The 57,671-nt window shown below is 59.8% G+C and carries 48 protein-coding genes, 2 pseudogenes and 1 riboswitch; of the genes and pseudogenes, 20 read left to right on the top strand and 30 right to left on the bottom strand.

Annotated elements, in window-relative coordinates; genetic code table 11:
- Window positions 1-48: 48 nt before the first annotated feature.
- Entirely contained in the window at window positions 49-315 is a 267-nt protein-coding gene (locus tag NKI25_RS13910; RefSeq protein ID WP_023675628.1) for an acyl carrier protein, read from the top strand.
- A gap of 99 nt (window positions 316-414) precedes the next feature.
- Here NKI25_RS13910 and NKI25_RS13905 read toward each other — a convergent pair whose 3' ends face one another.
- A complete protein-coding gene (locus NKI25_RS13905; protein WP_023675627.1) occupies window positions 415-1,107 on the bottom strand; it encodes a N5-glutamine methyltransferase family protein in 693 nt (230 codons plus the stop codon).
- Between the two features lie 404 nt (window positions 1,108-1,511).
- On the opposite strand from NKI25_RS13905, the gene NKI25_RS13900 reads away from it, so the two are divergent.
- Complete coding sequence (locus NKI25_RS13900; RefSeq protein WP_352569013.1) at window positions 1,512-3,263, top strand: type I secretion system permease/ATPase; 1,752 nt, start codon at window positions 1,512-1,514, stop codon at window positions 3,261-3,263.
- 242 nt (window positions 3,264-3,505) lie between these two features.
- On the top strand, window positions 3,506-4,804 hold the full coding sequence (locus NKI25_RS13895; protein ID WP_352998599.1) for an HlyD family type I secretion periplasmic adaptor subunit: 1,299 nt from the start codon (window positions 3,506-3,508) through the stop codon (window positions 4,802-4,804).
- A gap of 24 nt (window positions 4,805-4,828) precedes the next feature.
- On the opposite strand, the gene NKI25_RS13890 is transcribed toward NKI25_RS13895, so the two are convergent.
- The 5 genes from NKI25_RS13890 to NKI25_RS13870 form a co-directional block, all read right to left on the bottom strand.
- Window positions 4,829-6,091: a polysaccharide biosynthesis/export family protein gene (locus tag NKI25_RS13890; protein ID WP_352455325.1), complete on the bottom strand. Its 1,263-nt coding sequence runs from the start codon at window positions 6,089-6,091 to the stop codon at window positions 4,829-4,831.
- A gap of 81 nt (window positions 6,092-6,172) precedes the next feature.
- The gene (locus NKI25_RS13885; protein WP_023675622.1) at window positions 6,173-7,177 is read right to left on the bottom strand and encodes an SDR family NAD(P)-dependent oxidoreductase; all 1,005 of its coding nucleotides are present in this window, start codon (window positions 7,175-7,177) and stop codon (window positions 6,173-6,175) included.
- A 74-nt stretch (window positions 7,178-7,251) separates the two neighbouring features.
- Window positions 7,252-7,926 carry a sugar transferase gene (locus NKI25_RS13880; protein WP_023675621.1) on the bottom strand — a complete coding sequence of 225 codons (675 nt, stop codon included), beginning with the start codon at window positions 7,924-7,926 and terminating at the stop codon, window positions 7,252-7,254.
- Entirely contained in the window at window positions 7,923-9,059 is a 1,137-nt protein-coding gene (locus NKI25_RS13875) for a DegT/DnrJ/EryC1/StrS family aminotransferase (protein WP_023675620.1), read from the bottom strand. Before NKI25_RS13875 ends, NKI25_RS13880 begins: the two co-directional genes overlap by 4 nt.
- Before the next feature lie 47 nt (window positions 9,060-9,106).
- Window positions 9,107-9,829 (bottom strand): nucleotidyltransferase family protein, encoded by a 723-nt coding sequence (locus NKI25_RS13870; protein WP_023675619.1) that lies wholly within the window; start codon window positions 9,827-9,829, stop codon window positions 9,107-9,109.
- Window positions 9,830-10,340: 511 nt separating this feature from the next.
- Between NKI25_RS13870 and NKI25_RS13865 the strand changes: the two genes are divergently transcribed.
- Window positions 10,341-11,018 (top strand): LuxR C-terminal-related transcriptional regulator, encoded by a 678-nt coding sequence (locus tag NKI25_RS13865; protein ID WP_023675618.1) that lies wholly within the window; start codon window positions 10,341-10,343, stop codon window positions 11,016-11,018.
- Between the two features lie 183 nt (window positions 11,019-11,201).
- Here the strand turns inward: NKI25_RS13865 and NKI25_RS13860 are convergent, their stop codons facing one another.
- On the bottom strand, window positions 11,202-12,941 hold the full coding sequence (locus NKI25_RS13860; RefSeq protein WP_023675617.1) for a PAS domain S-box protein: 1,740 nt from the start codon (window positions 12,939-12,941) through the stop codon (window positions 11,202-11,204).
- Window positions 12,942-13,227: 286 nt separating this feature from the next.
- On the opposite strand from NKI25_RS13860, the gene NKI25_RS13855 reads away from it, so the two are divergent.
- Entirely contained in the window at window positions 13,228-13,938 is a 711-nt protein-coding gene (locus NKI25_RS13855) for a helix-turn-helix transcriptional regulator (RefSeq protein ID WP_023675616.1), read from the top strand.
- A gap of 245 nt (window positions 13,939-14,183) precedes the next feature.
- A complete protein-coding gene (locus NKI25_RS13850; RefSeq protein ID WP_352576395.1) occupies window positions 14,184-15,296 on the top strand; it encodes an NAD-dependent epimerase in 1,113 nt (370 codons plus the stop codon).
- 149 nt (window positions 15,297-15,445) lie between these two features.
- On the opposite strand, the gene NKI25_RS13845 is transcribed toward NKI25_RS13850, so the two are convergent.
- The 8 genes from NKI25_RS13845 to NKI25_RS13810 form a co-directional block, all read right to left on the bottom strand.
- A complete protein-coding gene (locus NKI25_RS13845) occupies window positions 15,446-17,023 on the bottom strand; it encodes a lipopolysaccharide biosynthesis protein (RefSeq protein WP_352576394.1) in 1,578 nt (525 codons plus the stop codon).
- A complete protein-coding gene (locus tag NKI25_RS13840) occupies window positions 17,020-19,239 on the bottom strand; it encodes a GumC family protein (RefSeq protein ID WP_352998598.1) in 2,220 nt (739 codons plus the stop codon). The genes NKI25_RS13845 and NKI25_RS13840 overlap by 4 nt, the downstream gene beginning before the upstream one ends.
- A gap of 1 nt (window position 19,240) precedes the next feature.
- Window positions 19,241-21,238 carry an asparagine synthase (glutamine-hydrolyzing) gene (gene asnB / locus NKI25_RS13835; RefSeq protein WP_352998597.1) on the bottom strand — a complete coding sequence of 666 codons (1,998 nt, stop codon included), beginning with the start codon at window positions 21,236-21,238 and terminating at the stop codon, window positions 19,241-19,243.
- Window positions 21,239-21,242: 4 nt separating this feature from the next.
- Window positions 21,243-22,499 (bottom strand): O-antigen ligase family protein, encoded by a 1,257-nt coding sequence (locus NKI25_RS13830; RefSeq protein WP_352449683.1) that lies wholly within the window; start codon window positions 22,497-22,499, stop codon window positions 21,243-21,245.
- A complete protein-coding gene (locus tag NKI25_RS13825) occupies window positions 22,496-23,719 on the bottom strand; it encodes a glycosyltransferase family 4 protein (RefSeq protein WP_023675610.1) in 1,224 nt (407 codons plus the stop codon). The genes NKI25_RS13830 and NKI25_RS13825 overlap by 4 nt, the downstream gene beginning before the upstream one ends.
- Before the next feature lie 337 nt (window positions 23,720-24,056).
- The gene (locus NKI25_RS13820) at window positions 24,057-24,290 is read right to left on the bottom strand and encodes a Trm112 family protein (protein ID WP_023675609.1); all 234 of its coding nucleotides are present in this window, start codon (window positions 24,288-24,290) and stop codon (window positions 24,057-24,059) included.
- A 292-nt stretch (window positions 24,291-24,582) separates the two neighbouring features.
- Window positions 24,583-25,866 (bottom strand): hypothetical protein, encoded by a 1,284-nt coding sequence (locus NKI25_RS13815; RefSeq protein WP_352998596.1) that lies wholly within the window; start codon window positions 25,864-25,866, stop codon window positions 24,583-24,585.
- Between the two features lie 89 nt (window positions 25,867-25,955).
- On the bottom strand, window positions 25,956-26,666 hold the full coding sequence (locus tag NKI25_RS13810; protein WP_023675607.1) for an AAA family ATPase: 711 nt from the start codon (window positions 26,664-26,666) through the stop codon (window positions 25,956-25,958).
- A 425-nt stretch (window positions 26,667-27,091) separates the two neighbouring features.
- On the opposite strand from NKI25_RS13810, the gene NKI25_RS13805 reads away from it, so the two are divergent.
- From NKI25_RS13805 to NKI25_RS13795, 3 genes are all read left to right on the top strand, one after another.
- Window positions 27,092-27,913, top strand: a complete 822-nt coding sequence (locus NKI25_RS13805) for a class I SAM-dependent methyltransferase (protein WP_084640985.1) — start codon at window positions 27,092-27,094, stop codon at window positions 27,911-27,913.
- A gap of 94 nt (window positions 27,914-28,007) precedes the next feature.
- Window positions 28,008-29,117 (top strand): acyltransferase family protein, encoded by a 1,110-nt coding sequence (locus tag NKI25_RS13800; protein ID WP_023675605.1) that lies wholly within the window; start codon window positions 28,008-28,010, stop codon window positions 29,115-29,117.
- A gap of 664 nt (window positions 29,118-29,781) precedes the next feature.
- The gene (locus NKI25_RS13795; RefSeq protein WP_352569008.1) at window positions 29,782-31,647 is read left to right on the top strand and encodes a calcium-binding protein; all 1,866 of its coding nucleotides are present in this window, start codon (window positions 29,782-29,784) and stop codon (window positions 31,645-31,647) included.
- 158 nt (window positions 31,648-31,805) lie between these two features.
- Here the strand turns inward: NKI25_RS13795 and NKI25_RS13790 are convergent, their stop codons facing one another.
- Together NKI25_RS13790 and NKI25_RS13785 are read right to left on the bottom strand one after the other, a co-directional pair.
- The gene (locus NKI25_RS13790; protein WP_352948206.1) at window positions 31,806-32,789 is read right to left on the bottom strand and encodes an aldo/keto reductase; all 984 of its coding nucleotides are present in this window, start codon (window positions 32,787-32,789) and stop codon (window positions 31,806-31,808) included.
- Window positions 32,790-32,799: 10 nt separating this feature from the next.
- On the bottom strand, window positions 32,800-32,955 hold the full coding sequence (locus NKI25_RS13785) for a YjiS-like domain-containing protein (RefSeq protein ID WP_156937304.1): 156 nt from the start codon (window positions 32,953-32,955) through the stop codon (window positions 32,800-32,802).
- 235 nt (window positions 32,956-33,190) lie between these two features.
- Here NKI25_RS13785 and NKI25_RS13780 point away from each other — a divergent pair, with 235 nt between their 5' ends.
- Entirely contained in the window at window positions 33,191-34,060 is an 870-nt protein-coding gene (locus NKI25_RS13780) for a LysR family transcriptional regulator (protein WP_352501394.1), read from the top strand.
- 161 nt (window positions 34,061-34,221) lie between these two features.
- Here NKI25_RS13780 and NKI25_RS13775 read toward each other — a convergent pair whose 3' ends face one another.
- The 7 genes from NKI25_RS13775 to NKI25_RS13745 all read right to left on the bottom strand — a co-directional run bounded on the left by NKI25_RS13775 (window position 34,222) and on the right by NKI25_RS13745 (window position 39,741).
- Entirely contained in the window at window positions 34,222-35,031 is an 810-nt protein-coding gene (locus NKI25_RS13775) for an MBL fold metallo-hydrolase (protein ID WP_023679475.1), read from the bottom strand.
- A 184-nt stretch (window positions 35,032-35,215) separates the two neighbouring features.
- Window positions 35,216-35,407, bottom strand: coding sequence for a YdeI/OmpD-associated family protein (locus NKI25_RS13770; RefSeq protein ID WP_031212580.1), 192 nt, complete (start codon window positions 35,405-35,407; stop codon window positions 35,216-35,218).
- A gap of 70 nt (window positions 35,408-35,477) precedes the next feature.
- Window positions 35,478-36,272 (bottom strand): helix-turn-helix domain-containing protein, encoded by a 795-nt coding sequence (locus NKI25_RS13765; RefSeq protein WP_352623095.1) that lies wholly within the window; start codon window positions 36,270-36,272, stop codon window positions 35,478-35,480.
- A gap of 75 nt (window positions 36,273-36,347) precedes the next feature.
- Window positions 36,348-36,692 (bottom strand): hypothetical protein, encoded by a 345-nt coding sequence (locus NKI25_RS13760; protein ID WP_023679472.1) that lies wholly within the window; start codon window positions 36,690-36,692, stop codon window positions 36,348-36,350.
- Window positions 36,693-36,837: 145 nt separating this feature from the next.
- A complete protein-coding gene (locus NKI25_RS13755; RefSeq protein ID WP_352998595.1) occupies window positions 36,838-37,608 on the bottom strand; it encodes a type 1 glutamine amidotransferase domain-containing protein in 771 nt (256 codons plus the stop codon).
- On the bottom strand, window positions 37,605-39,104 hold the full coding sequence (locus tag NKI25_RS13750; RefSeq protein ID WP_352998594.1) for an aldehyde dehydrogenase family protein: 1,500 nt from the start codon (window positions 39,102-39,104) through the stop codon (window positions 37,605-37,607). The genes NKI25_RS13755 and NKI25_RS13750 overlap by 4 nt, the downstream gene beginning before the upstream one ends.
- Window positions 39,097-39,741 carry an NADPH-dependent F420 reductase gene (locus NKI25_RS13745; RefSeq protein WP_352998593.1) on the bottom strand — a complete coding sequence of 215 codons (645 nt, stop codon included), beginning with the start codon at window positions 39,739-39,741 and terminating at the stop codon, window positions 39,097-39,099. The genes NKI25_RS13750 and NKI25_RS13745 overlap by 8 nt, the downstream gene beginning before the upstream one ends.
- A gap of 381 nt (window positions 39,742-40,122) precedes the next feature.
- Window positions 40,123-40,238, top strand: a riboswitch (guanidine-I (ykkC/yxkD leader).
- A gap of 101 nt (window positions 40,239-40,339) precedes the next feature.
- On the opposite strand from NKI25_RS13745, the gene NKI25_RS13740 reads away from it, so the two are divergent.
- The 7 genes from NKI25_RS13740 to NKI25_RS13710 all read left to right on the top strand — a co-directional run bounded on the left by NKI25_RS13740 (window position 40,340) and on the right by NKI25_RS13710 (window position 45,989).
- Window positions 40,340-41,404, top strand: coding sequence for a putative urea ABC transporter substrate-binding protein (locus NKI25_RS13740; protein WP_352907707.1), 1,065 nt, complete (start codon window positions 40,340-40,342; stop codon window positions 41,402-41,404).
- Window positions 41,405-41,442: 38 nt separating this feature from the next.
- Window positions 41,443-42,321 carry an ABC transporter permease gene (locus tag NKI25_RS13735; RefSeq protein ID WP_352998634.1) on the top strand — a complete coding sequence of 293 codons (879 nt, stop codon included), beginning with the start codon at window positions 41,443-41,445 and terminating at the stop codon, window positions 42,319-42,321.
- Complete coding sequence (locus NKI25_RS13730) at window positions 42,318-43,127, top strand: ATP-binding cassette domain-containing protein (RefSeq protein ID WP_023679465.1); 810 nt, start codon at window positions 42,318-42,320, stop codon at window positions 43,125-43,127. The genes NKI25_RS13735 and NKI25_RS13730 overlap by 4 nt, the downstream gene beginning before the upstream one ends.
- A gap of 10 nt (window positions 43,128-43,137) precedes the next feature.
- Window positions 43,138-44,346, top strand: coding sequence for an agmatinase family protein (locus NKI25_RS13725; RefSeq protein ID WP_352578214.1), 1,209 nt, complete (start codon window positions 43,138-43,140; stop codon window positions 44,344-44,346).
- A 2-nt stretch (window positions 44,347-44,348) separates the two neighbouring features.
- Window positions 44,349-44,900, top strand: a complete 552-nt coding sequence (locus NKI25_RS13720) for a hypothetical protein (RefSeq protein ID WP_352587442.1) — start codon at window positions 44,349-44,351, stop codon at window positions 44,898-44,900.
- Between the two features lie 34 nt (window positions 44,901-44,934).
- The gene (locus tag NKI25_RS13715; RefSeq protein WP_352578212.1) at window positions 44,935-45,528 is read left to right on the top strand and encodes a HupE/UreJ family protein; all 594 of its coding nucleotides are present in this window, start codon (window positions 44,935-44,937) and stop codon (window positions 45,526-45,528) included.
- A gap of 224 nt (window positions 45,529-45,752) precedes the next feature.
- Window positions 45,753-45,989, top strand: coding sequence for a thiamine pyrophosphate-dependent enzyme (locus NKI25_RS13710; protein WP_023679460.1), 237 nt, complete (start codon window positions 45,753-45,755; stop codon window positions 45,987-45,989).
- Window positions 45,990-46,818: 829 nt separating this feature from the next.
- On the opposite strand, the gene NKI25_RS13705 is transcribed toward NKI25_RS13710, so the two are convergent.
- The 5 genes from NKI25_RS13705 to NKI25_RS13685 form a co-directional block, all read right to left on the bottom strand.
- Window positions 46,819-49,020: a xanthine dehydrogenase family protein molybdopterin-binding subunit gene (locus NKI25_RS13705; RefSeq protein ID WP_352824674.1), complete on the bottom strand. Its 2,202-nt coding sequence runs from the start codon at window positions 49,018-49,020 to the stop codon at window positions 46,819-46,821.
- A 3-nt stretch (window positions 49,021-49,023) separates the two neighbouring features.
- Window positions 49,024-49,482 carry a (2Fe-2S)-binding protein gene (locus NKI25_RS13700; protein ID WP_352467057.1) on the bottom strand — a complete coding sequence of 153 codons (459 nt, stop codon included), beginning with the start codon at window positions 49,480-49,482 and terminating at the stop codon, window positions 49,024-49,026.
- A gap of 237 nt (window positions 49,483-49,719) precedes the next feature.
- A complete protein-coding gene (locus NKI25_RS13695) occupies window positions 49,720-50,016 on the bottom strand; it encodes a DUF4917 family protein (protein ID WP_352824710.1) in 297 nt (98 codons plus the stop codon).
- A 675-nt stretch (window positions 50,017-50,691) separates the two neighbouring features.
- Window positions 50,692-52,107 (bottom strand): mannose-1-phosphate guanylyltransferase/mannose-6-phosphate isomerase, encoded by a 1,416-nt coding sequence (locus tag NKI25_RS13690; protein WP_352622068.1) that lies wholly within the window; start codon window positions 52,105-52,107, stop codon window positions 50,692-50,694.
- A gap of 242 nt (window positions 52,108-52,349) precedes the next feature.
- Complete coding sequence (locus NKI25_RS13685) at window positions 52,350-53,339, bottom strand: nodulation protein NodZ (RefSeq protein ID WP_352726134.1); 990 nt, start codon at window positions 53,337-53,339, stop codon at window positions 52,350-52,352.
- A 797-nt stretch (window positions 53,340-54,136) separates the two neighbouring features.
- Here NKI25_RS13685 and NKI25_RS13680 point away from each other — a divergent pair.
- The 3 genes and pseudogenes from NKI25_RS13680 (at window position 54,137) to gmd (ending at window position 56,499) form a co-directional block, all read left to right on the top strand.
- Window positions 54,137-54,541 carry a hypothetical protein gene (locus tag NKI25_RS13680; protein ID WP_352479097.1) on the top strand — a complete coding sequence of 135 codons (405 nt, stop codon included), beginning with the start codon at window positions 54,137-54,139 and terminating at the stop codon, window positions 54,539-54,541.
- Between the two features lie 439 nt (window positions 54,542-54,980).
- Window positions 54,981-55,360 (top strand): annotated as a pseudogene (locus NKI25_RS13675) (nodulation factor ABC transporter ATP-binding protein NodI); the annotation flags it as partial.
- Between the two features lie 68 nt (window positions 55,361-55,428).
- Window positions 55,429-56,499 (top strand): GDP-mannose 4,6-dehydratase, encoded by a 1,071-nt coding sequence (gene gmd / locus NKI25_RS13670; RefSeq protein WP_023718702.1) that lies wholly within the window; start codon window positions 55,429-55,431, stop codon window positions 56,497-56,499.
- A 124-nt stretch (window positions 56,500-56,623) separates the two neighbouring features.
- Here gmd and NKI25_RS13665 read toward each other — a convergent pair.
- Window positions 56,624-56,902, bottom strand: a pseudogene (locus NKI25_RS13665) (integrase core domain-containing protein); the annotation flags it as partial.
- Window positions 56,903-57,671 lie beyond the last annotated feature (769 nt).

The raw sequence follows: 57,671 nt of genomic DNA, 5'->3' as shown, positions 1-57,671 counted from the left end.
CAGGGCGAAGTTGATCAGCATTCATCTTTTGTACCGGAGGCGAAATCAATGTTATCTACCAAGGATAGAACCGATACCTGCAGCGAACAAATTCGCGCTTTCCTGGCTTCGAATTTCTATATAGCCGATCCCGAGAGCCTGGAGAGCGACACCTCGCTACTCGACCAGGGCATCGTGGACTCGACGGGTGTGCTCGAGGTTATCGGCTTCATCGAGGAGACCTTCGGCATCACGGTCGAAGACAGCGAGCTGCTGCCGGAGAATCTCGATTCCATCGAGGGAATTGCGCAATACGTCATGCGCAAGAGAAACTGACGCAAGAGAAACTGATCGCCGAAATCTCGCGCAACTCTGTTTCAACTTCCCGGCCGTTTCTAGCCGCGACAGCGCGTCTACCTGCCGCGGCTGCGATGCTTACGCCTGCGCCCTCGTATGTCCCACAACCACCCTGCCCTCACCGGCCTGGTTGGTGACTGCCCGGATACTCGAATAGGCCTTGGAACGCTCGAGCAAACTCATGACCTGCCGGTCCTGGCCAAGCCCCACCTCGAAAAGCAGGATGCCTCCGCGCCGCAAATAGCGCGGCGCCTCCTTGAGCACCCGCATGTGGATGCTCAGGCCGTAGGGGCCGGCTGCGAATGCTTCACGCGGCTCGAGCTCGACCAGATGCGAACGGTCGCCCTCGAGCCGTTTTTCCGAAATGTAGGGCGGGTTGCAAACGATCACGTCGATCGTGCCATCGAGCTCCAAGCCTGAGAAGGCGCTGAACAAGTCGCCCTGAAGCACCGTTACCCGGTCCTCGATTTCAAGATGGGTGACGTTGCGGCGCGCGACCTCCACGCATCCGTCGGTAAGATCGCTTGCCCACACGCGCGCGGTGGGAGCGTGGTGCGCGATGGCGCACGCCAGATTGCCCGCCCCACAGCACATGTCGACAACGCGAGGCACCGGCAGGTTCAGTTGGCTCAGGACATCGAGAGCAGCCTTGCCGAGCAGTTCCGTTTCCGGCCGAGGAACAAGCGCACCGGGCGAGACCAGCAACTGCAATCCCATGAAGGTGCTGCGCCCCCTGCCGTAGGCATCGGCAACGTTGATCTCTTCGCTCACGACACTCGCCTCCCGATTTAGCCGGCGTTGGTGGCCGACAATTGCGTACCGATGAAGTGTATCTCAAAACCGTTTAACTCTCGATCGACAAAATCAAAACCGATCCCTCCCCAGACGCTTTGAAGCCTTGATGCTACAAAGATGACCATAAGCTTCTGCGCCGTGTCATGATTAGGAATATCTCCTTACTCGACCCGGTTATCCCCAGCCTGGCGAGCCAGTTGCCGAATTCTCAGCCTGGCGTCACGATTTTGCTACATTTTAATCAAAGAAGGCACGTATGTAAGCAATTCGTAATGTTCAGCAGCGGGGCGGGGCTGCTGCTTCCCGGAAGGTTAAAGTTTGTCCCTCATCGAAAGAATCGACGAGATTGCGCGGCAATTTCGCGTCAACGAGCGCACATCATGAAGTCGACCAAAGGGCGCTCGCTCGATCTCCGCTCCGCAATGTTCGGCTGTGTGCACGGCCTCGTCGGCGTAGGCATTTTCTCGGCATTGATAAATATCCTCGCCTTGACCGGCTCCGTCTACATGCTCCAGGTCTATGACCGCGTGCTGCCTTCGCAGAGCGTGCCGACTCTTGTCGGATTTACAGTCGGCATGCTGGGACTTTACGCGGCCTATGGGCTCCTCGATTTCGTGAGGCTTCGCCTGTTGGTCCGCATCGGCAGCCGCCTGCATAGAAATCTGCAGCAAAAAGCGTTCGCAGCCTCGCTTTCCCTGCCCCTCGTCGCCGGGCCGGATGCGAACCGGGTACACCCGCTTCGTGATCTGGACCAGCTACGTGGCTTTCTTTCCGGGCTCGGGCCGACAGTCTTATTCGACGCTCCCTGGATACCATTTTATATGGTGGTCATCTATCTGCTGCATCCCGCGCTTGGCGTGCTGGCAACGCTCGGCGCATGTGCCGTTGTGTTTTTGACGGTGGTTGCCGAGATCATCGGCCGCAAACCTGCGGCTCGTGCATCTGAGACACTCGTAGCGCAGCGGCTTCTGGCCGACTCCGGCCGCCGCAACGCAGAGGTTGTTCAGGCGATGGGCCTTTCCGCCCCGCTTAGCCGGCGCTGGAACGAGGTCAGTCATCTTTATCTGAAGAACCAGGAACGGCTCTCCGACGTCGTCGGCGCAGCAAGCTCACTGTCGAAGACGCTCCGAATGGCCCTGCAATCATGTGTGCTAGGGCTTGGTGCCTACCTTGTGATCGGCGGCGAGGCCTCGCCTGGCGTGATCATTGCATCGTCCATATTGCTGGGCCGCTCGCTGGCGCCGGTCGATGTGGCGATCGCAAACTGGAGAGGGTTTCTGGCAACCCGCAAAAGCTATACCGAGCTGTCGGCAGCCCTGGATGCTTTTGATAGCCAGCAAGAGCCAATGGAACTGCCCGGCCCGAAGGCTGAGCTTGCGGTCGAGGAATTGACCGTCGCGCCACCAAGCCTGCAGAAGCCCACCATCTTCAATGTAAGCTTCCGCTTGGCGAGAGGCGCAGGGTTGGCGGTCGTCGGCCCGAGCGGCTCCGGCAAGACCACGCTCGTGCGCGCTTTGGTCGGGGCATGGAAGCCGCTTCGTGGCACGGTAAGATTGGACGGCGCCTCGCTCGATCAGTGGAATTCAGAACTGCTCGGCATTCATATTGGCTACCTTCCGCAGGACGTTGAGCTGTTCGACGGGACGATCGCCGACAACATTTCGAGGTTCGGCGGCAAGCGCGACGCAAAAGGCGTGCTGGCAGCTGCCAAGGCTGCGGGCGTGGACAAGATGATCATGCGTCTTCCGCAGGGTTTTCAAACACGCATCGGAGAAGGCGGCGCGGCCCTTTCGGCTGGGCAGAGGCAGCTCGTCGGGCTTGCCAGGGCACTTTACGGCGATCCATTCCTCGTCGTTCTTGACGAACCAAATTCCAATCTGGATGCAGACGGTGATGCTGCTTTGGCCGGCGCAATCCTGGCAGTGCGTCAGCGCGGCGGTATCGTGATCGTCGTTGCGCATCGCCCCTCCGCTCTCGTCAACATCGATCAGGTACTCGTCCTGTCGAACGGGATGCTCCATTCGTTCGGCTCGCGCGAAGACGTTCTGGCAAATGTGATCCGGCCCTTCCCGCGCCCGGACAAGCCAAGCATTGTCGTTCCGCTGCAGCACGGTGCAAGCGGGCATGCGTGAGGTATTGCTTAGTGTCTAACGTGACCATGTCGTCATATGCTGCGGTTGGCGGCGAAGGCCAGCCGACCGGGGAGAAGCCGGAGCCGGATGGGATTCGAGCCAATCCACCCTGGGGTACTCTGGTCCGGAGCCTAGCAGCACATTGTCGTTCCGCCGCACAAAGGTGCAGCCGGGCATATGCGAGGTATCGCTCTGCTGTTGCCGTGTCGTCATACGTCGCAGCCGGTGGCGAAAGCCGTTCGTTGGAGACGAAGCCAGAGCCGGATGGCATCCGGGCCAATCTGCTCTTGGGCCTGGCAACCAGCTTGCTGTTGATCTTTGGCGGAGGGCTCTGGTTGGGATTGACCAAGATTGCCGGCGCGGTGATTGCGCCCGCAACCGTGGTGGTCGAAAGCAACATTAAAAAAGTCCAGCATCAAACCGGCGGCACCATCGGCGGAATCTTCGCGCAGGACGGCGATCATGTGAAGGCCGGCGATGTGTTGGTCAGGCTGGACAACACATTGACCCGAGCAAACCTGCAGATAATCACCGAGGACCTCAATCGCGCCACCATTCGTCTGGCCCGACTGGAGGCCGAGCGCCAGGGTCTGCCGGAAATGCAGATCCCGCCCGACCTTCGCGCTCAAATGGGCGACCCGCAAGTGGTGGCACTTGTCAGTGGCGAGCGTGCCTTGTTTGAAAGCCGTGCTGCGGCGCTGGCTGGCCAGAAGGCACAATTACAAAGCCGCGCGAAGCAGCTGGAACGTCAGATCGATGGCCTCAAATCGCAGCAGTCTGCAACGGACGAGTCTCTGGATCTGCTGACCAAGAACCTTGCGGATGTCGAATCTCTCTACGCAAAGAAGTTGGTGTCCAAGGAGAGGTTGAGCAATGTCAGCCTGGACAAGACCCGGGCTCGCGGCGAATCGGGACGCCTTGTCGCAGCGATAGCAGAGGTACAAGCTCACATCAGTGAAACGGACCTGCAGGTGCTTCAGCTCGACGAACAAATGCGGAGCGACGTGACCAACGAACTTCGCGAAACGGAAGCCAAGCAGACCGAGCTCAGCGAGCGCCAGGTGGTGGCCGAAGACGAACTCAGCAGGACAGACATTCGTGCCCCGCAATCGGGCACATTACAAGAATCCTCGGTCCATACCGTAGGAGGCGTGATTGGCGCAGGAGAGGTGCTCATGATGATTGTGCCCGATTCCGACAACCTTGTCGTCGACGCTTCCATTCCTCCGTCGCGTATCGATGAGATTCATCCCGGACAGCAGGTGTCGATCCGCTTTCCAGCGTTCGACGCCGGCACCACACCTGCTTGCGAAGGCTCGGTCAAGCGCGTCTCAGCGGATCTGATCAAGGATCAGCAACGCCAGCTTTCCTTTTTTTCGGCGCGCATCGACGTCGAGAATGAAGCGACGTGCCTGACAGGAGAGAAAATACTCAAACCGGGCATGCCCGCCGAAGTCCACATAAGAACCGACGAGCGCAGTGTCTGGTCCTACTTGATGAAGCCCCTTACCGACCAGTTTTCCAGGGCCTTCAGGCAGTAAAGCGGTTGCGAAACGCGGCCCGATCTATCGGGTCGCCGCATTTTCGAGAGCGCTGCTGAATCTGACCTCGATCGTGTCTCCCGGCATGACCTCGGTGTCTTCTTGGGCAAGCTGTTTTCGCCATTCTTCGCCGACCTTGCGAATGATCGTGACCTCGGCCTGGACCTTCTCGCCGGCAACCGGCAACGGCAGTGCGGCAGCTCCCGTGGGCTGCAACTTTTGGCTGGCGGCGCGAAGCCTTGCGCTGACGTCGGCAAGGCGCACGTTGGTATCCTTCAACTCGATCAGCAGACCCATCCTTCTTTGGTTGTCATTGCGTTCGTGCTGTCTGGCAAAATCGTCCTGCTGACGTCGTGCTCTCATAAGCTCAACCGACGTTTCGAGTGCCCGGCTGGAAGAGAGAACCAAAGCGCGCCGAACGTCGGCGAGCCGGTTGTTGGTGAGATTTCCGGACTCAAACGCTTTCCTTACGCGCGCCAGATCGTCTTCGTCCGCCTTCACCCCATCCGCTTCGGCCTGCTCGCGTTTGAGCAAGGTCTCGGTTTGTGCGGCGGCATCCTTGCCGCTTTTATCCAGAAAGCCCTGCTCTTGCTGGAAGTTGTCCAACGAGAGCTTCAGCCCTTCCGCTTCAGCCTGCGCGATCGCCGACGCAAAACTTGCCGGCAAGGGAGATCCTTGTGGTGGCTGCATGTCGAAAGTCGGTTTGTCCTGAAGTTCGGCGCGGATGCGGGCGCTATGAAAATAATCTCTCGTATATTCCCCCCAAAGCGACTCGTAATCGCGCCGCAGATCCACCGGATCTGGGCCAACCTGGTTTGCCCGGGACCGCAAAAGGCTGAAACCGCCTGACACGGCAATCGCCTGCCGCACGGTCATCAGCGGGCGGTAGGCCTGCTGTCCGGGAGTGAGCACGTCGCCGGTCACATAGATCGGCCTGTACTCCGCAACCACGGCGGTCACGTCTGTCGGCTTGATGACGATCATTTGCTCCCGCCCATCAGGCAGACGCTGGTGGAATATCTTGGTCGGCAAGATCGTCTGCATGCGCGTTTGCAGTTCAGCCGGAGTTAAGCCGCCCACCGAAACCATACCGACTTCGGGAAGCGCGATCGTGCCGTCCATCTGGACCACCGCACGTTGCGTTCGCTCCGGGATGGAGGCAATTCCAATCTCGACGGTGTCGCCGGCAGAAAGTCGATAGGCGACCCGCGGTTCCGCTGCAGCAGCCGTATCCATGGCAGCCAGCATGCCGAGCACGACAATAAGGATTCGATCAACGAGGACCATGGGCGACAATCTCCTTCTGGCTCGAATCCGGCGATACCGCGGCCGCAATCAACAGCGGAGCCAATCCTCCCGGGCGAAAGCTCATGTCATGTAACCCATTTCGTGTCGCACCCGGCCTTCGCTCAGGCGCCCTTGCCACCATCCGATGGTCCGCTCCAAGCCTTCGCGCAGGCTGGTCTGGGCACGCCATCCAGTCTTGCTTTCGAGGAGCGAAGAATCGGCCAGCAAGGCACGCACCTCGGAATTCTGCGGCCGCAGGCGGCGCTCGTCCCGGTGGATTGGTTTCTTGCAGCCACTCAACTCGATCACCAGATCCAATATGTCCGAGATCGTCACAGCGCGCTGGCTTCCGGCATTGTAGGCATGGCCAAATTCGAGCTCGGCGGAACCTGCGGTCAAAAACGCCGCCGCGGTGTCTTCCACGAAAGTAAGATCGCGGATCGGGCTTGTGTCTCCCACCATGATCGCCGGGCATTTTTTGTCGAGAGCCTGGCGTATAATGGTCGGTACGATGGCCCGCTCACTCTGGCGCGGGCCGTACGTATTGAAGGGCCGCATGATGACCACGGGGATGTCGAACGATCTGGCGTAGGACTCCGCCATCATGTCCGCGCCGATCTTGGATGCCGAATATGGTGACTGTCCCTGCAACGGGTGGGATTCGCTGATAGGCATTGTCAGCGCGGTGCCGTAGACCTCGCTTGTCGAAGTGTGCACTACACGCTCCGTCTCCCATTGGCGCGCCGCTTCGAGAACGTTGACCGTGCCCAGGATGTTGGTCTCCACATAGGACTGGGCAGCGGCATACGAATACGGGATAGCTATCAGTGCGGCGAGATGAAACACGACCGCCTGGCCACGCACGATCCGGTTAAGGAACGCGCTGTCGCGAACATCGCCGCGGACGAGATTCAACTGGCGTCGTATGGTGTCGGGCAAATCGTCCAGCCAGCCGTGGCTGTCGAAGGAATTGTAGAGTGCCAGCGCGGTGACGTCGGCGCCGCTGCGGACGAGTGCTTCGGTGAGATGAGAACCGATGAACCCGTCGGCACCCGTAACCAGAACTTTCCTGCCCTTGTATGCCATGACCCAAGCGTTCCCCCTATGACGTGAGGCACTGACGTTGCAAATCCACGAGAGCGCGGATGTCCCACCTGCTCTCAAGGTCCAATCGGCGGCGGCGAAACCACGCCAAGCACCGCCAGCAAGCCGCGCACCATCCACACAACATCGGAGCCGATCGTGCGCTGCGGATAATAGGAAAGGTCGAGCCTGGCTTTGGCAGGAAACAGAACCTGGCGATAGAACAGTAGCGGGTCCACCGATCGCGGATAGAAACGGGCTTCATGCCGGAAGAGAACCTGGGCTGGACCCAGCAAGCCTGGCTTGTATTGTAAAACGTCTTCGAAGCCCCCGCGAAAACAATCGGCGAAGGCAAGGCTCTCCGGGCGTGGCCCGATGATTGCCATCTCGCCTCTGAAGACGTTCCAAAGCTGTGGCAGTTCGTCGAACTTGGTGACGGCGAGGAACCGTCCTATCGGCGTCATGCGGCTGTCATCGGCCATGGTCAGAGCCAAGCCACCGGGGTCGCATTGCACGCTGAACTTGCGGAACTTGTACATGCGGAATGGGCGAGCACCGGCCCCGACGCGGGTCTGTGTGAAGAAGATGGGCCGACCGCCTTCCAGCAGCAGCGCCACGGCAATCAGCAGCATCAGCGGGGCGAAGACGATCGCCGCGGCTGCCGCAATGACGAGATCGATTGCTCGTCTCGCAGACCCATGGGCGGCGCTCGAGACGTTAGACCGGTGAATGGCTAGGTCCAGGGCATTCATGCGGCTGTTCCTGTCTGAGCGCAATTATTGACCGCCGCGGCAAGAGCGACGACTACCGATTCGACCAATGGCGCGGTGATCTGCGGATGCAGCGGTACAGTCAGTTCGCGCTGCGCGAAATCTTCAGTGCGCGGTAAGTGAGTACCGGGAATGAGCTCACGATAGAGCGTCATCTGGTGCACCGGCGGGTAGTGGATAGTGGTTTGTATCCCTTGCCCGCGCAGTGCGTCGATGACGTCTTGCCTGTCGGCGTAACGTGGCAAAAGGATAGGCATGATGTGGTAGGCCGACGTCCGCGGCTCGTGGAACGGGATGGTCACGGCCGGGCAATGCTTCGCTATGAGACGGCGATACAGCATGACCAGGATACGCCTGATCTCATTCCACTCCTGCAGATTTTGCAGCTGGACCAGTCCGATCGCAGCCCGCAATTCATCCATGCGATAGTTGAATCCGAGCATGGTGACATCATACTGAGGGGTGCGGCTGTTCAGCCTTTGACGCGTCCCGGTGGTCATCCCATGTCCACGCGCCTGGCGGATTGTCTCGAGCAGACCGGCATCCCTGGCGATCACAGCCCCGCCTTCCGCCGTGGTCATGTTCTTGTTGCCGTAGAAGCTGAAGGCGGCTGCGGCACCAAATGTCCCCACCTCCTTCAAGCCCGGCGCATGCGCCGCGTCCTCGACGATGTGCAGCCCCCGGGCACGGGCGAGCCTCTGCCATTGTTCCCGATCGGCGAGGTAGCCGGCGAAATGAACGAGAATGATTGCCTTGGTGCGGGCCGTGCATTTCGCTTCGGCTTCCACGATCGACATCAGCGGCACGTCGGCTGACTCGATGTCGACGAAAACCGGCGTCGCACCGACATAGAGGACCGCATTTGCGGTCGCCACGAACGTCAAGGATGGCACCAGCACCTCGTCGCCCGGTCCGATGCCAAGTGCGTGCAAAATGAGATGAAGCGCTGCGGTGCAAGAACTGACCGCGACGCAATCCTCCGCATCATGAACGTCGGCAAAAGCTTGTTCGAAGGCTCGTACCTGCTCCCCCATGGTCAGCCAGCCGCTGTCGATGACCTTGGTCAAAGCAGTCTTCTCCGGCACACCCAAGATCGGGGCACTGACCAAGAGCATCACAACCTCCTAGACTGATAACTGTGGGAACCGGGCTCGTGACTTCATCATGCAGCCGTCGCAGTGACCTCGATCGAGGCCGACTGGTCTTCCCAGGAAATGGTCTGTGCGTTCTGAAAATCGTCGACGCGCCCGATATCGAGCCAGAGACCCTCATGTTTGTACACGTGCACGGTTGTGCCGTTCTGCATCATCTGCAGCATCAGGTCGTCGAACCCAAAGGGTATGCCGGATGGGATAAACTGCAGAACATCCGGGTTCATGCAGTAAATTCCCATGCTGACCAGATGCGAAAGCGTCGGCTTCTCGCGAAAGACCTGCACGGTATTGTCGACTTCGTCGATGACGCCGAAATCCATCTTGATCAGGCGACAGGCTGTTGCGATCGTCACTGGATCGGTGTGCTTACGGTGCGCTGCTACAAATCGACTGAGGCTTAGATCCGTGAGGACATCGCCATTGAGAACGATGAATGGCTCCGTCAGTTCATCCCTGATCAAAGACAGTGGCCCGATGGTGCCAAGCGGCTCCATCTCCTGCGTATATCGAATTTTCAGGTTCCACTGCGAGCCATCTCCACACACGGTGCGGATCAAGTGGCCGAGATACCCGGTTGTAATATAAACTTCCTGAATGCCGTTGCGTCGCAACCATTTCAGAAGCATCTCGAGAACCGGCCGTGCCCCGATCGGCATGAGCGGCTTCGGCAAGACCGAAGTGAAGGGGCGGAGGCGTGTTCCCATTCCTCCACATTGAATAACCGCTTTCATCCTGGTCCTCCCTTGTTCATTCGGCCTGAACGCTATCGTCACGGGCCGGCTATCCTGCCCTGGTCAGCACCCGGGAAACGCGTTCTTGTCCCCTCAGAAGAACCGGTGAGATTTCCCGTAGAAGACCGGTGAGATTTCTCCACTGTCCCCTGATCCGGACATTGCATCTGGATGGTATGTGGCCGTCAGGGTGGATGTCGTCGTGCATTCGAATGGTAACAATTCAGCCGTTTTGCTGTTCTATATCTTTAGACCTATAGCACTGCTGAACGACCGGCCGGTCTGTCAGCTGTCCAAAAGGTCAGAACGTATGTTCGACGACGTTCGGCGGGTTTCGCTCACAAGGGGCAAAAAAAGAGGAGCGTTTCCCGTCATTTAAGATTATATTAGAAATCTGGCGTTTGCGGTGTTGGGGGTGCCGCAGCGTCGGCTGGATGAATCGACGAGATGATGGCCACGACTTTCAGGCCATTACCGTTCAATCCATTCAGATAGGCGTTGGGGTAGTTCAATGTATCGAATCGTCATCGCCGACGATCACGGCTTGTATCGTCGCGGCTTGCGATTGGCACTGACCGCAGGCATTCCAGGTGTGGAGATCTTTGAAGCGTCCTGTTTCGACGCGGTGCTCAGTTTGCTGGCAGAGCAGTCGTTCGTGGATCTTGCGATCCTGGATCTGAATATGCCGGGCCTGTTCAATCAAGAAGTGCTCGGCGGGATCCTGTCTGCCTATCCGGACACGCGATTTGCGATCGTTTCCGGAAACGATTCACGCTCGGAAATACTCACGGCTCTGTCGATCGGGCTTCACGGCTACATCGTAAAATCGCAGACGGACGAAGAGGTTGTTTTGGCCGTCAATGAAATCCTCTCCGGCCGCATCTATGTTCCTGCACTTCTGTCACGCCCGGGAGCGACGCAAACAACCCACGCGCATACCCATTCCGACGACAAAGGCCCACAGAGGCGTACCGCTGGCGTCAACCTTGGCAGGCTGACTTCGAGGCAAAAGGAAGTCCTCAAGCTGATGGCGGAAGGCTATTCAAACAAGGAAATTGCGCGCGATCTGGAAATCGCAGAGGCGACCACGAAAATCCACGCTGCTGCCGTTCTGCGTGAATTGGGGGTACGCAATCGGACCGAGGCTGCCGTTATGCTGAAGACTTGGCTTTCGAGACATGCCAGCTAGAGCGCCGCGCGTCCTTTTGGACGTGCAAACGGCGTCCCAAGACTCCTCATGCATTTTACTGCATATCCCAAAGCCGCGGCGCAGCTTTGGGCCGACGACATTCTTGGAAGGAACCCTGCGCATCTCAAAGGCCGCTCAGCGCGACCCGCCTTTAGATATCTGCTTTCCGATTGGAGCACTGCACTACAATCCGATTTCCTTGCGTGACAGCCGCAGCGAATACCGCAACCCTTGGTCCGATATTTCCAGCCTGGGAGAGTGACCGACAAGCGGCGCTCCATCCACTCCGATTATCATGGAACCGAAGCCATGACGGACTACGCTTGAGGTCCTACGCCGCCCCGATTCCACCCACTCGAACACGATATCGCTGCCCGTTTCTTCAGGTGCGAACGTCCAGCTTACGTCGATCCGGCCTTTTGGATCGGCAAGCGCTCCATATTTCATGGAATTGGTGGCAAGCTCGTGAACGATCATTGCAAAACTCTCGGCGGCGCCTCCCGACATCGCCACGGAAGGACCGCTGACCGATATCGCACGTGTTCCAATATATGGGTGCAATTCTTGCGCAACGAGATCGTTTATCGCCCCCGATACGCTGCCGTTGCGTGAAAGAAGCAGATGGGTTGCCTCGAGCGCGCGTATCCGGTCGATCAGCATTTCCTTGTATTTGGCGACGTTGTTTCCGGGAACATCGACCATTTTCACGAGCGCCGTGATCACCGCGAAAACGTTGCCGAATCTGTGACGCTGTTCGAGCATGATGCGCTCCCGCTTCTTTGCCGCGGCGCGCAGCAGCGTGGTTTGTCGTCTCTCGCTCAGGTCGGCAGCCACTCCAAGCCGCTGTCCACCATCATCATGTCTTTCCTCCCTTCCGCGCAGCGCAACCCAGCGGATATGTCCGTCCGGTCGGCGGACGCGTATCTCAACATCGTAATTCGTGACCGATGGTGCGGCCTTTCTCGATGCCGCCAGCTTTGGCCAGTCCGCCGGATGAACGACAGCTGACAGCTCCTCCAAACTGCGGCTATTGGCCTGGGCCAGGCCGAGAATGTCCCAGAACGTGTCCGAGCCCGTGACTATCCCGCCTTTAAGGTCTATGCGCCACGTGGCCAAGCGTCCAGCAGACAGAGCGAGGTCCAGCCATTCCTTCTGGGCCCGAAGCGCTTCGTGAACAGCGCGTCGTTCCGAAATATCGTCGACCACCACGAAGATGCTCTCCGAGAGGCCACCCTCGGGCACGGACGAAGAAAGCGTTAGCCTGGCCCAGAATGCCGTACCGTCCTTTCGTGACAGACGCACCTCCGAAACGAACGAAGAAATGTCATTGCCCAGCCTCGCCAGCAATTGCGCCAAGGTATCCCGGTCGTTCGGATGGGCGAGCGTATCGAGCTGCAGTTGGGCAAGCTCCTCCTCCTTGTACCCGGTCATCTCACAAAGGCGTCTGTTGGACTGCAGCAACTCACCTTTCTTGTTGGTGTTCGCGAATCCCATGGCAGCACGTTCGAAGGCCCAACGATAGCGGCTTTCGGTCGCCTCGACGGCAGCGAGCCTGGCCTCCGCGACTTCCAGCAACTCACGCAAGTCCTGCCGCAGACGATGGAAGGTCATGGCAATCACGCCTCCCGAAACCAGAAGCAGGATTGCGCGTGCCCAATCTCCACTTGAAATCTGATCGTGTCCTCGTGCCCACAGCCCGACAGCCACCATCAGAATGGTCGCAGCGAGCGCCGGTACGCGGTCTTCGAGATAGGCGATAATAATAATAGCCGGAATAAATTCCAGAAAACTGGCGCCTTGCCCAATATAGGCTGACGATTTTATTTCAAATATCAGTGTGGCAGCTAACACCGATGCAGAGGCAATATGAGTTAGCAATCTGCCCGACGGGTTCGAATTCGACCTGCGCGACTGCGAGCTCATGGACACAGACTACAACCTTCTGACTAGCCCGTCGAGACTAGAGCAAAAAACGTACAGCTTAGTACCACTGCCGGATTGCCATACCGCTATCATAGCGCGCATTTTATCGGACGCAGCGGGGCCTAAGAGCTGCCTTAGAACTGTCGGATCATATTAAGTTTTCAAGGTGGTGATGAACGTATTATCCGTCAGCGCATAGAAGACTAGAATCCAGCTACACATAGAAGACTACATGAATCCCGAATACTTATTTCGGGCGTGTGAAACTTTGGGTTAGGGGTAGAAAATGAATCTGATCGATAGACAGGTCGATGCTTCTTCGAGCAATCGGTACATTGTTACGAGGACCAAGTATGATTTTGAAGCGCGGAATACGCGGCCCTCTTCTGGTCACCTTCCCGATCGCGCATCGGATCCATTGGACGCAAGGTTCGCCGAACCAAAAGGCCGCAGTCTGGAATCCATAACCGGCGTGCTTGATCGCATTGGCTGTGGCTATCTCGTGCTGAATCGCGAAAGAAAAGTAGTCGAGTGGAACGCAGCCGCCCAAACCACGCTTGAGCGCCAGGGCGAAGCGGCCGACACGGCGAGCGGACTTACGGCCGCCCTAAGGCGGCTGATCGCGAATGTTCCGGGCCAATTCCTGCCGGGCTCGTTGTCTTGGGTGGTGATCCGCAGCAGGGGCGACCGACCGGTGATACTGAACGAGAACGGCGTTATCGCTCCCGACGGAACGAGCATTGTGGCGCTGCTGGATCGCGACAACAGGTCGGGGCCCAATCCTCGGACGCTGCAAAGAATGTTTGGCTTGACGAGCGCAGAAACGCACCTCGCCTTGCGCTTGGCCCAGGGCGACGCACCTTTGGAGATCGCTCGCAGCTGGCGTCTCAGCCGCACCACGATCCGTTCCCAGCTTGCCTCGCTGTTCGCCAAGACCGAAACAAAACGCCAGGCGGAACTGGTGGCCCTTCTTGGGCGTATTTCGGTCCTGCCGTAAGGCCGGCCACTTAGATCCAATCGCCGGACGTCGGCATCCGCCCGGGATTCAAACTACGCAAGTTGGCGTGTCATGACTTGGCAGGTCGTGCACCGCATTGCGCACTCCACTAGGTTCGATGCGCCAGCGTAAATATCGGAAGCCGCAATCCCGGACCGGCTATTCGGTACTGTCGAACGGATTTCGAAAGGCGACAAGTGGACAACGATCTATGCAGCGATTCTGTCCTTGCCGCAGCGGAGAAGATGGAAATCGCTCGATCCCGTTCGGACCGCGCGGTGAAGAAACTTGCACGGACAGGACCGATCGTCGTCACCGGCGCCGCAGGCTTCATTGGTTTTCACGTGGCCTCACGGCTTTTGCGTCTTGGTGTCAAAGTCGTGGGCGTCGACAATTTCACGCCCTATTACGATCTGCGGCTCAAGGAAGCGCGGTTTGCACGCCTCTGTAGCGAGGCGAAGTTCACGCCGGTACGAATGGATCTGGCGGATGCCGCGCGCGTTCAGTTGCTGTTTTCAAACGTTCGCCCCTCACACCTCGTCCATCTCGCGGCTCAGGCCGGCGTGCGTCATTCACTTGTTGACCCGCACGCCTATGTGCAATCGAATATAGTGGCGTTTCTCAACGTCCTTGAGGGCTGCCGGCATCATGGCGTCGGTCATCTCGTCTACGCCTCTTCGAGCTCCGTCTACGGCTTGAATCGAACCATACCGTTTTCCGAAAATCACGGCGCCGATCATCCCGTCAGCTTCTACGCCGCCACCAAGCGTTCGAATGAATTCATGGCGCATTCATACAGCCATTTGTTCGGCCTGCCCGTGACCGGACTGCGCTTCTTCACCGTTTATGGCCCTTGGGGCAGGCCCGACATGGCCGTCTACTTGTTCACGCGCGCGATCGTCGAGAGCAAACCAATTGAAGTAGCCAATGCCGGCCGCGTGTGGCGAGATTTCACCTATATCGACGATATCGCTGAGGGCGTGGTTCGAGCACTTGCTACACCGCCGCAGCCGGATCCGAATTGGGACCCTTGCACCGCCGACCCTGCCACAAGTTCCGCGCCGTATCGCGTCTACAATATCGGCAACGACCGGCCCGAGGAGATCAACCGGCTGATTTCGATCATCGAGACCGCTCTTGGCAGCCGGGCAGTTCGCGTGGATGTGCCGTTGCCGCCTGGCGACGTTCTGGAGACGCGCGCCGACGTCAGCGATCTTCGCCAGGCCGTCGGCTTCGCCCCGGCAACACCGCTAGAGGACGGAGTGCGACGCTTTGTCGAATGGTACCGGGACTTTCATGGAACGGATGCCGCGGCCAGCGTACGGCAACAGACGTTGGTGAATGAGGCCACCGTGTAGGCCGCGGGCCCTGTCGGGCGATGATCTGCCACTCGGCGTGTAACGCGTCGGCCACAAAGCCGCACTCGCCAGCCTCTATCCGACACAACCCTGGACTCGAAATTCCTGAACGCTGATGCCGTCGCGTATCGGGGCGCGACGGTCTCAAATCAGCGCAGGAACCAATGTCGCCGCTGGCCTTCGACTGCGTGCGTTCTGAACGATGTTAGCGCAAAGATCAGCCCAGGGATAATTTTCAGCCGTTTGCTGATGTAGATCGACATCGCCACATTCCAAATCGCCAACGCAAGCGCGAGGCCCACTGCGGCGCCCGGCGCGCCGTAGAGCGCAATTCCTGTGGCACAGCCTATGATACTGGCCGCAGCGCCGACGATCATGGTTGCGGCTGCCGCCCATTCGTTTCCGGTCATCATCAAGAGGAGCATCTGGGGTCCGCACAGCGCGACAAAGACATATCCGAGAATGAGTATCCGCGCGACGGGTGCCGCGGTACTGAAATCCCCGCCGAACCAGCTCAACAGAGGTTCAATAATCGCAAGCATCGGGATGGCCATCGTTAGAGCCCCACCAGAGGAAAGTAGGGCGGCCCGTGAAAACAGCTGCTGCAGAGCCATCCGATCGCCTCGGGCATGAAGGGCAGCCGCTGTCGGCGCAAACATCGTAGAGACGGCAACCAGGGAAAGGCTCACAAGCAAGGCGACGTTCAATCCCAATGCGAAAATGCCTGCTTCGCGAATGTGATGCGTCCAGCCCAGCACCATGACTCCGGCCCGGCTGATGAAAACATCGAGCCCAGCCATGAGCATCATTGGCGGAACCGCGGACCACCATTCCCGCGACTCGTCGCCTGGCTGAACCTGCCGCAAGCCAGGCGGCTGAAATTTTGTCGCCATGACGAACACCAGGCCGACCGTGATGGCTGAACTTGCCAGCACCGCCTGCATCACCAAGGGTGCGTTGGGGGTCCATGATCCGGATAAGCCCGCCATTCCCAGCAACGTCAACAAGAGGCCGTCGCGCACTATGCGTTCCGGCAGGAGGGCCGAGACACCGCCGCCGAAAGCACGAACAAGTGTTGCGCCCAAAGCGTAGGCGGTGACCAAAGGCACTGCTGCCATGCCTAGCAGCTGGCTGATTTGAAGCTCCTTGTGAGAAGGATCTGAAAAGAAAAAGATCAAGGCGGCGCCAACGATGCCGAATAGTGTCGCCGCCGCCAGCGACCTCTGCAGAGCAAACCTGATTACGCCGTGTACCAGGTCAAGCCGCCCTTTGGCACTGTAGGCGGAGACGAAACGCAACAAGGATACATGGAAACCAAGCGTTGCAAGATAGGCAAGCACCGAGGTCCAGGCCAGAACATAGGAGTAAATGCCATAGCTGGTGGAGCCAACGATGCGCGCAATCAATAACTGCGCCAAGCTGGTCAAGCCCGCACCCCCGATATAGACCAAAAGAGCGAAGATGCTGGCATAGCCGAGACCCCGGCCCGTGTCCTCCTTGTGCGGCAAAACCATATTCGTTGGAGCAACGGAGGCCGCAGGGAAGCGGGCGAGCTTCGGATCGCTGAAATCGTCGATGTCTTTTGCGCCGGCGTCGCGCATTTCTTCGCCTTGATCGCCTTTGGCCGCGGACCCTGCTCCGGACTGCGAGATCGTCGATATTATCTTCCGCTCGACAGGTCGAATGCCGTGGCGGTCGTTACGCGGAATCCCGCATGTGACATTCATGATGTTCTCTCGAGCAAGAGATCCGCGCTGTCCCCAAACCGGTAGCCGGCGTGTTTCCTAAGATTGACCTGCGTGAGAACGCTGCCTACGGGGACCTGAGCCGTCTCGTCCTCCGTCAGCAACTGCAGAACACCACGGGCGATGCTGCGACGCGTCCTGGCCCAGCGAACAGCAAAAAGAACTGCGTCAGCCCAGCCCGTCAGTAGCCTGGCCTCAGGTCCTCCAAGTCCCAGCGGTCCATTTATGATGACGATGCTGTACATCGAGCGCAGCTCATCTGTGACCAGGGACCCGTCGATCATGGACAGTTGCGGCAGCAGATCCTCTGATGGTGCGAGTGCCATGAAGTCGATTCCAATTTCAGGCATTCCCGTGACCGCGTCGTGCAGCGGACAACGGTCGCTCATATAGTCTCCAAAGGATTTATGCGGCTTGAACGCACCGAATTCGTTCAGAAACTCGTTCGTGAGGCGGGCGCCCGTGCCATCAAGATCGAGAAAAAGCACTCGTCCCCCAAGTCGGGTAGCTGCCAAGGCGAGGCTCCATGCGAGCTCGGTCTTGCCATCATGCCGGACGCTGGACGTGACGAGGATGACGTGCGACGCACGGCCTCTCGCTTTGTTGAGAGCCACGGTGACAAGGAGAGAAGTGACGGCTCGGCTGTAGCTGCAGTTTTGCTGGCCGAGAACCAGCTGCTGTAGTCGTTTCGCGTGTATTGTGGGCGCTTCCGGTATCAGCCCCAGGCACGGAACCCTGAGCGCGGCTTCAGCTTCGGCCCCGCCGCGCAAGGTCTGATTGAGACGGCTGCGGACCAAGACGAAGACCCCGCCAATGAGGCCAAACACGATCATGCCGGGCGGAATAAGAAAGATGGGCGGCAGGGTTTTTGGATTCGTTGGCGGCCATGCCGCTGAAAGGATCGAGACCCCGGGCAAGGGAGTTGCGATGCGCTGCACCAGATCCTGTTGTTGGGTGAGAAGCTGGTTGTATCGCTGCGTCAGGATGCTGACCTGCGGCTCGAGCGCACGCAAGCCGGAAAGCCGGCCGGCTGTGTCGGCCACCACCGCATCGAGCACATTCTTACGGCCCTCCAGAGCAGCGATCTGGGCACGGTAGATGTTCCCCTCCGCCGCAATGCGAGCAGTGCCTTGTTCGATCTCGCCGTTGATCGCAGTGCTAAGGCCCGCATCCGCATTGTCGTTGGCTTGGCGGGCCGCCATGTCGGCCAATACCGGAGACCCGATCGCTTCGGCGAGCGCCGCGACCGATGCTCCTTCCTCTCGCAAAGCCTCGATGTGCTGAAGGTGAGATTCCGTCGCTGAGAGATCCGCTTTCGACAAGGATATCTGCTGACTAAGTTCGGCTGTCTCCTTGGCAGCGTTATCCGCCGCACCTTGATCGACCGCGCCATGGCTCAGTCGATACTTTTCCAGGCGGTCGGTCGCTTTCGCCAGGTCGCTTTGTACGACCGGCAGGCTGGCGACGATCGAGGCGAGTTCCAGCCTGTCTGACGCCCTGCGCTTCTGTGCGAGATCGTCGATGTATACTTGGACGAACGTATTGGCCACCAGGGCGGCTCGCGCCGGATCGTCGTCGGTGAAGCCGACGGTGATCACCCTTGATCTCAGTTCCTGTCCAACCCTCATGCCCTTCCGCAATGCCTTGAGTTCGGCTGCATCGGCCGCCTCCGGCCTGCCCTGCGGCCAAATCCTTTCTAGCAGACCAGCTGCGAAGGTGCGTATGTTCTGCAGGTTGCCGCCTACCGGGGCGGCGCGGGAATTTCCGACATCATCACCTTGCTCAGCAATGTTGCCGATCTTTGTCTCGCGTAGGGCTGCCACCAGGCGACGCAGATGCCCCTGCGAAGAGAGCATGGTTAAGTGGTCATCAATGCTCGCATCCAGCATCTCCTGAGCAGAATCCGCACCTCCGGGAGCCGCGTTCCTGCCAGGAGCATCGACAATCACCTGTGCGGTCGCCTCGAACAGGACAGGACGCACAAAACCCGCAAGCCCAGCCAACACTCCGCCCAAAATCACCATTGCAAGCAGGAACCATTTTCTCCTCGCGATGGTAATGAGGAGTTGATGGAAGGGGGTCTGCGCGTCGACCTGTTCGCGCAGGAATGGCCTCATGCGCGGATTGATCTCGCGCGTCGGCACGTGCATTTCAGTGGCGCGCGGAAGGTGAATTCGGCTGACTATGGAACCTTCCATCTCATACTCCTGTCAGTTCGAGCGCTGTGGACATGCCCGTTGCCGGCCCGGCGGACCGCCCGGCCTCGTTGCGCCAGGCCTGGAACATCAACGCGGGCCACAAATCGCGAGAATGATCCTGTCTTCCGTCAAGATGGTCGCGCCAGCAGGTTTCGACCTTCGCAAAGTCGAAGATCCCATCTCCGGAGAGGCGTATATCGGCGACTAGATCGCTGGCCCAGATGCGCAACGGGCCGCTCAGCCAGACTGCTATGGGAACATCGAAACCCTGCTTCGGCCGGTCGATCAGCCGTTGCGGAACATAGCGGCTAAGCAGCTGACGAAGAAGCCACTTGCCTTTGCCATTGCGGACCTTCGCATGTGCCGGCAGCCGCCAGGCGAATTCGACAACCCGATGGTCGAGAAGCGGACACCGGCCTTCGAGGCTATTGGCCATGCTGGCGCGGTCCAACTTCACCAATATATCGTCGGGCAGGTAACCGGCCATGTCGTCGTACAAGAGACGGGACAGCAGGCCATCAAGCCGGGGGGACCCTTGAATTGATGTGGGCGGCGTGTGGAGTGCGAGGCTCCCGGTCGATGCTCCGGTCAGCCGTCGATGCAATTCGTCCTCATCTGGCGCAGCGAGCAGCCGAGCGAGGCGATGCAGCCGGTCGCTCCGCAGCGCGTGCCGTCCACTCGCCGAAAGCGGCAGCTTGCCGACGAAATCGTGACGCGCTGCACGGGCCAGCAATCCGACCCCTGCAGCAAGCGCGTGACGCAGCGGCGACGGCAGCGCATGCTGTCGTTTCAACCGCGCAGCCATGAAATGACGAGCGTAACCGGCGAAGCATTCATCGCCACCGTCGCCTGATAGCGCCACCGTAACGTGCTGGCGAGCGAGCCGCGCCACGAGCAAAGTCGGTATCTGCGATTCATCGGCGAACGGCTCATCCCAGATCCGCGGCAGTTCCGGAATGACTTCACGCGCAGCGGCTGCTGAAAGGTGGAGTTCAGTATGATCGGTGCCCAGGTGCCGCGCGACCTCCGCCGCGTGGGGAGCCTCATCAAACCCGCCTTCTCCGAAAGCGATCGTGAATGTGCGCACCGGTTTTGGCGATTGGGCCTGCATCAGCGCCACAACCGTGGAGCTGTCGAGGCCACCAGACAGAAAGGCACCCAGCGGCACATCGGCTATCATGCGTTCCCGGACGGCAAGTCGAAGCAGGTCGTCGAGTCCATCGGTCAGTTCTTCGTCGGTACCGGCGATTGGATTCTGTCGACCGTTCGCGGCGATTTCAGACAGCGACCACCAGTGTCGGGCGCGTTGCGAAAGGGATGCGGCGCTGCGCGCCTCGGCAAAATCCGCCGCCGTCACAGACAGGACCGAGCCCGGAGGTAGCTTGAACACGCCTCGCCAGATGCAGCAGTTACCCGGTACCCATCCCTTCGAAAGCATTGTCGCGGCCGCGTCGAGATCGAGCTCCTGACAGAAACCTGGAAAACGATGGATTGCCTTCAACTCGGAGGCAAAAACGAGCGCATCGCGCGTTGCAGCAACATAGAGCGGCTTCTTGCCCATTCGGTCGCGGGCGAGATGGAGGGTCCTGGTCTTTAGATCCCACAATCCAAATGCGAACATGCCAGCGAGGCGCGTGAGTGCGGTGTCGAGACCCCAGCTCTCGATTGCGCACAGCATCACTTCGGTATCGCTGGCGCCACGGAACCGATGGCCAGCGTCTTCAAGCTCGCGGCGCAGATCGCGGAAATTGTAGATCTCGCCGTTGAAGGTAATGGCATATCGGCCACTTGCCGAATGCATCGGCTGGCGTCCTGCTTCCGATAGGTCGACTATAGCCAAACGCCTGTGGCCGAAGGCAATGCCGGCTTCGCGATTGATCCAGAAGCCTTCGCCATCAGGCCCACGATGACGAAGGGCCGTCGTCATCTGGCCAATTGCCCTGAGCGGCTTGATGTTGGCGGCATCGGGTGCAAGGAGAATTCCGGTAATCCCACACATGCCATCACCTCAGGTCGCTAGAGGTTGCCGAAATCGTTCGCGGCGTTCCGGCAACAAGGCAAATGGTAAGCGCAAACCACACGATTGGATGGCGGATGATCAGATGTGGCATTCCGAAGATGACGATCGACACCACCAGCACGAACAGGGCATCGAGCTTCGCACGCCATGCGCATAAAGCCGCCGCGCCGACAATCCAGGCCAGGGCCAGGACCGCAACCAAACCACCTTGAGTGTACAGATCGAGAATCGTGTTGTGAGCCTCGAAAGGCCGGGGCAGAAATTGGCTGTAGGAAATGGGCGGGCGCTCCAGATGCGGGCCAGGACCAAGGCCCAGGGATCCTGACGTTAGGCCCTTGCCCAATGCATCTCCCCAGAGATGGATTCGAAGTGCAGCGGTTTCGGCGGTCGCTTCGCCGCCCTTGTCCTTGGTAAGACTCAAGGCGAACTGTTCGACGCTGCCCACCTCCGTGACGATGTAAGGCGTCATCGACATGGCCAACGGAAGGAAGCCAATCATCAGCAGGAGGGTAACTTGCCGGGACAGGCTGACCTTGCCGTCACCGGCTGCGAGCCATGTCCGAACCCGCAGCCCAAGAAATATCAGGCCGACCAGGACCGTCGTGTAAAGATAGGTATCACTCTTCGTCAGCCTTCCGACATAGATGGTCAGGATAAGGCTGCTGAGCCCGGCCAGCCTCGCCCACGGCTTGCTTGTAGTCGTCGCAAGATGCAAGGCGAGCGGACCAAGGAGTGCGCAATAGAGCGCGAGCTGGTTGGGATTCTCGGACCAGCCTCGGAAGCGATCCCAGTACCAGGGATCGACGCCGGATTGGTGGATCCAACCCCATCCAAGTGCCAGCTGAACAATAAAGCATGCATTCGCAATCGCGACCACCCACCAGGCAGCACTGCGCAGACGGCGATCCGCGTCGGGCTCCGCGGCGGCCAGGCAGGTGACGCAGATCAGCAGCAGGTAGGCTACCATATCGTGCATCACCACCGACAGGTACAGTACCGTGGTCAGGTAGCCAACGATGGTGCCAATACCCAGAGCGAGCGTGATGATCAGCCAGAAGCCCGCAACACGGATCAGGGCGGGCCTGACTACCAAGTGACCGCCGGCGAGCACCCGCCCGATCGACAGCATGATCCAAAGCGCGAGAAACAATTCGCCATAGCCGTAGGGCAAGCCCGGAACCGAGAGCTGCGCCGCATACGACATGGCCACGCCGCAGGCCAGGATCGCGTCCCGGATCATCGGCGCGCTCCACCCGATCCGCGGTTTGCAGCAGGCTCTTCAAGCAACACCGGCGATGCCGGTCGAGCGAAGCCGCCCTGGGATTTGGCACTAAGGACATTGTCGTAGAGATCGCAATATTGCTCGACCACCCAGGGCAGCGAGAACTGCGTCCGGACGAGCTCGACAGAGCGAGCGCCCATGGTCCGTCCTTTCCGGCGGTCGGACAGGACCTCTATAATTCGAGAGGCAAGGCCGTTCGCATCGTGCGGGGGGACGAGATGGCCGTTCCATCCGTCCTCGACCACCTCATTGCAACCAGGCATCATCGAGGCGACGATAGGCAATCCCGCGAGCCCTGCCTCCAGCAGGACGCGCGGAATCCCTTCTCGGTATTGTGTTGGAAAGGCGAACAGATCGGCCATGCCAAGAAGGGCAGGAACGTCGCGTCGTGGACCCAAGGCGATGACATGCGGCACATGTCGATCGATCTCAGCCTTGTCCACTGCAAATGGGCCCTCGGATTCCAATGGGCCGACAAGCACGAAACGGGCATTGGGCCTTTCCGACAGGATGCGAGGGACTGCCTTGAGGAGTGTCGGGATGCCTTTCTGGCGTGTTAGCCGGCCGACAAAAATTACGATCTCGGCGGATTGGAGCCCAAGCTCTTCGCGCATTTTCATCGCCGACGGGGCAAGATGCCTTGCCATGGCGAACGCATCGACGTCGATTCCAGAACTGCGGATCACTCGTCCGCTGCCGCGTCCGATCAGTCGGTAGCGTTCAAAGAATGCCTGATCGTCCCGATTCTGGAACACCGTAGCCGCCGTCCATAACGACGAAAGCCATTGCAATCCGCAAAAGATTGGGCGCAGGGCAAGCGCGCGCGGTTCCAGGGACGAGAACGTCCAGCCCAGACCGTTGATAGTGCGCACGACTGGAACGCTTCCGCGCACCGCAAGTGGCGTCACCAGGTTGGGCTTGGTGTCGAAGCTTTGGATAATGTCCGGCCGGAGTTCCGCCATCAGCTTTCGAATGGTTCTGATGGCGGCCCATTCTCCGCTGCTGCTGGAAAATCGGTCGAAACCGTAGCTGCGATGCGGGATGCCATGCCGCAGGAATGCGGCTTCACCGCCGCTCGACACCGCAGTAACACGGAATCCCTTCTCTCGCAGCGACATCAAGAACGGAATTCGCAGGGCATGATCCTCGCCTCCGACACACACCAGATGCGGATTCATCCTGCGTCTCCTGACCGTTCGCTGTAGCCCGATCGCGCGAAGTGGCCGGCCCTTGAATTTGCTTTCATGGTGTTGGTTTCGCTACCCATCTCGCCCAGGTCACGGTAGGGGCAGGTCTTGCCACTGTCCTCGTCTGTTTAAATGACGCAAACCCTGTCCCGGCAGCGGGCCGCCGTACCCAGCCGGTTCAGGTCGCCGCGCGTTGCATCAAAGAGGTCGGCACTGCCCGGGTGCCGAGCGCAGAGTGGTCCGCAGACAAACGGCTCGCGCTCCGCGGCACACTTTCCTGTCATTGCTGGCTGTCGTCGGAAAGCCGCCTACTTTAGCGCGGCTCCCATCATCGTCTGGATGCGCGAAGTTTGACCACGCGGGAGGTGATCGTCCGTGCCTCCGAGGCTAGCAGGATTGGAATGCCGTCGCGAACCGGATAGGCAAGTCCTGCGCTCTTCGAAACGAGTTCATCGCGATCCGAATCCCAGGCAAGTGAGCCCTTGGTCATTGGGCATACCAACCATTCTAACAACTCAGGGTTGAAAGAGGCATTCTCTTCGGCTCGCTTATCCGTATCCATCTGCTATTCCTTTCTCGGCCGTGACATCAACAGTGAGCTCCGGCGCGAGCGCCCTTGGCGATACAAGCCGTCACCCGACGTCATCGCTGTAATTCGTAGGATTCCGGCAAGTGTCATAAGCCTTGCAAACTGCACAATCACGCTAGGTGCAGGCTTGGCCACTGTCGTCGTCCGTTTGAATGAATCGACATCGAACGGAGCCGTATGGCGGCGAAGTTGAACGTGAGGCGTTAAAAGCGTGAATGGAGCAAGCACGATCGGCCATATCGCCATAGGCGACCGGAAGGTTTTGTTATTGAAGACCGCTCGCGGCTAATGCTCTCGAGCCAGTGTCTGATCCTTCCGGCCAGTCAATACGGGCGATGAAATCGTAAACCGGGCCGCCGGGTACTCCCCAATTGCTTGACCAGATCACCTGTGAACCGTCCGGGGACGGCGAGGCGTGGGTCTCACTCCAGTAGTCGAATGGAACGTTCTTCGTCTGCACAATGCGCCGGACCTCTCCGCTGCCGTCGATGCGCAACGCGATGACTTCCCGCGCATACGGCGCCCAAGCCGGATATTTCGATACTTCGTCCGGATTGCCCGAATAGGTAAGGAACACCCAACCGGGCCTGTCCAGCGACCTGAGCGATGCATGCTGTGCTTCACCATATCTCATGAGCGAGGTGACTTTCCCATCTGACAGCCTTCGCTTGATCACCTGGAATATGTCTGGATCGGACTTACTGATCCCCACATAGATTTCGCTGCCGTCGGCATCGACGGTCATGTCGCCATGGCCAGGCCGATGATGCTCAGTCCATTTCTGGCGCAGAACGCCGTCAACAGAAAAGATGAACGTCTGTTCAGTGTCGTCTTTCAGGTTCTGAATGCATAAGATGTTGACGCCCAGCGGCGAGATTGAGCAGGCGCCGTTGGCCCCGACAAGCTGTGCGAGATTGATTTCCGGAAATTTCCGCCGCTGTTTGAGATCGTAGGCAAAGACGACCGCTTTGCCGTCCCGGCGAACCGCGCGTACGGCAATACGGCTGCCATCTCGGCTTGGATTACCTTTGTATGGCCCGAACTGGAGATTGCTACTGTCAGTCGAAACAAACAGGACCTCCTCATGATTGGTGCGTGGCGCCCAGGTCGAGATTTTCCGACCACCGACGCAGATCATCAGGTCGGGATCGTGAGGATGCCATTCGCATTCGGTCGATCGATCACGGCGAAAAAGCGGGGCGTAGGTGCGCCCATCCAGGAAGCATAAGCCGCCGCAGCCGTTGCTGATGACAAGAAGGCTCTGATCCGCATTCCAGGCCTGGGCGCTCGAATAGCGGTGGCTGCAATATTTGCTCCCGCATGCGATGCCGGCGCCGAGGATTCCGGGTTTGGTTATTCGGGTGAAAGTTGTGCCAAATGCCGCATCCTTCGCGGCGTGCAGGTAATCCGGCAGGTCCATGGCTACCGGCGCGACGAACTTTGTTGATGCGACGTCTTCTCCACTCACCGCCCCGTGGATAACTATGGATATCGCGCTGACAGCAGCTAACGTCAACGCCAAGGCAGTCTGGTAGCGAGAAAAGCGCATGTCATGTCAACTCGCGCGGTTCCTTTTCAATAATTCGATTTTCCATATTATTGGATATCTTCTTATCGACGCTTCAAAACCGCATCTCTCTAAGCTTCAACTCTTTTAAATTTCGCCCGCGCCGCGCCGAACTTGTCGATTACTCCACGCGCTATCATTTCTGTGGCGGCTGTGAGCCCGTTCGAATCTAAACTTTCGACGCAAGTTGTTGGCACGGGAAACGATCCAAGTTGTTCCCCAATGAGATTAACGTGGTCAATATGATCAAGACTGCTCTGCAGATCGACTTCGAGGAACTTCTGAATGATACCGAGGTTACGCCGGCGTTCCTTCAGACGGACCTCTAGAATTTCCCTCGGCGCCTGCAATCGGACAAGCAGATCCGGTTTGGGTAGAAGCTCGAGCGCGCGCGACACCCTTTCACGATCCGTTACGCCGCTGAACAAAACCAGTGAACATACGAATTGCACCATACCCTGGTCAAAAATTGAGATCGTGTCATTGGACGCTATTGCCGCGCGCCAAGCTTGAAGAAGAGCTTCAAGATGCCAGTTCAGGCGAGCCGCCCACAGCTCATTCTTGGGTGGAAGAATCTTAAGCACTTCTGCACCGAGAGAACGCTGTCCGATCCACTTTGAATGCAAGCCGGAGACCAGTTTGAAGGCGGCCCTCCTAACCGGATGTCGGCGGTCACCGGTCTGCAAAACAACACAGTAGCCCTGAGCTCGCAAAACGTGCACCAGCTCGGACGCTAACGTCGTCTTACCAGCACCGGACGGCCCAAATAGCTCCAAGATCATCTTTCAATCCAGACTGAGGGAAGCCTACTGGCAGTGACGTCATGTCCATTTGCTGAAGCGAACGCCCATCTCTTCCTGGGATGTCTAGCCGACGAGCCAGGAATCCGCGCCATCCGTATGAATGACGGTGTGGTCACGTTAGGATATCGACGGACGCCAAAATCGTGAACGGAAGGAGTGCGTTTCGGTGACTATCCTTCCGGACTGCCTACCGTCCGTTTACCGTTCCGTCTCCGAAAGGGGTGTGCAGTAGCCCTATTCCCCAGCACACTTCCGCGCGGGCGCGGCAGTCATGAGTTCGGCATGTCTCATCCGTTCGAGGGATGCGAGACACCCAGCCTTCTGGAAACCTTCTCTGTGATGGACGCAGCCAACTGGCCGTTTATCCCCTCTATCGCCAATAGGGCAGCTTGGTCGGCTATCCAATGAACGTGTCGGACAAAAATCTTCGATCTCATCTGCAGGAGAAATCGTATGAAAGCAGGCATATGAGCGAGAACCTCGAGCCACATCAGACGGCAGCGGCAAATACGGCTATACCTGCCAATTACAACGCCAAGGTCGCGGCAGTCGCGGCCTATGAGCTCCCGACAAAACAGAGATATCAAGATCCGAGTTTTGCGAGCTGGTACCTGAACGGCTATGCAGGCCGGTTGAAGCTGTCCACCGTTGCGTCATACGTCATTGCGCGACGGGAGCAACGCTGCATCGCCAAGGCGCTGGAGAGGTGCAGCCCGCCTCCATCTCAGGTGCTCGATATCCCATGCGGAACCGGGAAGCTGGCCGGCGTGCTGGGCCAGCATAATTGTCGGGTGCTGGCTGCAGACATTTCAATGGAAATGATGGCCTTGGCTAAATCAGCATATGAAGGTCAATCCGGATTTCGGGGATTCATCCGATGTGACGTGACGCAGCTGCCGTTCGCCGACGAAAGCTTTGATACGGTGGTCTGCCTTCGCCTCATTCACCTTATCCCGCCACATCTCAGGCGCGACATTATCATTGAGCTCGCGCGCGTTGCCAGCCGTCGCCTGATCGTATCCTACGGCCTTGGCACCCGCCTCCAGAGAATACGGCTAAGGCTGCGGAAGTTGATCACCGGAAGGATGTCGGCGCCTCATCCCGTCAATCTCACCGTTGCACGACAGGATTTCGCGGCGGCGGGGCTCAAGCTGGTACGCTCTTTTAGCGTCCTGCGGTTCCTGTCCTGCGAGCAGCTGTTCGTACTTGAGAAGGTAAAGGCTTGACCTGCCGCCGGTTTGCAGTCTTCGCGTTAGCACTGGTATTGCGGATCAGGCCGCTGATGGTTGTCAAAAGCTGAAACGGCTGCGGGAGGTAGCTGTGGAACCGGCAGGCAAGGCCATTCCGGCGCGCATGCCATCACTCGACCTGCTGCGCCTAGCTGCAGCCCTCGCGGTCGTGCTCTTTCACTATCTTTTTGGCGGCGCGATCGCGGGCAATCTCGACGTGGAATATCCTGCCGCAGCACCTTACGCCATCTACGGCTATCTCGGCGTCAATCTGTTTTTCCTGATCAGCGGTTTCGTCATCGCGTGGTCGGCCGAAGGTCGAACCTGGCAGGAATTCGCGGTCGCCCGCTTCGCCCGGCTTTATCCCGGATTCCTCGTCTGCATGACCGCGACGTTTGTTGTTCTCGTCGTCGCCAAAGATCAGCGTTTTCCGACCGATGTTCCAACCTATGTAGCCAATCTTTCCATGTTCGCCCGCCTCTTCGGCAGGCCGTCCATGGATGGCGTCTACTGGTCGATCATGCTCGAGATCCTGTTTTACGGCTGGGTTGCAGTGCTGATCTTTGCCGGCGCCTTTCAGCGCTGGAAAATACCCATCGCGGCCATCTGGCTCGCAATTTCGGCAACCAACGAGTTCTTCTTTGGGAACCCGGTGATACGCATTCTCTTCATTACAAACTATGCGCCTTTGTTTGCCGCCGGCATCCTCGCGGAAGACATCGTTGCAAGGGGCCGTTCACCGGCTGCGTTCCTGTTTCTTGCCGTCGCGTTCCTGGTGTCTTGCCAGACCGCAATGTTCTCTCATAACTGGATGCAGGAGCACTTTGGCGCAGCCATTTCGTATCCGGCCCTCCTCGCTGCCAATATAGTGGTCTACGGAGTCTTCGCTGGCGCGATATTGCTCCGCTCCGTGATTGCTCCATCCAAGGCTATCATGATGCTCGGAGGGTTGACTTATCCGCTGTATCTTTTGCACCAGTATATCGGCTACATTTCGCTTAACGCGCTGGCGCCTCATGTCGGCAAGAACGCCGCATTCTTCGTCGTGTTGGCCGGGGTCCTCCTTGCCTCTTTTATCGTCTGGCGCTTCATCGAGACGCCGGTACGCAAGCCGCTCGTCCGCGCCCTGGTGTCTGGGATATATCGCCTTGCACCAGCCTCGCGGCCAATCCGGCCAACCTCTTCCGCGCGAACGTCATGATCAGGAGCTTTCGGCGGATGCCGCAGAAGATGTTTGAGTCCAACCGTCGCCTCGCGGAAAAGGCAACTGGGTAGCCCCACGACGCCTGCGCAAGCGAATACATGATCTGTGGGTCAATCCGCAGGCGAGCAGCAGGCCGGCGATCAGGCGAGACAGCACCGGGGTTCCTTCCAAGCCGCCGATGTTGCACGGCACCGCTGTTGCGGCAATGCCGGCTGCGAGGCGCATTCGCATTTCGGAGAAGCGCCGTCTAGATCGGCAGCTTCGTCGATTGTGTCACATTTTGTTCTTGCTTTGTGCCGGCAGCTATGCTAGTAATTTGGGTACGGTGCAGATTCGCACTGACGACCCGCCGCTAGGCGGGTTTTGTTTTTGGTCTGGTTTTCAGATTTCCCGGCCGTCCTGCGTCGGACGGCTTCTCGACCGCGCCATTCGAGCCAAGCTCCGCACGGTCGGATCAAGTTAGCCGAGTCTTATCCCGAATAGAACCATCCTTGGCTGGTCGTCGATACCGTTGCGGAAACGAGTTCGAAGGGAGCGCCCCTCCAACGCTCAATCCTACTTCAAACCTCAATATTTCTGTCAGAGGGTGTCGGTATGTGATTTGGCGCTAATATACGCCGTCTGTAAGTAGGCACGGTCGAAACAGAAAAAGGAATATTGGATGACAACTCTGCATTACACGTCAGGTGGATCGGGCACGGAAATTTCGCAAGCCGGATTCAATCTGGCCGACGTTTCATCTGTTGACCAACTCAATGCGCTGCCGGACGGTATGAAGGGCTTGGTCTACCTCAACGAAACCGACGGAGCGACGTCGTCCTTTATCGACAAGATCACGCCTTTCATCGGCAATCCGAAGCTGTTCGGATTCTTCCTTGTCGACGAGCCGGATCCCACCGGCCAATGGGGCACCTACGCCTCCGCCGCGAATCTGAAGGCAGAATCCGACTGGATTCACGCCAATGTGCCGGACGCCAAGACCTACATCACGATGATGAGCTTGGGGACGTCCGCGAATCCGGATTTTTCGAACACGTACAATCCCGCCAATACCGGTATCGATTACTACGGCGTGGATGTCTATCCTGTCCGCACGGATGGCGCGGTCGACTATAACATGATCGATAAATTCGTTGCCGCCGCTCAGGCATCGGGCATCCCGACGAGCAAGATCATTCCAGGCTACCAGACGTTTGGCGGTGGCGACTATAACACCGACATGGGTGGCAAATATGTCGTGCCCACCGCCGCCCAGATGGAAACCATGATGGACCACTGGGCCAAGCTGGTTCCGTCACCCGCCTTCGAGTACGCGTACGCCTGGGGTTCACAGCGAGGCGACACCGCGCTTGAGAGCTCCCCGGAACTGCAGGCCGTTTTCCGGCAACACAATCTCAGCACCGCCGGGACTGCTCCTTCCGAAGCTGCGGCCACCGATCCCATTTCTACGGCGACGGTCCCTTCCGAGGCCACCACCGGCGATAGCACCGCGACTGTCACCGCTCCTTCCGAAGCCACCACCGGCGGCAGCACCTCGACCGCCACCGCCCCTTCCGAAGCCACCTCCAGCGGCGGCACCTCGACCGCCACCGCCCCTTCCGAAGCCACCTCCAGCGGCGGCACCTCGACCGCCACAGCCCCGGCCGAGACCATCACCGGCGGCAGCACCTCGACTGCCACCGCCCCTTCCGAAGCCACCACCGGCGATAGCAATCATGGCAAGACCACGCTTTCGCATCTCCTCGCCGGCAACGGCGGTTCGATTACTACCGCCGCCTCCGGCGCTACCGCCAGCGATGGCAGTCATGGCAAGACCGCGCTGTCGCCCCTCCTCGCCAGCGACGGCAGTTCGACTACTACCGCCGCCTCCGGCGCTACCACCAGCGATGGCAGTCATGGCAAGACCGCGCTGTCGCCCCTCCTCGCCAGCGACGGCAGTTCGACTGATACCGCCGCCTCCGGTGCCACCACCAGCGATGGCAGTCATGGCAAGACCGCGCTTTCTCACCTCCTCGCCAGCGATGGCAGTTCGACTGACACCACCCACGATAATGCCGGCGACAAGGTAAGCGAGGGCAGCAACGTTGACCGCATATTGGCCTCGTTGAGCCATTCTCTTTCGGCCGGCTCGGAACTTCTCCCGACCAACGATCCATCCGACAAGACGGCAACCAGCCTGATCCGCCACGGGTTCGCGCAAACCGTCCAGCCCGATGAAAGTGTCGGCGCCCAGGCAAAAAACGGCGCCGCCGCCGAGATCATGTCTGGCCACGGAGGCAACGATGCCTTCGACTTCAGCAAGCTTCAGGACAAGCTCCACCTCGATCAAGCCGCTCTTACCGAGCTTAAGTCGGGCGGGCTTTCATTGCATACTTCCCCTGCTGGTACGGCTACGGATGATGGTTCCCACCACATCATCTTTGACAGCTCAACCGGGTCGCTCTCTCTCGACAGCGACGCGGTCGGCGGCGCAGCTCAAGCGCAGCTCGCTACCCATCTCCCGTTGCAGCATCACTCTTTGATCTGAAAACCGGAGCGGCGGACCTTCAACTCGAGCGTGTCCGCCGCTCCGTCCGTGTTCAATTGCGCCACGGAAGCTTGACTAAGAAAAATGCGATATCGGCAGACATCAGAGAGATCGAAGTTGGTCGCATTATCGCCAATGCGAATTTCGGATTCGCCGCACTAGGCGGTCTCGGCAATTTTCAGCACGGCGTCGATCTCGGCCATCACCGTTGCCGGCAGCGGCCCTTTCTCCAGCGCACCGAGATTGTCCTCGACCTGCTCGGGCCGCGTGAAGCCGGGAACCGGCAAGGCGATTGCCGACTTGGCGAGTATCCAGCCGAGCGCGCCTTGCGCAAGCGTGCGTCCGCCCGAGGTGAGCAGGTCGCGGATTGCCGAGAGCCTTGACAGATAGTGCGGGTTGGCGGCGCCATCCCTGAAAAACACCATCCATTCGGCATTCCCGCCGCGCACATCGTTGGTGGGCAGCCGCATGGCCGGCGTGTATTTGCCGGTGAGCAGCCCCATTGCCAGCGGCAGCCGGCTGAACGAGACGAGGTTCTCGCGCGCCGCAACGGCCATCAGCTCGTTCGCCGGGGTAAACACATTGAAGTCGTTCTCTACGGCGACGAACCCCTCGCGCGGCGCGTAGGCGGCAAGCCGTCCGCGGTGATCGGTGCTCCAGCCGAAGCCGCCGATCTTGCCCTCTTGGCGCAACAGGCCGAGCGTATCGAACACCTCGCCGGCGCGCTCGATCGGATACTCGTTGATATGTAGCAGCACGACGTCGATACAATCCCGCTGCAGGCGCTGCCGCGAATTGTCGATCGATGTCCGGATTGCCGCGGCAGAGGCATCCTCGGGTGCGATCTTACGCGTTTCGGGATCGCCGAAATAGCCGACCTTGGTGACGATGACGGCTTCGTCCTTACCCCTCAACGCCCGCCCGAGGATCAGTTCGGCATTGCCGGCGCCGTAGGCGGCAGCCGTGTCGAACACCCGCGCGCCGATCTCATAAGCCATCGCCAGCGCGGCTTGCGACCTGATATCGTCGACCTCGCCATAGATTGTCGCCGTGTCACGCCAACGCGCGGGGCCACCCGCCGCCCAGGTGCCGATGCCGATGCGCGGTACCGAGCGGCCATCCCAAAGCATCATCATCTGCATGCCCGGCTCCTCAACGACGCAAGCTGGCGTGGCGGGCACGCTCGCGGATCTCTTCGCGAGAAATGCCGGCATCCGCCAGTGTGCTGTCCCGGGCCTGCCTCAAGCTCGCAAGCGTCTGGCGATAGGCAATCCAGCGGGCGAAACGGTATCGAAGTTCATCCAACATGATCGTCTCCTTTGGTACGCAGAATGCCTGCGCGCCTGGGTTGGTCGGAAGCGCAAAACCTCTGCGCCAATCGCATGCGCGATCGAAAGGGTTCAGTTCGCTTCTTGGCCAGCCGAGGCGCTTGTCCCTGTCCCGCCAGGCAGGATTGTCCAACGCCTCCAATGCCTGCATACTTGCGCACGATGCCCGCTTTGCGCTACAGCCACGGTCGCAAGGAGTTTTTCATTTCTGCAAAATGGATATCGGCTGGGACGATCTGAGGTTGTTTCTCGACGTTGCGCGGCTGGGTGGCTTGAGCGCAGCGACGGGAACCACGCGCCTCAGCGCAGCCACCCTTGGACGACGCGTCACCGCGCTCGAAAAGCAGATCGGCGAACCTCTATTCGTGCGCCAGCAGACCGGCTACCGGCTGACCCCGGTCGGCGAGGAACTGCTGCGGCGCGCCGAAGACGTCGAGGCGGCAATGCAGTCGCTGACCCGCTGGCGCGAGGGAAACCTGCCCGACCGCATTGTCCGCGTCTCGGCCGGGCCATGGACCTCGGCCTTCGTTTCCGCCCATATCGGCGAGATCTGGACGGTCGATGACGGCATAAGGGTAGAGCTTGTCACCACCACCGACCGGGTCGACATCGGCCGCCGTGCCGCCGACATCGGCATCCGCAGCGAGCGCCCGACCGAGCAGTGGCTGGCCGGCCGTCAGAGCGGCAAGGTCGCCCACGCCATTTATTCCGGACGTCACCTGATCAACGGCATCGCCGCCGGATTGTTCGTCGGCGTCACCGGCGAAGGCGCAAACATTGCCTCGGCGCGCTGGCTGCAAGCCCATCACGGCGACCGCATCGCCGTACGCGGCAACAACACCCATTCGGTGCGCGAACTGGTGGCCGCCGGCGCCGGCCTTTCGGTCTTTCCGTGCTTCGTCGGTGACGGCGATCCGCGGCTGGTTCGCGTTGCTCAGCCTATCCCCGAACTTGAAACCGACCAATGGATCGTCACCCATCACGAGGAACGTCATTCCCCGCCGGTACGGAAAGTCGCCGACCGGATCGCCGCCTTGATGCGGGCGCACCAGCCGCTGTTTCGCGGCGAGACGCCGATCCGGTAAGCCTCAGGCATCGATCGGCCGCCAGTGGATCAAAATCAGATATTTTGGTGGGCCGGACGATGGTAGCGCCGCCGTTGAGGACGCCGGAGTGCGACGCGCTGCTCGTCGAGATCCTTGCCTTGGGCGAAGAGAGCGGTATAAACCGATCAGCACCGGGCCGCCTATCCGGTCACTCGTCCTCCTGCCGGCTCATAGCCGTATGCTTCGCCCTTACGCAGCACGCGGCCGATGCCCGGCCAGCCAAGGTGCGCGCCGGCGATCCACGTCCCCGCCTCGGCCGCGTCACTGAAAACCTTTAGGCGGGTTGCGCGCGCGGTCAGCTGATCGTCGTCATAGCCCCAACTGAACGCGGGATTGCCGAACTGCAAGGCCGGCACATGAACGACGTCCCCGAAGAATAGGAAACGGTCCTCGTCCGAGTCGAACGCGTAGCCGGTATGACCGGCAGCATGACCGGGCAGGGCGACCGCCCTCAATCGCTCACCCACCTGGTCGCCATTCTGGACAGGCTTCAGCAGGGGCCGGAACTGCGCAAGGTGCGCGTAAGCGAAAAAGCTCCCCACAGCCGCCTCGGGAATAGCGATCGCCTTCAAGTTTGGAAAGAGCACTCGGCCGTCGGGGGTCAAAAGTCCGTGCACATGATCCTGATGGGCGTGGGTGAGCGCCAAGACCGTGATCGAAGCCGGGTCGATCTTGGCTTCCGCCATGGCCTGCTCAAGACGCCCCACTGTCGGAGCCCAGCCCCCTCCTCCGCTGTCGATCAGAACGCCGTCAACGCCTGGACCTGCGAGCGCGAAGCAATTGACAGACAGGCGAAGCGCCCCTGCCAACGCAGCTTGCGGCACCGGATTATCCTGCGGGTCCCGCAGAAGGTCCGCCGGCATCTCGATGTAACCGTCCGAGAGCGACCAGACGCGCCACCTCCCTGACGTGCTGCCGAGCACGTTATTGGTTTGCGATGTCACGATCATATGGCCACCTGCCGCAAACGAAAATGGAGGATAGGTTCGATTGTCACTATTGGCTCCCTGCATAATCTGCGCAAAAGCGTGGGGAAACCGATGAAGATCAATGCGGAAAGCACCCGATCTCGATAGGCCACGGATCGGAAGATGATCGTTGACGGATCTGCTAGCTTCGCGGCGATGCCAGCTCTTATTGCATTCCCATGTAGATTCCTCCCTTCGTAAGCTCGTCAATCATCTGATTTATGCGCTTTCGGCGTGTTTCCGGGTGACGGGCGCGCTCGATCCAATGCAAGTAATCATTGCGCTGATAGGGAGGCCGTTGCTCGAAAGCAGTCATCAGATTTGCGGCCTCGAGCTCTGCACGCAAACTGTCGGGCATCTTAGCCAACGGACGTTTCAGCAACTCACATCTCCGCCATTCGAATCCTGATGCTGGAATAGATCACAAGTCAGCCGTCGCGCCTGCGAGACCGCAGCCGGCCTGGCGACAGCCCTTTCAATCGGGTCACGACGCGATTCATATGGGCCTGGTGAGTGAAACCCGCGTGCTGAGCAATCTCGGCCAGCGGCAGATCGCTATTTTCCAAAAGCTCGACCGCGCGATCAACGCGGCGGCGTAAAATGAATTGATGTACCGGCAATTGCGTCGCCTCGCGAAAGGCGGCGGTGAAGGCGCGTCGTGGTATTCCCGCGATTCCGGCAAGATGGTCGATCGACACCCCCTTTTCCAGATCGCCGTCAATCGCAGCGAGGACCCGGTCGAACCGCTGCGAGGTTAGGACCGGAGACTTCTGCTGCCGCTGGCGTGCATGCCCGAGACGGAGCAGGTTCGCGAAAACCAGGCCCAGCGTCCATTCGCGGACGATCGGGTTGGCTGGCGGGTCGCCTTCGAGGCGTCGGCACAACTCGGCCACCAGCGAATCGCGTATCGGTCGATCGGTCAGGATTGCCAGGTCCTCGGGGGTCCCGCCTGCGGATACCAGGAGCCTTGACGCCAGCGCGGAGTCAACGGTGATCATCGTCAGCTCTCGCGGCTCCTCGATCTTGAACCGCGTGGCACGCTCGGGAAGACTGAGCAGCAGGTCGCCGGGGCGGGTGAAGACGCGCCGCAGCCCGCGGCCAAGATCGATCTCTGCATAGGATGAACCGCTGCGAATCACACGCAGCTGAACGACTCCGGCCGGCGCATGGCGATAGTCGCCGGCAGGAAAGAACAACCTCTTTGCACTTGCCGCGGTCACCATCGTTGTACCGGGCGTCCGGACGCAAGTTCCTCCAGGACTTCGATGATCGATCGCCGCATCCTCGATCCTTGATGCCTACACTTTTGCCCGTTTGACTGGTCCACCAGGCGCATCATTTGCCAGGGCAGTCAGTTCACCAATCCGGGGCACAAAGATGTTGTGCAGTGTCTGGGTCATAATGGTCATTTCACGCTGAACTTGCAGTTCCTGTGCGGCGGGAAACAATGTGTCCTGCAAGAAGAGCTCCAGGCCTGCCTTGTCGTCCCATATCTCGATGATGCGATAACCATCGTCTGTGGCATGCGCGATGTGCTGGTAGATGCCGCCAGCGGGCCGTTTCTCCACGCCGATCCGATCGAGGATGCGGCTATAATCTTCGGCCGTCAGGCCGGCAATATCAAGTGTCGTCACTACGGCCATGGTTCATCCTCGCTGCTGATAGTGGTTGTTTGAGGTGGAGTTCTTGGACGGACCCGGATCCTATTGGGCCGATGTCGTTTGGCATCGCCCGCCCTGACGGCGAGTTTGTCTCCCGAACTTCACCGACAGGAGCGGTCTTTGGTCCTCAGCCACCGAGCGCCTCGATGACAAGACGGGCGGTCGCCGCTCCGGAGAAGTTCTGCTGGCCGGTGATCAAATTGCCGTCGCGCACGGCAAAATCGCGCCACAGCCCGGCCTGAACATAATTCGCGCCGAGCGCACGCATCTCATCCTCGATCCGCCATGGCATCAGATGCGTACCGTGTGGCAGCGCGCCCATCTCCCAGACGGCATTGTCGGCGAAGTCTTCCTCGACATTGGCGAAACCCGTAACAGTGCGCCCTTTGGCCAGCAGCTCGCCGGTTGAGAGGCGAGCGTAGCGCAGCAGCGCGACGCCATGACACAAGGCGGCCGCGACCTTGCCGGCCGCGAAAAAGTTGATGAACAGCCGCTGCAACTCAGTTGCGCCTTCGAAGGTGAACATCGGCGCTTGGCCGCCAGCGACGACGATAGCGTCGAACGCGTCGACCGACAGCTCTGCGATGGGCCGGGTCGTCTCCACCAGCGCCGCCAGTTTCGGCGTCGACAGGAAACCGAGCGAGATCAGATCCGTATCCGAATAGCCGGACGGATCGCGCGGGTCGCTCAACGCATCCGCCTCGCATTTGCCGCCCTCAGGCGAGAAGATCGCGACTGCATATCCGCGCTCGGTGAAGGCGAGCCAGGGATGAGTTAACTCGCTCCACCAAAACCCGACCGGCCAGCCTGTGGTGGTTGACACAGCCGGGTTTGAAAGGACCATCGCGACGCGTTTAGGATGCCGCGGGTCGAGTGGGTTGGAATCGCGCACGCTCATCGCGCCATCTCGACTGGTTCGCCAAGATTCGCCCAAATCGTCTTGTATTGGGTGTAGCTTTCCCACGCCTCGCGGCCCTGCTCGCGGCCATAGCCGCTCATCTTGAAACCTCCGAACGGCGAATTAGGATGGTACTTGTGCCAGCAGTTCAGCCAGACCGTGCCTGCCTTGATCCGGTCGGCGAGCCGCAAGGCGCGGCCGAGATCGCTGGTCTGGATGCCCGAGGCGAGCCCGTAGCTCGTATCGTTGGCGATCCGGATCGCGTCCTCCTCGCTGTCGAATGGAATCACCGGCAGGACAGGGCCGAAAATCTCTTCGCGCGATATCCTTAGGTCGTTGGTCGCATCGGCGAAGATGGTCGGCTCGATGAAGAGGCCCTTGCCGTTGACCTGGCGGGTGCCGCCGCCCGCGGCCAGTCGCGCGGTGCGCTTGCCCTCTTCGACATAGCTCAAGACCTTGTCATACTCGCCCCGCGATGCGATCGGCCCGATCATCGTCGCAGGGTCCAGCGGATCGCCGAGCGTCGCCGACCTCGCCATGGCGCTCAGCTTCTCGACGACCTCGTCATAGCAGGCGCGTTCAACCAGCAGGCGCGATCCGGCGACGCAGACTTCGCCCTTGTTCCAGAAGATGCCCCAGAAGGCTGCCTGTATCGCGACATCGATATCGGCATCGGCGAAAACGATATTGGGACTCTTGCCGCCGAGCTCCATGGTCAGGTGTTTCATCGTCCCGGCACCGTTGCGCATGATGCCCTGGCCGACGGTGGTCGACCCGGTAAAGGCGATCTTGCCGACGCGGGCATCGTTGACCAACGCGTCGCCGATGGTGCCGCCCGGGCCGGTGACGAGATTGTAGACGCCTGGCGGCACGCCCGCGTCGAGGATCACTTGCGCCAAGGCGAGGGCCGTCAGGGGCGTGTCGGTCGCAGGCTTGTGAACGACCGTGTTACCCGCCGCGAGTGCCGGCGCGATTTTCGAACAGGACAGCGCGAGGGGAAAATTGAACGGGGTGATCGCAGCGATCACACCGAGCGGCTCGCGCCGCGTCAGGATCCTGATATTTGGTTCGTAGCTGGTACGATAGGCGCCGTCCATCGCGCTCATGGCGAGCCCGCCATGAAAGCGGAACAGTCCTGAGCAGTGCGGCATGATGATATCGCGGAAATCGCGATAGGGCATACCCATATCCATCGCCTCGCGCACCGCGAAATCCTCGGCCCGCTCGTCCATTAGATCGGCGATGCGAAACAGGATCTTGGCGCGCTCCTCATGATGCATCCGCGCCCAGGGTCCTTGCTCGAAAGCCCGCTGCGCGGCCGCGACGGCATCGCTCGTGTCGGTGACGTCCGCCTTCGCAATATCGGTGATCGCCGCCTCCGTGGTCGGATCAAAAGTCGTCGAAGTCTCGCCACTGACGGCATCGCGCCATTGGCCATCGATCAGCAGACGTCCTACTGGAATCGCCTTGCGCCGCGCGGGTAGATAATCAGTCATGAGTCCGTCCGTCCTGTCGAATGAGATTGAAGGAAATTGTCGGCCCCATCCCGCGCCGATAGGCGAGCTGGACCAATAGCAGCATCATCGGCTCGATCAGGCGCGAGGCCGTGAGATCGCCGACATCGACCGGCATTGTCGGCAGATCGGCGAGAAGCCGGCAAACCGCCGCCTTGGCATCTGCGTCATTGCCGGCGACATAGCTCGTCACCGGATCGCCGTTGAGACGCGGATCATCCCTGTCAAGCAATTCGGCAAAGGTCGGAATGCACTTGACGACAAGGGCGCCCCGCGCGCGCCTCTGAACCTCCTCGCCTACAGACGTAGTAGTGCCTAGCAGCATCGTGGAAAGGTCAGGCGCGACTGCATTGGTATTGTCCCAGACGATCTTGCCCGACAAATCGCCAAGCGCGTCCATCGCCAGCTCGAGAGCCGGCCATGGCGTCGCCAGGGCAATTACGTCGGCCCATCTCGCTACTTCGTCAGGGGCACCGAAGCCAACACGGAGGGTTGCCGCGATTGCGCGCAACTTGCCTTCGTCACGACTGAAGCTGAGGCGAATTTCGTGCCCGGCGAGGCCAAGACATTTCGCCAAGGCCTTCCCGAGCGAGCCTGGTCCGATGATCGCAACTTTCACAACTGCCTCCCGACACGCGATCGGGCTTGCCTAGCATCATTGCAGTCGCGCTTATTTCACGAATTGCCCTTGCACGATCGGGCGCACTCGTCACATGGGTCGGCGCCAATTGGCATCCGGATCCGCCGCGCGCTCACGCCCTTCCCGAACGTGTCCCTATTGGGCATGTATGTGTGGGCGACCATAGAGCAGGGTGCGATCAGCGGAGGTCCCCAGGGCACAAGCCTGCTCATATTGGTTGACGCTAGATTTTCCTTGCCTAATCCGTCGGCGTTGCGATGACTTTTGTGGCATCAGCATAACGCGATTGCCTGCAAATCCGGGGAAAGGCCGCCTCAGGACGGCTTTCCGGACTGGCACGCCCCTTGCTTCGTTATTCATGTGCAGAGCGTCTAGGGTTCCGGCCGTGTCGATCACGGTGCTGGTCCAAGAGACGCGACCGCTTGAGATGCATTGAGGCATCTGGCGGAACACGGCGGGCCAAAATCCCGGGAGAACCCTGCACGGGTTTGCTGGCGCGAACCTCTCCCGGATGCGCGCTCCGTGAACCCCCCAACAGACGTTCGGACGCAATCCGGATCGCAAACAGGGGTATGTAATGCTTCGCAAACTGGCCACAATCATCCTAGCCGCATCACTCAGCCTCCCCTTCATCTCAGCCGCGCAAGCGGCGCCCAAGAAAGACTTCAAGATTTGCTGGTCGATCTATGTCGGCTGGATGCCGTGGGGCTATCTTTCCGACAGCGGCATCATGAAGAAATGGGCCGACAAATACGGCATCAATGTCGAGATCACCCGCATCAACGACTATGTCGAGAGCATCAACCAGTACACGGCCGGCGGCTTTGACGGCTGTTCGATGACCAACATGGATGCGCTTTCGATCCCGGCTGGCGGCGGTGTCGACACGACGGCCTTGATCGTCGGCGATTTCTCCAACGGCAACGACGCGGTCATCCTCAAGAACAAGACCGCGCTCAAGGATATTGCCGGCCAGAAGGTCAATCTCGTCGAGCTCTCCGTCTCACATTACCTACTTGCGCGCGCGCTGGAGACGGTGGAGTTGGCCGAAAAGGACATTACGGTGGTGAACACCTCCGATGCCGACATGGTCGCTGCCTACGGCACCAGCGACGTCACCTCCGTCGTCACCTGGAATCCGCTGGTCTCGGAAATCGCTGCCATGCCGGGCGCCCACAAGGTATTCGATTCGACTGAGATCCCCGGCGAGATCATCGACATGATGGTCGTCAACACCGCGACGCTGAAGGACAATCCGGCCTTGGGCAAGGCGCTTGTCGGTGCATGGTATGAAGCCATGGCGCTGATGACGTCGGGTACGCCCGAAGGCAAGGCGGCCAAGGAAGAGATGGCCAAGGCGTCGGGGACGGATCTTGCCGGTTTCGACGCTCAGCTTGCATCAACGGCGATGTTTTTCGAGCCGGCCAAGGCGGTCGCATTCACCAACGGCGCCGAACTGCCGAAGACCATGGATCTGGTGCGCAACTTCCTGTTCAGCCACGGTATTCTTGGTACCAACGCGCCGAGCGTCGACGTGATCGGCATGAGCTTCCCCGATGGCTCGACGCTGGGCGACGTCAACAACGTCAAGCTGCGCTTCGATCCGGCCTTTATGGCAGAGGCAGCGGGCGGAACGCTCTGACGCGGGAGCGCGACATGCTAGCCAGAGGAACCGGCATCATGCAGGCCGCAGCAGGTCCCGGAGTCGCGCGCCTGCAACTTAGCAGGCCGAAAGCGCGGCTTCGCATCATCAACGCGACGGTCTCCCGCGGCGGAGCGTTGCTGCTTGGGACGCTGCCGTTTGCCGCCGTGGCGATTGCCTATCTCTTCGCTTCGGCGCAAAGGCTGGCGGTCAATCCCAGCGACAAGCTGCTGCCCTCCCCTGCACAGATGTGGTCGGCCTTTTCAGACCTGGCGACAGTGCCGGACAAGCGCTCCGGCGACCTGATCCTGTGGGCCGACACCTATGCCAGCCTGATCAGGCTGTTCGCCGGAGTCGGCATGGCCACGCTGGTGGCGCTCAGCCTCGGCGTCGCCATAGGTTTCATCCCGCGCGTCAGGGCCTTTCTGCTGCCCTTGGTCACAGTTGTCTGCGTCATCCCGCCACTGGCGCTGCTGCCGATCCTGTTCATTGCGCTCGGCCTCGGCGAAACGGCCAAGATCACCTTGATCGCTCTCGGCGTCGCACCGGTCATGGTGCGCGACATCGCCAACCGGGTGATGGAATTGCCGCCGGAGCTCGTCGCCAAGGCACAGACGCTCGGCGGCAACAGCTGGACCATGGTGCTCAGGCTGGTGCTGCCACAGGTCATGCCGCGCCTCATCACTTGCGTACGGCTGGCGCTTGGGCCGGCCTGGCTGTTCCTGATCGCGGCAGAAGCCATCGCCTCCACCGAGGGGCTCGGCTACCGCATCTTCCTCGTTCGTCGCTACCTATCGATGGACGTCATCCTGCCTTACGTCGCCTGGATCACGCTGCTTGCGGTGATGACCGACTGGCTGCTCGTGCGGCTCTCTCACATCATCTCGCCCTGGGCGCATCCGGTGCGGGCCAGATGAGCCGGATCCTCGTCCATGGGCTGGAGAAGAGCTACGGCGACGCCCGCGTGCTGGAACGGGTCAACGTCTCCGCCGAAGCGGGTGAATTCCTGTCGCTGGTTGGCGCCAGCGGTTGTGGAAAATCGACATTCCTGCGCATCCTGCTTGGCCAGGAACAGCAAAGTGGCGGCGTGGTCGTCGTCGGCGACCAGCCGATCGTGCCGGAACCGACGCCGCAGCGCGGCATCGTCTTCCAGCGCTATTCCGTGTTTCCGCATCTGACCGCGCTGCAGAACTTGCTGCTGGTCGAGGACTTCCGTTCGGGCGGACCGTTCGGCCGCGTCTTCGGCGCCAGGCGCAAAAGCGCCAGGCAAGAAGCCGAAACCATGCTGGAACGGGTCGGGCTTGGCCATGCGCGCGATCTCTATCCGGCCACGCTTTCTGGCGGCATGCAGCAGCGGCTGGCGATCGCGCAGACCTTGCTCGGCCGGCCGCAGATCCTGCTTCTCGACGAGCCGTTCGGCGCACTCGATCCCGGTATTCGCATCGAGATGCATGAGCTGCTCACCGAGCTCTGGACCGAGCACGGCATGACCGTGGTCATGGTCACCCACGATATCGGCGAGGCATTCAAGCTCGGCACCCGCGTGCTGGTCTTCGACAAGGTGCGCCACGACCCCCAGTTCCCGTCCGCCTATGGCGCGACGATCACCTACGATCTGAAGCTCGACCGCAAGCACCGGGCTTCCGCACGAGACGTGGCCGAAGTGGCCGCGATGGTCGGGACGACCCGACTGGATAGCGCAATCGCGACGACGGCGTCGTGAAGGAGGTTTCATGCACAGAGATAGTCCAGAACGCCGGCATCGTCGCGCCGGGCTCACCGACCACCAGCCACGCCAACGCTTCCACCATCCGAACTTCGAGATCCGCGACATGCAGGGCTGGAAGTCGATCGAGGCGGAAGGAAAGCTGCCCGAGGATGGCTGGCGCAAGGAACAGAAATGGGCACTCGACATGGGCCTGCCCGGATCGGATTCGATCATCGACAAGTCGATCCCGACATTCGCGCGAGGCGAGTTGCCGCATTTCGCCGGCATCAACACCTTCCTCAAGGCGCCCTATGTCGAGAACGTCCGCGATGTCGGCAGATATGACGCTGCCGTCATGGGCATTCCTTTCGACAGCGGCACCACCTACCGGCCCGGAGCCCGCTTCGGGCCGCAAGGCATGCGCCGCATCTCGGCGCTCTACACGCCTTACAATTACGAGCTCGGTGTCGACCTGCGCGAGCAGATGACGCTTTGCGACGCCGGCGACGTCTTCACCATCCCCGCCAATCTCGAAAAGAGCTTCGACCAGATCACCAAGGGCGTCAGCCATGTCGCCTCTTCCGGGGCGCTGCCGATCATGCTCGGCGGCGACCATGCGATCGGATTTCCGTGCGTGCGCGGTATCGCCGACGTGACCTCCAAGCGCATCGGCATCATCCATTTCGACCGCCACATCGACATTCAGGAAAAGGATCTCGACGAACGTATGCACACGACGCCCTGGTACTGGGCAACCAACTTGCCGAACGTCTCGGCCACCAATCTGGTGCAGCTCGGCATCGGCGGCTGGCAGGTGCCGCGCTACGGCGTCGCCGAGGCGCGGAAGCGCGGCACCAACGTGCTGACGATTTCCGATATCGAACAGATGGGGCTGGAGAAGGCGGCGGAGATCGCGCTCGAGCTCGCATGGAAGGACACCGACGCCGTATACATCTCCTTCGATGTCGACAGCATCGATTGCGGTTTCGTGCCGGGTACGGGCTGGCCGGAGCCCGGTGGCTTCCTGCCGCGCGAGGCACTGAAGCTGCTCGGGCTAGTGTCGGCGCCCGGCATCTGCGGACTGGAAGTGGTCGAGGTGTCGCCGCCCTACGACACGTCAGACATCACGGCGCTGTTTGGCGTGCGGGTTGTCGTCGAGGCGCTCGGCTCGATGGTCGCGCACGGCAATCTCGGCAAACACAAATCCATCATCGACAAGCCGACGAGCTTTTGACCATGCACGATGATCATCACCACCACAGCCATGACCATGGCGACGGTCACCATCACGAGCCGAACGGTCATCATCACCATCCCCACCCCGTCGGCCACAACGGGCCGGCCGGCAAGCCGTTGCAATGGCAGACACCGCATCTACCGCACGACCATGCGCCCGAACCCGCCGACGCGCCGGCGACGGATCTCGATCTCCTCGAGATCGCGTTTCTCGAAGGGTTTTCGCGGGCGCCCGACCCCTCCAGTTTCCTGCGCCTCGCCGGGATTCCGTTCGTCGGCGAGACCGCCGACGGCGTGCGGCTGCATCTTCTGCGCGTCGAGACGCAGGACATGGTCGATGTCGGCGCCGTCATGCCGCTGATTGGTGGCGCCGGCGTCACCTATCACCCGCTGCCCGCGAAACTGACGTCGCGCCGGCGCCGCCTAGCCTTCGTCTACCACAACGGCAAGGCACAAACGCCCCTTGACTTCGGCGAGGCGCGGCTTCTGGCCGAGAGGTCCGGCGCCGCACAATTCACCATGCCAGGGGCGGACAATGAGCACCGGCCTTGAACCGATCGCACTCCTATCAAACAGGTCCAGAACCATGAACAGAACGCTTTCATTCTTCGGCAGACTCGCCCTGGCAGCCCCCACAACACTCATCCCCTCGTTGGCCTTCGCCCATAGCGGCGGTTTTCATGCCCACGGGTTTGTAGACGGCGTTCAGCACCCGCTGGCCGGCATCGATCATCTATTGGCGATGATGGCTGTCGGCATCATTGCCGCTCGCGCCGGCGGCAAGGGGATCATCATCGTGCCGTCGTGCTTTGTCTCGGCGATGGTCGCTGGCGCCCTGCTCGGTATCGCCGGCATCGGCCTGCCCTCACTGGAAACCGGCATAACGCTATCGCTGTTGGTCTTCGGCGCCATGATGGCGCTTGCCAAGCCGCTTCCGCTCGCTGTGGCCGCCTCGCTGATCGCTCTCTTCGCCCTCTTCCACGGCAATGCCCATGGCCTCGAAATTCCCGAGACGGCCAGCGGCATCGCTTATGCGGTCGGCTTCGTGGTCGCTACTTCGGCTCTTCACGCGACCGGCGCGTTAGCCGCCCTAACACTTCGGCGCTGGCCGCGAGCCATCCGCACGGCAGGGGTCGGCACGTCGTTGGTCGGCGTGGCGCTGGCGGCACAGATCATCTGAACCGCAGCCCATTCATCTGCGATGAACAGGAGGCGAAGGCGTGATCAACCGGCTAACCGTTTGGCAGCGCATCCGAAACGTGCTGTACCAGATCCTGAAGACCCGGTCTGAGCGACTCTGATCTCATCCGGAGATTGAGGCTAGCAGCTTGCCGTACGCAGCGCGCGCGTACGGAGCGGTCCGCCGTGGGTCGCGACTAACTTCCTAGGTGCAGCCGGACGGTCTTGCCTGACGTCGCCGGCCTGTTCCCAGCTACGCCAAATGATCGCCGTCGTGAACTCCGCGCCGGCGAGCGTGACTTGGTCGTCACCGCTGCTGGCGGCCTCCCGGGCGAGGTCATGAAGAACTGGCGTGTCAAAGCGCCGAACAAATTCGATCGCGAATTCGGCTTCTCACGCATGGGCTACGAGATCGCCGCAGGGTGGGGTGCGGCGATGGCCGATGTAGCATCCAGACAGTAATTCGAGGTTGATTGCGACGGGACTATGGGCGGATTTCTATTCCGAACACCGTGCCGGCGTCGTTCAAGCACTTGATAAACGATCCTGACACTCCACCGGCGGCTGGCAACACATCTGCGGCCTCCGGAGGCCCACCATAAGTCAATAAAATCAAACGCTATGGACGGCGGTTCGCCAGTTATTACTTGGCTACCCGAACCAAAACACACCGCTAAGTCATTGATAAATAATAACAATGGTGGGCCCGGAGGGTATTCAGAAAGCCATAAAAATCAATTGGTAAGAGATCAGTGGGACTTCAGAGCATTCAAATCTTTCCCAATGTTTTTCAATGTTGTTGTCCCACTCAGAAGTGCCTCAGTCCACCAAGCCGACGCACTGAACGCCTCACTCGGAAGGGAGGTTTGCGCAAGGCGAAAGGAAGATCGCGTCGGTGTGCAGCCTTCCTGAGAAAGGTCGCGGTAGCGCCAACTGCTGACGCTCAGCGCGAAGACATCAATGTCCTGTTATGGGGCCGTCAGAGGACCGGCCGCTTCTCGCGCCCAGAAAGCGATAGCAGACATGCAACTAGCTGGTACAAAGTCTCTAGCGTGACCCTTTCGAGACATTTGCGTGCGGCATTTGCGTCTCGAAAGCGGTTCTTTAGTGCTACCAGCACCAACGACCGTCTGCGGTCGTTCAGAACACGGGTTACCGTCTCTAAACCGGATATTGGACCGGGCAGCCGCCGGAAATTGATCGAAAGGAGGTGATCGCCTGTCAGGAGGCGTTCAAAAACGACCTACGACCGCGATCTTCATCGCGGCCGTTTTCATGGTGTCATTCCCGGCTATGCTGACAAGTTCTTTATGATCGGCAGCTTGCGGATCGTCTTGCCCGTCGCCGCCCGTAGCGCGTTGGCGACGGCCGGGCCGATCGGCGGCACACCCGGCTCGCCAACGCCCGTGGGCGGCTCGTCGGACGGCACAATGTGCACCTCGACGCGCGGCATCTGCTCGATCCTGAGCGGCATATAGGTGTCGTAGTTCTCTTGGTCTACGACACCGCCCGTCAGGGTCAGCTCCTCCTGGAGGATGGCGCCTAGCCCGAAGCCGATACCGCCCTCCATCTGAGCGCGGATCTGGTCAGGATTTATCGCGGTGCCGCAATCTACCGCGCAGACGACGCGGTCGACTTTGAAATCATTTCCATCGTTGAAGGTGATCTCCACCACCTCGGCGACATAGGTCGAGAGGCTTTCATGCAGGGCCACGCCGCGGAAACGGCCTTCCGGCAGAGGCTTGTCCCAGCCTGCCTTCTCAGCAGCCAATTTCAGCACGCCGGCATGCCGTGGATGGTCACCGAGCATCGACAAGCGGAAGTCGACCGGATCACGGTTCGCAGCGGCGGCGAGCTCATCGATCAGGGTTTCCATTGCGTAAGCGGTGTGGGTGGAGCCTACCGAACGCCACCACAGCACTGGGATGTTCACGTCCGTGGTGGTCAGCTCGACCTTCAGGTTCGGGATCGCATAGGGGAGGTTGGTGGCGCCCTCCACGGAGGTCGGATCGATGCCGTTCTCGATCATCGCCGCAAAGGGCGAACCGCCCGCGATCGATTGGCCCACGATGTGGTCATGGAGAGCGACGACATTGCCTTCCTTGTCGAGTCCCGCCTTGACTGCGTGCACATAGGCCGGCCGGTACCGCCCACCCCGCATGTCGTTCTCGCGGGTCCACTGCACCTTCACTGGCTTGCCGGGTCCCAGTGCACGCGCTGTGGAAACAGCTTCGATAATGAGATCTGCGTCCGAGACCGCTCGGCGGCCGAAACTGCCGCCGGTCTTCATCACGTGCAGCCTCACCTTGTCCGGCGTGGTGCCGCCTACTTGAGCGGCAGCCGCCTGATAAAGGTCGGGCATCTGGTGTCCGCCCCAGACGTCGATGGTGCCGTCTTCGTTGATTCGGGCGGCCGCGTTGAGTGGCTCGATCGAAGCATGGACAAGATAGGGGAATTCGTAGTGCCCTTGGATGACTTTCTCAGCACTGGCCAACGCTGCGGGAGTGTTACCGTCGTCGCGCGCGGTGGCCGCGCCCGGATCGTCTGCTGCCTTAGTGTATTCGGCCATGATCTCGGCCGTGCCGCGCCTTTCGGCCTTCTCTTCGTTCCAGGTCACCTCCACGAGATCGCGGCCCTTGAGCGCCGTCCACATGTCCCTGCCGACCACGGCAATGCCGCGCGGCGTCTGGACGACATCGACAATGCCGTCGAGTGCCTTGGCCTTGGAGGCGTCGAAGCTCTCGATCTCAGCGCCGAACTTCGGCGGATGGATCATAACGGCCGTATTGAGTCCATCCATCTTGAGGTCGATCGTGTAGGTCTGCGCGCCATTGGTCTTGCCGGCGGAATCGTAGCGCTTGAGGCTGTCCGATCCGATCTGGGCCCACTTGTCGCGCGGCTTTAGCGGCACGTCGTCGGGAACCGGCATTCCCGCTGCGACTTCAGCCAGGTCACCGAAGCGCGCCTGCATCCCTGAGGCGTGCGACACGACCCCGGAAGCGACTGTGATCTCGCCGGCTGGCACGTCCCACCGCTGCGCCGCGGCCGCCACCAGCATGGCCCGTGCGGCAGCACCCGCCTTGCGGTAGCGCTCCCACGACGAGCTCATCGACGTGGAGCCACCGGTTCCCTGCGCGGCCCCGCCCCAGGCGAGATTGCCGTAGAGCGCGGTATTGCCATATCCGCCGACCACGTGGACCTGCGCCCAGGCGCCGTCGAGCTCTTCCATAACCAGGGTGGCGATGCCGAAATAGGAGCCTTGTCCCATCTCGAACTGCGACGAGTGGATGACGATTCGGTTCTCCGGTGTGATCTCGAGATAGGTCTGGAAGGGGTTCGCCTGGACCGCTGCAGGCGTCGTTTGTGCGTTGGCGGGCGCGGCCATCATTAGCCGGTAGCCCACGGCGAGGCCCGCGGTGGTGACGGCCGTGCCGAGGAGGAACTGGCGGCGCGTGGGCCCCACGGCATTATGCTTCGGGAGAAACTGCAACATGCCTCAAGTCTCCAGCCGGTTGGCGGTCTCGTGGATGGCCGCGCGGATGCGATGATAGGTGGCGCAGCGGCAGAGATTGCCGCTCATCGCCGAATCAATATCATCGTCCGTCGGCTTCGGCGTCTCTGTCAGGAGGGCCACGGCCGACATGATCTGGCCAGACTGGCAATAGCCGCATTGAGGTACGTCGAACTCGGCCCACACGGCCTGGACCGTTTCGCCGATCTTGCCCGACACGCCCTCAATGGTGGTGATCGAGGCTCCTTCGATGTCGCCGACTGCGGTCTGGCACGAGCGCGTCGGCATGCCGTTAACGTGAACCGTGCAAGCGCCGCACTGGGCAAGGCCGCAACCGAATTTCGTTCCTGTGAGTCCGATGCCGTCACGGATCGCCCAGAGCAGCGGCATCTCTGGATCGACGTCGAGTGTTCGCGCCTCGCCATTGAGGGTAAAAGCGACCATGGCTTGCTCTCCTTGTCCTGAGCTGGCTATCTCGTTGCGCCTCCGCCCGGCTAGGAACCGGACTCTTCTTGCTGAGGCATAGCGACCACAGACTAGGATCGCGCAGCTCGAGCAACAAGCCGCTAGCTGGCAATCGCGAGATCGTGAAGTGGCTCGTGTCGAAAGGCTGGAGGCAACTGAATGTCATTTTTGGGCCGACCGGCCGGTCAGTTTCCGGCTCGATGACCTGGCTGGCAGTCATTCCGCTTCTAAGCCTAAACCCCAGACATGAACTGTAGCAGCATCATAAAAGACGACATCAAGCGGCGATTTTTCGTTGCGCTGCACCGCTAGCTCGTTCGCGTGGTTCATGATCCGCTGGTTATCCGCGGATGCTGGTTCACCATAGATGCTAACACAGAGCTTGCGAAACTTGCCACGCGCTATGCGGTTAAGGATGTGGTCGTCATTCGTAGCGAGCGAATGGCCGAAAATGAAGAAGCACTGGCTGGCGGTCTTCACATTCGCGGTGAACTGCTTGAAGCCTTGGTACAGGTAGGCATTGTGACGGATCTTCGCCTTCTTCTGGGCGCTGGTGGGCTGATGAAGGGCGGCTTAGGGTCATGATTTCCGGTTCATCGCGCTGCAATGACCGATGAGTCACAGACGCTGCATTTCGCGCTAGACCGCAGCTGCGGTATTCTCGATCATACGCTCAGCCATCCTATTCGCACCTCGTTGCCGCCGTTCGCCGCACCTATCGATCGGAGGCCTTCCAGCCTCGCGATAGCCGCGCTATGTGGCTGCACACAACCTGACGACGAACAGGAGCAAGATTGGACATAGAAGCCAGCACAAGATCGCCCTCCCCCTGTCCTTGCTCGTTTTCATGCGAAAACAATCAAACTGAGTGCTGCGGGGATAGCGAGGTCGATTTGGCCCACTTCAGAGCGAAGTCGGCCATAAGCCATTGATATAATTTTGGTGGGCCCTGAGGGTGCTTGGAAAGTCAGAAATGTCAAAGGCTATTCGACAGTGGGACTGTGTTGCGTTACTATGCTCTCCGGTCTTTTCCGGTTGATTTGTCCCACCCTGATGCCGATTGCGGTCATTCGCCGCTGCCTTGGTCAATTCCCGATTCCACAAGCATCCGGTCCTGAGTGGGCAGACGGCCTTCCTAGTGGTAATTAGTCAGCGACACGTTGACCGTTCTCGTCATGCGGGTGAAATCTACGTTCGACCATATACGTCGTCGAAGCGAACGATATCATCCTCGCCGAGATAATCGCCGCTCTGCACTTCAATGATCACTAGGTCAATTCTGCCTGGGTTCTCCAGCCGATGCTTATGGCCGCAGGGGATGTAGGCTGATTCGTTTGTCGCCAGGAACAACTCCTGCTCGCCATTGACGATTTTCGCGGAGCCGCTGACCACGACCCAGTGCTCCGAACGATGATAGTGCATCTGCAGGCTCAGCCGCCGACCGGGCTTCACCTCGATGCGTTTGATCTTGAAGCGCTCGCCTTCCTCAAGAACCGTGTAGGTACCCCACGGCCGGTGTACCGTGCTGTGGACCAGGTGAGCTTCATGTCCTGAAGCCTTGAGGCCCTCGAACAGCTTCTTGACGTCCTGAACGCGGTCGCGGGATGCGACAAGCAAAGCGTCCGGGGAATCGACGATCACCAGATCGCTGACACCGACCGTGCCGATGACGCGCTTGTCGGAGCTCACATAGCTGCCGGTCGTGTCGACCATATGCACATCGCCGCGTATCCTGTTCCCGCTTTCGTCGGCGGCGATCAAATCGGCCATTGCGTTCCAGGATCCGATGTCGTTCCAATCCATGTCGCAGGCAACCACGGCAAGTTTGTTCGTCTTCTCCATGACAGCGTGGTCGAGCGAGATTCGCGGGGCGGAGCCGAAATGCTCAGGCGCGAGTTCGATTTTGGCAAAGCCTTCGCCTTGACTGAAGCGGCCGTTCTCGTAGCTGTCGGAGACGGCCTGGATCACCGCGGGGCAATGCGATGCCATCTCGTCGAGCATGGTTTGTGCGCTAAAGCAGAAAATGCCGGCGTTCCAGAAGAAGCGCTTGGACGCAACATAGGCTTTGGCTGTGTCCAGATCCGGTTTTTCAACGAAACGGACGACTTTCTCACCATCCGCTTCGATATAGCCGAATGCCGTGTCCGGTCTGGTTGGGGTGATGCCCAATGTGGCGATCCGCCCGAGCTTCGCATGTTCGATGGCCCGGCACATGACGTCTAAAAATGCAGGCAGGTTGCCAACCATGTGATCGGCTGGGAAGACGCATAGAATCGCGTCAGGGCCTTGCGTTGCCTTGGCATGGATGGCGGCTGCCGCAACGGCTGCGGCCGTATCCCGGCCTTCAGGCTCGAGCAGAAAGGTGCGTGGCAGGACCACGGAATCTAGTTCGTCGAACTCGTCCTTGGTAAGGAAGAGGTGTTCCCCAGATGTCACGGCGACGAGTTCCACTACGCCCTTTATCGAACCGACGCGCAACACAGTGTGCTGCATCAGTGAATGCCCGTCTGCCACTTTGAGGAAAGGTTTAGGGTGCGATTGCCTTGAGGCGGGCCATAGCCGCGATCCGGCTCCGCCGCTGATGATGACGGGAACCACTTTCATATAACAACCTCGATTTCGTCGCTGGAGTGATTGCCCGCGCCCTCTCGAGCGTTAGCGTCACGATCGCCGTCGCTCTGGCTTGGTCTGCGGCCTCCGAGTAACAGCGAAGTTCTGGCGCGTTGCCGAACGGCCTCAGACGACGACGCTATCGGTATCGTACGACGCTTCCATGGCCTCGATGAGAAATGGACATTCAACTATGCCTGTTGGTTGCATCCGCCGAATTGTGCAGGTGACGGGTCTTAACTGAGACCAGAGATTCTTTGGCTGTCTTCTATCAAAATCAAACGACTTGGCTCCTTCAGATCGAACTCAATTACGCGTGGTACGAAAAGGCGTGCATATCGTGTAAAGGCGCTCGTCGGAGGAAACCGAATTACAGTATCGCAGCGCCCGAGAAGATACATCTCAACGAGGGCGGAAATTGCGCCGTCCATCCCAAGTGCTGCAGTGTGTAAGGGGCCGTCTTGATCGGATCGGAAATGCTTGGGGACGGTGAGAAGATCGGGAAACCTGGCCGACAGGTGATCCAGGATTTGCGCGCTGTCCGTGCACAAGAACAGCCGCACAGGCTTGGGGTGCGGTAACGCTTTAGCCTTATCAACCGCAGTGCACACTTGTCGAACGGCGAACTCCGGATCGGCCCAGTAGGGCGCATGGTCCATGATGTCTTCACCGTTACCATGTCGAACATGAACCCCGATGATGCTGTGCCCCTCAAAACATTCTTGGTAAATGGCATCTATGCGTGTTTGAATTTCAGACCGAGGCTTGACACTCTGGAAGACCTGCCGCTCGGCATCCTCATCGCAGCGCCACATCAAGCAAGCGTCACACACTACTGTGTTCGCTTCGACATCGTGTTCGGCCTGAAAGAGCTCGCCCAACTCGTCGCGCTCTTGGAAAATCTGCTCATCTGGGCGGTAAAGGCAGTCGATCGCTGGCCTATTCCACCACTCCGGGAAGAATGGACCCGGGAAGGAAAAGTCGTTGATCCGGTCGTCGCAAATAGCCGGTACGCCAGCGATGTCATTGATCGGTTGGAAGAACACCGGAAAGGCATTTGCGAAGGGTTGGTCGAGATAGCAGGACCCGCGCCAGTCGACGGCTAGCGTTCGTCCCGACCGCTGAGCGTAGCGCCAAGCGGCCGCCAGCGACCACAGACAATCACCGAACCCCGTACGCCTCTGAGAGACGACGAACCTGCGCTTTACCAATCCACTGACCTGCATTTTCGGAAATCTCGTTTCAGAGACGAGGTTGCATCTGGCTTGGGATCTCTAATCGATACTAGTCGACCGTTACGCCGGGCGATTTGGTAGAGGCTGCGCGTGGGGCAGAAGAGCTCCCTCAGCACTGCCTATCCTTATCTCTGTGACGCTCGCAAATCTTGACGCCGGGTACACTCGCTTCCGGTTTAAATTCAGCGTTCTCTAATGCGCCCGGCGACATGTGTAAAATTGATTGCGTGAATGTGGCCCATCCATGTGATGGATACTAAGGCGTTCCTTGACCATGAGCCTCTGCTGACGTGGGGCCGCGCTTTGCTAAGCGAAACAGCCGGTCGAGGCAGTCCACAAAGTCCCTTTTTCAAGTCCAATTCTTAACTGCCTCAACGTAACATGTCATTTGCGGGCGTTTCCTGAAGGACGGATGTGCAGGACCCGCCAGCCGTCGAATGTCAGGCGCAGGCCATCCACGTCCATTTATGGCCATCATGGCGTCCGCTCCCATCGAAAGATGCGACACGGCGCCCTCTGACGCTTTCAAGTGCGCCAACATGGCGCAACTCCTGCCGGATAGCTTTCGAGCCGGCTGGACTGAGCGACTGGCACGCGATGCTGTGCGACGATGGCCGAGAGAGGAATTTTGGCGTCTGCAGCCATGTGGAGGATCGTTCCGACGGTTCTGCGGGTTCTCGGTGTCAGAGCCGACACCTGTGCGAACCCGCTCTCGTCCGTTTTCGACAGGCCCTTGAGGTTCATGACCCTGTTGTTCGCCGAGATCCCCCGCCAGTTCAGCGATCCAGGTGAAGATCGGCACGCCTGTCGATGCGGCGATCATCGCCTCGGCCAGCGAAGATGATGAAGAGGGCCATTGGGTCAAGTACAAGCGCCGACCAGCGTTTCATTGCTTCAAAGCCCATTTCGGTGCCTACGCCGATACGGCCCTTGTCGAGGAGATCGCCGTCACGGCGCCCACACCGAGGACGGCAACGCCGTTCCTGATGCTCTGCCCGACAATCCCGGCGAAGTGTTTGCCGACGGCGCCTACCGAGGCAATCATCTCGGCGACGCGGTGCGCGCCAAGGGTGGAAGGCCGCGCATCGTCGCAACCGCTATGTGGGGGCGCGACGAGGCCGAAAGCTCGACGCCTGGAACCAACCGATCCACAGAATTTGTACTCGGATCGAGAAGATCTTCGGCACCTGTAGCCGGATGCGATGGCGAGGGCTGGCAAAGGCGGCCGTTCAAATTCGCCGCACTGCGATCGCCTACAGTATGAAACACAGTTTGATGGTCGCCTCGTCCCGCCCATCGTTGAAGCCCAGCCACCGTTTTCGGGCTAGCGCGCCCGAAATTTCTTGGAGGTCAATACGTAATGCCCTATCCGGCTTTTCGCCGCCGTCTCAGATGTGCGGTTCGCCCGAAGCCCCCGACTGCCACGAACTTTGTCTTCGCGCGGAGCGAAACCTCGCGCCCACGACTTTGTGCCGCCGATGGTGCCGCGCTGCCCTGTCAAACAATCCATTTTATGGATGCACCTCATCCAAACAATCGATTTCACTGATCAAAACAATTTCCATTAGAAGATGCTGAAGCAGGCAAAGATTACTTGGTCAGCGCAAAAGAGGGATGTTGGAGTTCTAGTGTGGCTTGGACCCACATGCTCGCCATTTTATCTGGGAACGGCTACGTGCCCTGCTGGCGCAGGGCAATACGATTCTACTGGCCACCAACTTCGTGGAAGAAGCGGAGCGGCTATGCAACCGACTGTGCGTGCTTGAGAACGGATGTAGAATCCCAGAAGGGCGTCCTAACTCGCTGATTGATGAGCAAATCGGGTGCGACGTGATTGAAATCTATGTCGCTAACCCCGTGAGCTGAGTTCGGCACTCAGGCCGCATGTGCGACTTAGGCAGGTTAGCGGCGAGACTCTGTTTTGCTATGCCTCGAAGCAGGAGCAGGCGTGCTCGCTGGCTGACACTGTCAATGACGAGCTCCGCGCCGCATCTGTCGAAATCCTACCATAGGGTATGAGGCGGGCCGCCGGTGTGGCGAGCCAGATTCGAAACTTCAACTACCATAGAGCAGGAAGAAAATGGGCGAGAACAGGAAAGTTGCTCTGGTTACGGGCATAACGGGACAGGATGGTGCCTATCTCACGCGTCTTCTGCTGGAAAAAGGCTACGTCGTTCATGGGATTAAGCGACGTTCCTCTTCCTTCAACACGGGTCGCATCGAAGACATCTACCAAGACCCGCACGATCCCGATCCGCGCCTAATTTTGCATTACGGTGACCTCACTGATGCGACTAATCTCATCCGAGTAGTTCAGGAATCCCAGCCAGACGAGATTTACAACTTGGCCGCTCAGAGCCATGTCCAGGTGTCGTTCGAAACGCCGGAATACACAGCAAACGCCGACGGTATCGGAACATTGCGACTTCTTGAGGCGATCCGCCTCCTCGGTCTGAAGGACAAGACGCGCTTCTATCAGGCCTCGACTTCAGAGCTCTACGGCCTCGTGCAATCCGTACCGCAGAACGAAACAACGCCCTTTTATCCGCGCAGCCCTTACGCCGCCGCCAAGCTCTACGCCTACTGGATCGTGGTCAACTATCGCGAGGCCTATGGTATCCATGCTTCCAACGGCATTCTCTTCAATCATGAAAGCCCACTGCGCGGCGAAACTTTTGTGACGCGCAAGATCACCCGCGCCGCCGCTGCTATCTACCTCGGCAAGCAGGACAAGCTTTATCTCGGCAATCTCGATGCTCAACGCGATTGGGGCCATGCGCGTGAGTACGTGCGTGGTATGTGGATGATGATGCAGCAGGATCAACCGGATGATTACGTGCTGGCGACGGGCAAGACGACCCCTGTCCGCCAATTCGTCGAATGGGTTTTCGAAGATGTCGGCGTCGAGCTCGAATGGCGTGGTGAGGGAGTCGACGAAAAGGGCTATGATGTCGAGACCGGCAGATGCCTAGTCCAGGTAGACCCACGCTACTTCCGCCCCACGGAAGTCGATCTTCTCCTGGGCGATGCCACCAAGGCGAAGGAGAAGCTCGGCTGGGTGCATGAGACATCCGTGCGCGAGCTCGCCGCGGAAATGGTGCGGGAAGACCTCAAGGTCATGCAGACATCGGTAATCATGAAGGAAGCATAATGTACGATCTGAAGGGAAAAGCCGTGTGGGTCGCGGGCCACAAGCATGGTGGGCAGCGCTGTTGTAGGCCGCCTCGCGTCTGAAGACTGCAAAGTTATGGCCGCCCTGACGTTTCCCCCAAATTTTATCCAGTCGTGAGTTCGTTTCCGGGGGTAGATTTGCCCTGATGGCCGGTGGACGCGACGGGTGCTGGCGCGGAGCGTTTCACGTTGCGCAGCGCGAGCGACCGTCGCGGGTTGAAGGTCGATGCACATTCGTTGGGTGTCTGCCATCCGATGTGCGAGTGCGGACGCGCGCCGTTGTAATCGGCGCGCCATACATTGAGCCTCGCGCGGGCCTGGGCCAGGGACGTGAACCGCGTCTCGTTGAGGAGTTCATCGCGAAGGGGGCCGTTGAAGCTCTCGCGTTAGGGTCCTAGCCAACCTCCGACTGTGAACTCGCGGAAGCTATTTACAGCAAGCGCACACAGCAGCTCGTCCACGGCGTTCGTACATGAAGTTTGGAAACTTATAATACTGGTACACACCTCCATGGGGGAACATTATCTCCAATATCTCAGCGATTACCGGATAGCTATCTGCCTTCACCTACCTCGGCCTAGTGCAGAATCTTGGCCGAATGAACTCGGCGCTCTTGCTGCACACCAATGGTCCGTCCCGCGCGAAGTGCGATCATACCGCCGCAGCTTACCTTCAAATCCGGCACTGGCGAGGATCTAGATCCAAGCCGACGGCGCCGGGCATCAAATAAAAAGCCGCCGACCGAAGCCAGCGGGCTTGATTGGGATCGCCCGCGCGGACGGTCAAGGCTGCGCCGGCCGACCATGGCGGAGGGACCACCTTGGTCAACGGCACGGCCCGATGACGGCGTGCCGATGTACCACAACATGCGGCGAGATAGAGCCTCCGGCGTCGCGGAAAAAAAGCCCGCCGGTTTTGAGCCAGCGGGCAAGTTCTGGAGTGGCTGAGATCAACCCAGCATCAGTCAACGACCGGCGGAAGGGTTGGTTGCAGTGGATGCCAGCTAGCCGCAGCATGCTGTGGATCGTAGCAAAGTGAAAAACAAAACTCTGGACTTCTAGGTCGGACTCGCCCCAATATTTGTTTGGGGGAATTCACATGAAAATTGGAGCACTCATCGCAAGTGCAGCCCTGTGCGTCAGCGGCTGCTCT

The organism is Mesorhizobium sp. M0808 (assembly GCF_040320025.1).
Classification (GTDB): domain Bacteria; phylum Pseudomonadota; class Alphaproteobacteria; order Rhizobiales; family Rhizobiaceae; genus Mesorhizobium.
Note: the sequence above shows the minus strand (reverse complement) of the source record. Positions and strands in the feature narration are given on the sequence as shown.

Coding starts and splice junctions, on each gene's coding strand:
- NKI25_RS13910 (WP_023675628.1), top strand. CDS start 49: ATGTTATCTACCAAGGATAGAACCGATACCTGCAGCGAACAAATTCGC.
- NKI25_RS13900 (WP_352569013.1), top strand. CDS start 1,512: ATGAAGTCGACCAAAGGGCGCTCGCTCGATCTCCGCTCCGCAATGTTC.
- NKI25_RS13890 (WP_352455325.1), bottom strand. CDS start 6,091: ATGGTCCTCGTTGATCGAATCCTTATTGTCGTGCTCGGCATGCTGGCT.
- NKI25_RS13885 (WP_023675622.1), bottom strand. CDS start 7,177: ATGGCATACAAGGGCAGGAAAGTTCTGGTTACGGGTGCCGACGGGTTC.
- NKI25_RS13880 (WP_023675621.1), bottom strand. CDS start 7,926: ATGAATGCCCTGGACCTAGCCATTCACCGGTCTAACGTCTCGAGCGCC.
- NKI25_RS13875 (WP_023675620.1), bottom strand. CDS start 9,059: ATGCTCTTGGTCAGTGCCCCGATCTTGGGTGTGCCGGAGAAGACTGCT.
- NKI25_RS13870 (WP_023675619.1), bottom strand. CDS start 9,829: ATGAAAGCGGTTATTCAATGTGGAGGAATGGGAACACGCCTCCGCCCC.
- NKI25_RS13865 (WP_023675618.1), top strand. CDS start 10,341: ATGTATCGAATCGTCATCGCCGACGATCACGGCTTGTATCGTCGCGGC.
- NKI25_RS13860 (WP_023675617.1), bottom strand. CDS start 12,941: ATGAGCTCGCAGTCGCGCAGGTCGAATTCGAACCCGTCGGGCAGATTG.
- NKI25_RS13855 (WP_023675616.1), top strand. CDS start 13,228: ATGAATCTGATCGATAGACAGGTCGATGCTTCTTCGAGCAATCGGTAC.
- NKI25_RS13850 (WP_352576395.1), top strand. CDS start 14,184: ATGGAAATCGCTCGATCCCGTTCGGACCGCGCGGTGAAGAAACTTGCA.
- NKI25_RS13845 (WP_352576394.1), bottom strand. CDS start 17,023: ATGAATGTCACATGCGGGATTCCGCGTAACGACCGCCACGGCATTCGA.
- NKI25_RS13840 (WP_352998598.1), bottom strand. CDS start 19,239: ATGGAAGGTTCCATAGTCAGCCGAATTCACCTTCCGCGCGCCACTGAA.
- asnB (WP_352998597.1), bottom strand. CDS start 21,238: ATGTGTGGGATTACCGGAATTCTCCTTGCACCCGATGCCGCCAACATC.
- NKI25_RS13830 (WP_352449683.1), bottom strand. CDS start 22,499: ATGATCCGGGACGCGATCCTGGCCTGCGGCGTGGCCATGTCGTATGCG.
- NKI25_RS13825 (WP_023675610.1), bottom strand. CDS start 23,719: ATGAATCCGCATCTGGTGTGTGTCGGAGGCGAGGATCATGCCCTGCGA.
- NKI25_RS13820 (WP_023675609.1), bottom strand. CDS start 24,290: ATGGATACGGATAAGCGAGCCGAAGAGAATGCCTCTTTCAACCCTGAG.
- NKI25_RS13815 (WP_352998596.1), bottom strand. CDS start 25,866: ATGCGCTTTTCTCGCTACCAGACTGCCTTGGCGTTGACGTTAGCTGCT.
- NKI25_RS13810 (WP_023675607.1), bottom strand. CDS start 26,666: ATGATCTTGGAGCTATTTGGGCCGTCCGGTGCTGGTAAGACGACGTTA.
- NKI25_RS13805 (WP_084640985.1), top strand. CDS start 27,092: ATGAACGTGTCGGACAAAAATCTTCGATCTCATCTGCAGGAGAAATCG.
- NKI25_RS13795 (WP_352569008.1), top strand. CDS start 29,782: ATGACAACTCTGCATTACACGTCAGGTGGATCGGGCACGGAAATTTCG.
- NKI25_RS13790 (WP_352948206.1), bottom strand. CDS start 32,789: ATGCAGATGATGATGCTTTGGGATGGCCGCTCGGTACCGCGCATCGGC.
- NKI25_RS13785 (WP_156937304.1), bottom strand. CDS start 32,955: ATGTTGGATGAACTTCGATACCGTTTCGCCCGCTGGATTGCCTATCGC.
- NKI25_RS13780 (WP_352501394.1), top strand. CDS start 33,191: ATGGATATCGGCTGGGACGATCTGAGGTTGTTTCTCGACGTTGCGCGG.
- NKI25_RS13775 (WP_023679475.1), bottom strand. CDS start 35,031: ATGATCGTGACATCGCAAACCAATAACGTGCTCGGCAGCACGTCAGGG.
- NKI25_RS13770 (WP_031212580.1), bottom strand. CDS start 35,407: ATGCCCGACAGTTTGCGTGCAGAGCTCGAGGCCGCAAATCTGATGACT.
- NKI25_RS13765 (WP_352623095.1), bottom strand. CDS start 36,272: ATGGTGACCGCGGCAAGTGCAAAGAGGTTGTTCTTTCCTGCCGGCGAC.
- NKI25_RS13760 (WP_023679472.1), bottom strand. CDS start 36,692: ATGGCCGTAGTGACGACACTTGATATTGCCGGCCTGACGGCCGAAGAT.
- NKI25_RS13755 (WP_352998595.1), bottom strand. CDS start 37,608: ATGAGCGTGCGCGATTCCAACCCACTCGACCCGCGGCATCCTAAACGC.
- NKI25_RS13750 (WP_352998594.1), bottom strand. CDS start 39,104: ATGACTGATTATCTACCCGCGCGGCGCAAGGCGATTCCAGTAGGACGT.
- NKI25_RS13740 (WP_352907707.1), top strand. CDS start 40,340: ATGCTTCGCAAACTGGCCACAATCATCCTAGCCGCATCACTCAGCCTC.
- NKI25_RS13735 (WP_352998634.1), top strand. CDS start 41,443: ATGCAGGCCGCAGCAGGTCCCGGAGTCGCGCGCCTGCAACTTAGCAGG.
- NKI25_RS13730 (WP_023679465.1), top strand. CDS start 42,318: ATGAGCCGGATCCTCGTCCATGGGCTGGAGAAGAGCTACGGCGACGCC.
- NKI25_RS13725 (WP_352578214.1), top strand. CDS start 43,138: ATGCACAGAGATAGTCCAGAACGCCGGCATCGTCGCGCCGGGCTCACC.
- NKI25_RS13720 (WP_352587442.1), top strand. CDS start 44,349: ATGCACGATGATCATCACCACCACAGCCATGACCATGGCGACGGTCAC.
- NKI25_RS13715 (WP_352578212.1), top strand. CDS start 44,935: ATGAACAGAACGCTTTCATTCTTCGGCAGACTCGCCCTGGCAGCCCCC.
- NKI25_RS13705 (WP_352824674.1), bottom strand. CDS start 49,020: ATGTTGCAGTTTCTCCCGAAGCATAATGCCGTGGGGCCCACGCGCCGC.
- NKI25_RS13700 (WP_352467057.1), bottom strand. CDS start 49,482: ATGGTCGCTTTTACCCTCAATGGCGAGGCGCGAACACTCGACGTCGAT.
- NKI25_RS13690 (WP_352622068.1), bottom strand. CDS start 52,107: ATGAAAGTGGTTCCCGTCATCATCAGCGGCGGAGCCGGATCGCGGCTA.
- NKI25_RS13685 (WP_352726134.1), bottom strand. CDS start 53,339: ATGCAGGTCAGTGGATTGGTAAAGCGCAGGTTCGTCGTCTCTCAGAGG.
- gmd (WP_023718702.1), top strand. CDS start 55,429: ATGGGCGAGAACAGGAAAGTTGCTCTGGTTACGGGCATAACGGGACAG.